Source organism: Shewanella sp. FeAMO, assembly GCF_053653955.1.
This window is the reverse complement of sequence record NZ_CM132201.1, coordinates 230,687-287,222: the sequence shown is the minus strand read 5'-3', so window position 1 is coordinate 287,222 and position 56,536 is coordinate 230,687. Positions and strand designations below refer to the sequence as shown.

General features: G+C 50.1%; 60 protein-coding genes, 7 tRNA genes, 4 rRNA genes and 1 pseudogene (3 of these 72 running past the window's edge). 11 read left to right on the top strand and 61 right to left on the bottom strand.

The genetic code is table 11. The features are described from left to right. The 5 genes from ACWAU4_RS01405 to ACWAU4_RS01385 form a co-directional block, all read right to left on the bottom strand. A 16S ribosomal RNA gene (locus ACWAU4_RS01405) occupies positions 1-704 on the bottom strand (it extends 841 nt beyond the left edge of the window). Positions 705-1,136: 432 nt separating this feature from the next. Beyond that, the gene (locus ACWAU4_RS01400; RefSeq protein WP_025889964.1) at positions 1,137-1,721 is read right to left on the bottom strand and encodes a TlpA disulfide reductase family protein; all 585 of its coding nucleotides are present in this window, start codon (positions 1,719-1,721) and stop codon (positions 1,137-1,139) included. After that, the gene (gene nrfF, locus ACWAU4_RS01395; protein WP_025011989.1) at positions 1,721-2,200 is read right to left on the bottom strand and encodes a heme lyase NrfEFG subunit NrfF; all 480 of its coding nucleotides are present in this window, start codon (positions 2,198-2,200) and stop codon (positions 1,721-1,723) included. The genes ACWAU4_RS01400 and nrfF overlap by 1 nt, the downstream gene beginning before the upstream one ends. Next, a complete protein-coding gene (locus tag ACWAU4_RS01390; protein WP_025011988.1) occupies positions 2,197-2,751 on the bottom strand; it encodes a DsbE family thiol:disulfide interchange protein in 555 nt (184 codons plus the stop codon). The genes nrfF and ACWAU4_RS01390 overlap by 4 nt, the downstream gene beginning before the upstream one ends. A 16-nt stretch (positions 2,752-2,767) precedes the next feature. Then, positions 2,768-4,744 (bottom strand): heme lyase CcmF/NrfE family subunit, encoded by a 1,977-nt coding sequence (locus ACWAU4_RS01385; protein WP_045284097.1) that lies wholly within the window; start codon positions 4,742-4,744, stop codon positions 2,768-2,770. Positions 4,745-5,198: 454 nt separating this feature from the next. On the opposite strand from ACWAU4_RS01385, the gene ccmI reads away from it, so the two are divergent. After that, positions 5,199-6,452, top strand: a complete 1,254-nt coding sequence (gene ccmI, locus ACWAU4_RS01380) for a c-type cytochrome biogenesis protein CcmI (RefSeq protein WP_109248979.1) — start codon at positions 5,199-5,201, stop codon at positions 6,450-6,452. Positions 6,453-6,512: 60 nt separating this feature from the next. On the opposite strand, the gene ACWAU4_RS01375 is transcribed toward ccmI, so the two are convergent. Beyond that, on the bottom strand, positions 6,513-6,806 hold the full coding sequence (locus ACWAU4_RS01375) for a c-type cytochrome (RefSeq protein WP_025011985.1): 294 nt from the start codon (positions 6,804-6,806) through the stop codon (positions 6,513-6,515). Positions 6,807-7,129: 323 nt separating this feature from the next. Here ACWAU4_RS01375 and ccmA point away from each other — a divergent pair, with 323 nt between their 5' ends. From ccmA to ACWAU4_RS01345, 6 genes are all read left to right on the top strand, one after another. Beyond that, positions 7,130-7,777 (top strand): cytochrome c biogenesis heme-transporting ATPase CcmA, encoded by a 648-nt coding sequence (ccmA, locus tag ACWAU4_RS01370; protein ID WP_028781247.1) that lies wholly within the window; start codon positions 7,130-7,132, stop codon positions 7,775-7,777. 12 nt (positions 7,778-7,789) lie between these two features. Continuing rightward, the gene (gene ccmB, locus ACWAU4_RS01365; protein WP_025011984.1) at positions 7,790-8,476 is read left to right on the top strand and encodes a heme exporter protein CcmB; all 687 of its coding nucleotides are present in this window, start codon (positions 7,790-7,792) and stop codon (positions 8,474-8,476) included. A gap of 1 nt (position 8,477) precedes the next feature. Continuing rightward, entirely contained in the window at positions 8,478-9,224 is a 747-nt protein-coding gene (locus tag ACWAU4_RS01360; protein WP_025011983.1) for a heme ABC transporter permease, read from the top strand. After that, positions 9,224-9,424 (top strand): heme exporter protein CcmD, encoded by a 201-nt coding sequence (gene ccmD, locus ACWAU4_RS01355; RefSeq protein ID WP_025011982.1) that lies wholly within the window; start codon positions 9,224-9,226, stop codon positions 9,422-9,424. The genes ACWAU4_RS01360 and ccmD overlap by 1 nt, the downstream gene beginning before the upstream one ends. Beyond that, positions 9,421-9,909, top strand: a complete 489-nt coding sequence (ccmE, locus tag ACWAU4_RS01350; RefSeq protein WP_025889966.1) for a cytochrome c maturation protein CcmE — start codon at positions 9,421-9,423, stop codon at positions 9,907-9,909. The genes ccmD and ccmE overlap by 4 nt, the downstream gene beginning before the upstream one ends. A 103-nt stretch (positions 9,910-10,012) precedes the next feature. After that, complete coding sequence (locus ACWAU4_RS01345; protein WP_045284096.1) at positions 10,013-10,987, top strand: ABC transporter substrate-binding protein; 975 nt, start codon at positions 10,013-10,015, stop codon at positions 10,985-10,987. Between the two features lie 64 nt (positions 10,988-11,051). Here ACWAU4_RS01345 and rplQ read toward each other — a convergent pair whose 3' ends face one another. From rplQ to ACWAU4_RS01120, 45 genes are all read right to left on the bottom strand, one after another. After that, on the bottom strand, positions 11,052-11,450 hold the full coding sequence (rplQ, locus tag ACWAU4_RS01340; protein WP_028781249.1) for a 50S ribosomal protein L17: 399 nt from the start codon (positions 11,448-11,450) through the stop codon (positions 11,052-11,054). Positions 11,451-11,491: 41 nt separating this feature from the next. After that, positions 11,492-12,481, bottom strand: coding sequence for a DNA-directed RNA polymerase subunit alpha (locus ACWAU4_RS01335; protein ID WP_025011980.1), 990 nt, complete (start codon positions 12,479-12,481; stop codon positions 11,492-11,494). Positions 12,482-12,505: 24 nt separating this feature from the next. Beyond that, entirely contained in the window at positions 12,506-13,126 is a 621-nt protein-coding gene (gene rpsD, locus ACWAU4_RS01330) for a 30S ribosomal protein S4 (RefSeq protein ID WP_025011979.1), read from the bottom strand. 34 nt (positions 13,127-13,160) lie between these two features. Then, a complete protein-coding gene (gene rpsK, locus ACWAU4_RS01325) occupies positions 13,161-13,553 on the bottom strand; it encodes a 30S ribosomal protein S11 (protein ID WP_025011978.1) in 393 nt (130 codons plus the stop codon). Positions 13,554-13,567: 14 nt separating this feature from the next. Then, on the bottom strand, positions 13,568-13,924 hold the full coding sequence (gene rpsM, locus ACWAU4_RS01320; RefSeq protein ID WP_025011977.1) for a 30S ribosomal protein S13: 357 nt from the start codon (positions 13,922-13,924) through the stop codon (positions 13,568-13,570). Positions 13,925-14,038: 114 nt separating this feature from the next. Next, positions 14,039-14,152, bottom strand: coding sequence for a 50S ribosomal protein L36 (gene rpmJ, locus ACWAU4_RS01315; protein ID WP_006083579.1), 114 nt, complete (start codon positions 14,150-14,152; stop codon positions 14,039-14,041). 22 nt (positions 14,153-14,174) lie between these two features. Beyond that, on the bottom strand, positions 14,175-15,515 hold the full coding sequence (gene secY / locus ACWAU4_RS01310) for a preprotein translocase subunit SecY (RefSeq protein WP_025011976.1): 1,341 nt from the start codon (positions 15,513-15,515) through the stop codon (positions 14,175-14,177). A gap of 7 nt (positions 15,516-15,522) precedes the next feature. Next, positions 15,523-15,996, bottom strand: a complete 474-nt coding sequence (rplO, locus tag ACWAU4_RS01305) for a 50S ribosomal protein L15 (protein WP_045284095.1) — start codon at positions 15,994-15,996, stop codon at positions 15,523-15,525. Between the two features lie 3 nt (positions 15,997-15,999). After that, entirely contained in the window at positions 16,000-16,182 is a 183-nt protein-coding gene (gene rpmD / locus ACWAU4_RS01300; protein ID WP_025011974.1) for a 50S ribosomal protein L30, read from the bottom strand. Positions 16,183-16,188: 6 nt separating this feature from the next. Next, positions 16,189-16,692, bottom strand: coding sequence for a 30S ribosomal protein S5 (gene rpsE, locus ACWAU4_RS01295; RefSeq protein ID WP_025011973.1), 504 nt, complete (start codon positions 16,690-16,692; stop codon positions 16,189-16,191). Positions 16,693-16,703: 11 nt separating this feature from the next. Next, the gene (gene rplR, locus ACWAU4_RS01290) at positions 16,704-17,054 is read right to left on the bottom strand and encodes a 50S ribosomal protein L18 (protein ID WP_025889969.1); all 351 of its coding nucleotides are present in this window, start codon (positions 17,052-17,054) and stop codon (positions 16,704-16,706) included. Positions 17,055-17,064: 10 nt separating this feature from the next. Continuing rightward, a complete protein-coding gene (gene rplF, locus ACWAU4_RS01285; RefSeq protein WP_025011971.1) occupies positions 17,065-17,598 on the bottom strand; it encodes a 50S ribosomal protein L6 in 534 nt (177 codons plus the stop codon). Positions 17,599-17,608: 10 nt separating this feature from the next. Further along, positions 17,609-18,004, bottom strand: coding sequence for a 30S ribosomal protein S8 (gene rpsH, locus ACWAU4_RS01280; protein ID WP_025011970.1), 396 nt, complete (start codon positions 18,002-18,004; stop codon positions 17,609-17,611). Positions 18,005-18,028: 24 nt separating this feature from the next. After that, a complete protein-coding gene (gene rpsN, locus ACWAU4_RS01275) occupies positions 18,029-18,334 on the bottom strand; it encodes a 30S ribosomal protein S14 (RefSeq protein ID WP_025011969.1) in 306 nt (101 codons plus the stop codon). Between the two features lie 11 nt (positions 18,335-18,345). Next, a complete protein-coding gene (rplE, locus tag ACWAU4_RS01270; RefSeq protein ID WP_025011968.1) occupies positions 18,346-18,885 on the bottom strand; it encodes a 50S ribosomal protein L5 in 540 nt (179 codons plus the stop codon). Between the two features lie 12 nt (positions 18,886-18,897). After that, positions 18,898-19,212 carry a 50S ribosomal protein L24 gene (gene rplX / locus ACWAU4_RS01265; RefSeq protein WP_025011967.1) on the bottom strand — a complete coding sequence of 105 codons (315 nt, stop codon included), beginning with the start codon at positions 19,210-19,212 and terminating at the stop codon, positions 18,898-18,900. Between the two features lie 11 nt (positions 19,213-19,223). Next, on the bottom strand, positions 19,224-19,592 hold the full coding sequence (gene rplN, locus ACWAU4_RS01260; RefSeq protein ID WP_011494644.1) for a 50S ribosomal protein L14: 369 nt from the start codon (positions 19,590-19,592) through the stop codon (positions 19,224-19,226). A 180-nt stretch (positions 19,593-19,772) separates the two neighbouring features. Then, positions 19,773-20,021, bottom strand: coding sequence for a 30S ribosomal protein S17 (rpsQ, locus tag ACWAU4_RS01255; RefSeq protein ID WP_025011966.1), 249 nt, complete (start codon positions 20,019-20,021; stop codon positions 19,773-19,775). Further along, positions 20,021-20,212, bottom strand: coding sequence for a 50S ribosomal protein L29 (rpmC, locus tag ACWAU4_RS01250; protein WP_011758342.1), 192 nt, complete (start codon positions 20,210-20,212; stop codon positions 20,021-20,023). Before rpmC ends, rpsQ begins: the two co-directional genes overlap by 1 nt. Further along, positions 20,212-20,622 (bottom strand): 50S ribosomal protein L16, encoded by a 411-nt coding sequence (rplP, locus tag ACWAU4_RS01245; protein ID WP_025011965.1) that lies wholly within the window; start codon positions 20,620-20,622, stop codon positions 20,212-20,214. Before rplP ends, rpmC begins: the two co-directional genes overlap by 1 nt. A gap of 11 nt (positions 20,623-20,633) precedes the next feature. Then, entirely contained in the window at positions 20,634-21,323 is a 690-nt protein-coding gene (gene rpsC / locus ACWAU4_RS01240; protein ID WP_025011964.1) for a 30S ribosomal protein S3, read from the bottom strand. A gap of 9 nt (positions 21,324-21,332) precedes the next feature. Then, positions 21,333-21,665: a 50S ribosomal protein L22 gene (rplV, locus tag ACWAU4_RS01235; protein ID WP_025011963.1), complete on the bottom strand. Its 333-nt coding sequence runs from the start codon at positions 21,663-21,665 to the stop codon at positions 21,333-21,335. 15 nt (positions 21,666-21,680) lie between these two features. Continuing rightward, on the bottom strand, positions 21,681-21,959 hold the full coding sequence (gene rpsS / locus ACWAU4_RS01230; protein ID WP_025011962.1) for a 30S ribosomal protein S19: 279 nt from the start codon (positions 21,957-21,959) through the stop codon (positions 21,681-21,683). 14 nt (positions 21,960-21,973) lie between these two features. Beyond that, on the bottom strand, positions 21,974-22,798 hold the full coding sequence (gene rplB, locus ACWAU4_RS01225; RefSeq protein ID WP_025011961.1) for a 50S ribosomal protein L2: 825 nt from the start codon (positions 22,796-22,798) through the stop codon (positions 21,974-21,976). An 11-nt stretch (positions 22,799-22,809) separates the two neighbouring features. Continuing rightward, positions 22,810-23,112, bottom strand: a complete 303-nt coding sequence (gene rplW / locus ACWAU4_RS01220; RefSeq protein WP_025011960.1) for a 50S ribosomal protein L23 — start codon at positions 23,110-23,112, stop codon at positions 22,810-22,812. Further along, positions 23,109-23,714, bottom strand: coding sequence for a 50S ribosomal protein L4 (gene rplD / locus ACWAU4_RS01215; RefSeq protein ID WP_025011959.1), 606 nt, complete (start codon positions 23,712-23,714; stop codon positions 23,109-23,111). The genes rplW and rplD overlap by 4 nt, the downstream gene beginning before the upstream one ends. A gap of 17 nt (positions 23,715-23,731) precedes the next feature. Next, positions 23,732-24,370 (bottom strand): 50S ribosomal protein L3, encoded by a 639-nt coding sequence (rplC, locus tag ACWAU4_RS01210; RefSeq protein ID WP_025889970.1) that lies wholly within the window; start codon positions 24,368-24,370, stop codon positions 23,732-23,734. Positions 24,371-24,397: 27 nt separating this feature from the next. Next, positions 24,398-24,709 (bottom strand): 30S ribosomal protein S10, encoded by a 312-nt coding sequence (gene rpsJ, locus ACWAU4_RS01205; protein WP_011635639.1) that lies wholly within the window; start codon positions 24,707-24,709, stop codon positions 24,398-24,400. A 360-nt stretch (positions 24,710-25,069) separates the two neighbouring features. Continuing rightward, positions 25,070-26,254 carry an elongation factor Tu gene (gene tuf / locus ACWAU4_RS01200; RefSeq protein ID WP_071239068.1) on the bottom strand — a complete coding sequence of 395 codons (1,185 nt, stop codon included), beginning with the start codon at positions 26,252-26,254 and terminating at the stop codon, positions 25,070-25,072. An 80-nt stretch (positions 26,255-26,334) separates the two neighbouring features. Beyond that, the gene (gene fusA, locus ACWAU4_RS01195) at positions 26,335-28,431 is read right to left on the bottom strand and encodes an elongation factor G (protein ID WP_025890055.1); all 2,097 of its coding nucleotides are present in this window, start codon (positions 28,429-28,431) and stop codon (positions 26,335-26,337) included. A gap of 72 nt (positions 28,432-28,503) precedes the next feature. Next, positions 28,504-28,974 (bottom strand): 30S ribosomal protein S7, encoded by a 471-nt coding sequence (rpsG, locus tag ACWAU4_RS01190; RefSeq protein ID WP_025012041.1) that lies wholly within the window; start codon positions 28,972-28,974, stop codon positions 28,504-28,506. Between the two features lie 76 nt (positions 28,975-29,050). Beyond that, complete coding sequence (gene rpsL / locus ACWAU4_RS01185) at positions 29,051-29,425, bottom strand: 30S ribosomal protein S12 (RefSeq protein WP_025012042.1); 375 nt, start codon at positions 29,423-29,425, stop codon at positions 29,051-29,053. Between the two features lie 178 nt (positions 29,426-29,603). Then, positions 29,604-33,815 (bottom strand): DNA-directed RNA polymerase subunit beta', encoded by a 4,212-nt coding sequence (rpoC, locus tag ACWAU4_RS01180; protein WP_044733357.1) that lies wholly within the window; start codon positions 33,813-33,815, stop codon positions 29,604-29,606. An 84-nt stretch (positions 33,816-33,899) separates the two neighbouring features. Further along, complete coding sequence (gene rpoB, locus ACWAU4_RS01175) at positions 33,900-37,931, bottom strand: DNA-directed RNA polymerase subunit beta (RefSeq protein ID WP_025012043.1); 4,032 nt, start codon at positions 37,929-37,931, stop codon at positions 33,900-33,902. Between the two features lie 233 nt (positions 37,932-38,164). Continuing rightward, positions 38,165-38,533: a 50S ribosomal protein L7/L12 gene (rplL, locus tag ACWAU4_RS01170; protein ID WP_025890054.1), complete on the bottom strand. Its 369-nt coding sequence runs from the start codon at positions 38,531-38,533 to the stop codon at positions 38,165-38,167. A 54-nt stretch (positions 38,534-38,587) separates the two neighbouring features. Further along, complete coding sequence (gene rplJ / locus ACWAU4_RS01165; RefSeq protein ID WP_025012044.1) at positions 38,588-39,088, bottom strand: 50S ribosomal protein L10; 501 nt, start codon at positions 39,086-39,088, stop codon at positions 38,588-38,590. 263 nt (positions 39,089-39,351) lie between these two features. Then, complete coding sequence (gene rplA / locus ACWAU4_RS01160; protein ID WP_025012045.1) at positions 39,352-40,053, bottom strand: 50S ribosomal protein L1; 702 nt, start codon at positions 40,051-40,053, stop codon at positions 39,352-39,354. Between the two features lie 4 nt (positions 40,054-40,057). Further along, positions 40,058-40,486: a 50S ribosomal protein L11 gene (gene rplK / locus ACWAU4_RS01155; RefSeq protein ID WP_025012046.1), complete on the bottom strand. Its 429-nt coding sequence runs from the start codon at positions 40,484-40,486 to the stop codon at positions 40,058-40,060. 123 nt (positions 40,487-40,609) lie between these two features. Next, positions 40,610-41,161 carry a transcription termination/antitermination protein NusG gene (nusG, locus tag ACWAU4_RS01150; protein ID WP_025012047.1) on the bottom strand — a complete coding sequence of 184 codons (552 nt, stop codon included), beginning with the start codon at positions 41,159-41,161 and terminating at the stop codon, positions 40,610-40,612. 8 nt (positions 41,162-41,169) lie between these two features. Next, positions 41,170-41,550 (bottom strand): preprotein translocase subunit SecE, encoded by a 381-nt coding sequence (secE, locus tag ACWAU4_RS01145; protein WP_025012048.1) that lies wholly within the window; start codon positions 41,548-41,550, stop codon positions 41,170-41,172. Between the two features lie 263 nt (positions 41,551-41,813). Next, the gene (gene tuf, locus ACWAU4_RS01140) at positions 41,814-42,998 is read right to left on the bottom strand and encodes an elongation factor Tu (RefSeq protein WP_071239068.1); all 1,185 of its coding nucleotides are present in this window, start codon (positions 42,996-42,998) and stop codon (positions 41,814-41,816) included. Between the two features lie 116 nt (positions 42,999-43,114). After that, positions 43,115-43,190: transfer RNA gene (locus ACWAU4_RS01135), tRNA-Thr, on the bottom strand. Between the two features lie 9 nt (positions 43,191-43,199). Beyond that, positions 43,200-43,273: transfer RNA gene (locus ACWAU4_RS01130), tRNA-Gly, on the bottom strand. Positions 43,274-43,308: 35 nt separating this feature from the next. After that, a tRNA-Tyr gene (locus ACWAU4_RS01125) sits at positions 43,309-43,393 on the bottom strand. Positions 43,394-43,401: 8 nt separating this feature from the next. After that, positions 43,402-43,477: transfer RNA gene (locus tag ACWAU4_RS01120), tRNA-Thr, on the bottom strand. A 233-nt stretch (positions 43,478-43,710) separates the two neighbouring features. On the opposite strand from ACWAU4_RS01120, the gene coaA reads away from it, so the two are divergent. Next, positions 43,711-44,658 carry a type I pantothenate kinase gene (gene coaA, locus ACWAU4_RS01115; protein WP_025012139.1) on the top strand — a complete coding sequence of 316 codons (948 nt, stop codon included), beginning with the start codon at positions 43,711-43,713 and terminating at the stop codon, positions 44,656-44,658. Here coaA and birA read toward each other — a convergent pair whose 3' ends face one another. From birA to ACWAU4_RS01075, 8 genes are all read right to left on the bottom strand, one after another. Further along, on the bottom strand, positions 44,659-45,618 hold the full coding sequence (gene birA / locus ACWAU4_RS01110) for a bifunctional biotin--[acetyl-CoA-carboxylase] ligase/biotin operon repressor BirA (protein ID WP_454290416.1): 960 nt from the start codon (positions 45,616-45,618) through the stop codon (positions 44,659-44,661). It lies immediately after the preceding gene. A 2-nt stretch (positions 45,619-45,620) separates the two neighbouring features. Continuing rightward, on the bottom strand, positions 45,621-46,646 hold the full coding sequence (gene murB / locus ACWAU4_RS01105) for a UDP-N-acetylmuramate dehydrogenase (RefSeq protein ID WP_044733355.1): 1,026 nt from the start codon (positions 46,644-46,646) through the stop codon (positions 45,621-45,623). 536 nt (positions 46,647-47,182) lie between these two features. Beyond that, positions 47,183-47,298: ribosomal RNA gene (gene rrf / locus ACWAU4_RS01100) — 5S ribosomal RNA — on the bottom strand. 166 nt (positions 47,299-47,464) lie between these two features. Beyond that, positions 47,465-47,540, bottom strand: a tRNA-Val gene (locus tag ACWAU4_RS01095). Between the two features lie 90 nt (positions 47,541-47,630). After that, positions 47,631-50,523 (bottom strand): 23S ribosomal RNA (locus ACWAU4_RS01090). A gap of 440 nt (positions 50,524-50,963) precedes the next feature. Further along, a tRNA-Ala gene (locus ACWAU4_RS01085) sits at positions 50,964-51,039 on the bottom strand. Between the two features lie 233 nt (positions 51,040-51,272). Continuing rightward, positions 51,273-51,349: transfer RNA gene (locus ACWAU4_RS01080), tRNA-Ile, on the bottom strand. Positions 51,350-51,414: 65 nt separating this feature from the next. After that, positions 51,415-52,959 (bottom strand): 16S ribosomal RNA (locus ACWAU4_RS01075). The 16S, 23S and 5S rRNA genes sit together here with 3 tRNA genes alongside, the layout of an rRNA operon. A gap of 530 nt (positions 52,960-53,489) precedes the next feature. Here ACWAU4_RS01075 and ACWAU4_RS01070 point away from each other — a divergent pair. Further along, positions 53,490-53,939: an RNA recognition motif domain-containing protein gene (locus ACWAU4_RS01070; RefSeq protein WP_025010662.1), complete on the top strand. Its 450-nt coding sequence runs from the start codon at positions 53,490-53,492 to the stop codon at positions 53,937-53,939. 5 nt (positions 53,940-53,944) lie between these two features. Here the strand turns inward: ACWAU4_RS01070 and murI are convergent, their stop codons facing one another. Beyond that, the gene (murI, locus tag ACWAU4_RS01065; RefSeq protein ID WP_096142453.1) at positions 53,945-54,748 is read right to left on the bottom strand and encodes a glutamate racemase; all 804 of its coding nucleotides are present in this window, start codon (positions 54,746-54,748) and stop codon (positions 53,945-53,947) included. Positions 54,749-54,913: 165 nt separating this feature from the next. Here murI and trmA point away from each other — a divergent pair, with 165 nt between their 5' ends. Further along, positions 54,914-56,017, top strand: coding sequence for a tRNA (uridine(54)-C5)-methyltransferase TrmA (gene trmA / locus ACWAU4_RS01060; RefSeq protein WP_045283934.1), 1,104 nt, complete (start codon positions 54,914-54,916; stop codon positions 56,015-56,017). A gap of 229 nt (positions 56,018-56,246) precedes the next feature. Continuing rightward, positions 56,247-56,536 (top strand): annotated as a pseudogene (locus ACWAU4_RS01055) (transposase) (its annotated part continues 49 nt past the right edge of the window); the annotation flags it as partial. Beyond that, positions 56,525-56,536, bottom strand: the final stretch of a protein-coding gene (gene fabR, locus ACWAU4_RS01050) for an HTH-type transcriptional repressor FabR (RefSeq protein ID WP_025010659.1). Its footprint extends 603 nt past the window's final position; the window shows 12 of its 615 coding nt (coding positions 604-615); its start codon lies beyond the right edge, outside the window — the gene reads right to left on this strand; its stop codon occupies positions 56,525-56,527. The pseudogene ACWAU4_RS01055 and the gene fabR overlap by 61 nt on opposite strands.

Sequence of the window (56,536 nt, the reverse complement as noted above, 5' to 3'; positions counted from 1 at the left end):
TACGCATTTCACCGCTACACCTGGAATTCTACCCCCCTCTACAAGACTCTAGTTTGCCAGTTCGAAATGCGGTTCCCAGGTTGAGCCCGGGGCTTTCACATCTCGCTTAACAAACCGCCTGCGCACGCTTTACGCCCAGTAATTCCGATTAACGCTCGCACCCTCCGTATTACCGCGGCTGCTGGCACGGAGTTAGCCGGTGCTTCTTCTGCGAGTAACGTCACAGATGTAAGGTATTAACTTACACCCTTTCCTCCTCGCTGAAAGTGCTTTACAACCCGAAGGCCTTCTTCACACACGCGGCATGGCTGCATCAGGGTTTCCCCCATTGTGCAATATTCCCCACTGCTGCCTCCCGTAGGAGTCTGGGCCGTGTCTCAGTCCCAGTGTGGCTGATCATCCTCTCAGACCAGCTAGGGATCGTCGCCTAGGTGAGCCTTTACCTCACCTACTAGCTAATCCCACCTGGGCTTATCCATCAGCGCAAGGCCCGAAGGTCCCCTGCTTTCCCCCGTAGGGCGTATGCGGTATTAGCAGTCGTTTCCAACTGTTATCCCCCACAAATGGGCAAATTCCCAGGCATTACTCACCCGTCCGCCGCTCGTCATCTTCAAAAGCAAGCTTTTGAAATGTTACCGCTCGACTTGCATGTGTTAGGCCTGCCGCCAGCGTTCAATCTGAGCCATGATCAAACTCTTCAATTAAAGTTTTGGTTGAACCCGAAGGTTCGACTCAATGAATTCTGTTCGTATGAACACTCTTCATCGAGTTAAATCGTTTTGTCGATTTCTCAATGCCTGTGAGTGTCCACACAGATTTGCTTGTTTATCTTGTTAAAGAGCAATCCCTTAGGCGCTGCGGCCATCGGGTCAGGGCTGCGTATTCTACGCTTTCCTGCTGCGGCGTCAAGAGGTATTTACCATCTTTTTTCGCCTGTCGTTGAAAGGACTCGAGAGCCGTTTTCTTCAACCCTGTCACGTCTTTCGCGTTGCCGCTGTGCCGTGTCAGTGGGAGCGCATTATAGGGAGCCAAAACTTTTGTGCAAGGGCTTTTTATAAGAAAAAAGATCGCTTGCCGATCTTTTAGGCAAAAACGATCTTTTTCTGCAATTATGGCTATTTTACGCCCTAATTTACTCAGTTTGCGGCCGACTTGGGTGCATTTTCCTGTTCAATAAAGCCTTTGAGTAAGGCTATCGCCTTTGGGTCACCCCAGTCGACGAAACTGCGGACAAAGGCAATCAGCTCCCCTTTACCATTAAGAATAAAGGTCGCCGGGATAGTATCGAGTGGGAATATCTGCCCCAACTGCATTTGTGGGTCGTAGTAACTGCGGAAATTTGCCATCCCCAGGGATTGTAGAAAACTGGCCACTTGCTCCTGGCCACCCTGATCGATGGAAATCGGCAGCAGGGCAAACTCCTTATCACTGAACTGCCCTTCAAGCCGCTCCAGAGCAGGCAACTCCCTGACACAAGGAGGACACCAAGTAGCCCAAATGTTGACCAACACCACTTTTCCCTTGTGTTGACTGAAATCCAATTGGCTACCGGTCTTATCCTGGAAGGGAACCACTTCCAGAGGGAAGCTGTGAGGGAGTACATTGATCTTGTCGACACTGGATTGGATCTGATTGTGATCCTTCGGCTGCATACCGGGATAAGCCTGCGCCCCCAGAGACAGGGACGCCAGCAAGAGTAATGAGTATCTGAGTTTGCTCATTACTTGTCTCGCTTCAATAGCTCATCCAACTGGCGTTGTTCTTCGGCAGACAGTTCGAGCGCTTTACCACCGGTAGTACGCTGTTTGCGGATGAAAATAAAGCCAATCAAACCACCGAACAACAGCAACGCCACAGGGCCCAGCCAAAGGACGTAGGTCTTGGTCTCAAGCCTTGGCTTATAGAGAACGAATTCGCCGTAGCGACTGGTCATGAACTGGACGATTTCATCATCAGCCTTGCCCTCTTCCACCATCTTGTACACTTCAAGACGCAGATCGCGGGCAACCGGTGAGTTGGAATCGATCAGGTTTTGATTCTGACACTGGGGGCAGCGCAGCTCATGAGCCAGCGACAATGCCCGCTTCTGCTTATCAGGAGAACTGAACTCGAAGGTATCCACCGGCGTTGCCGCCACCTGAGCGGCATAACCGAGCAGGAGCGCCGCAATAGCAAAGGTTTTCAGCAACAACTTTCTCATGACGCTTTATCCTTAGCGGCCTCGGCCTGCAACTGTTGGATCATGGGATACAAGGTTTCTTTCCAAACCCGCATATCTACCGGCCCGGCATAGCGATAACGAATGACACCGTTGTGATCCACGATGAAACTCTCCGGCGCACCATATACCCCGAGATCCAGACCGAGACGACCGTCCTTGTCATAGATATTCAACGTGTAGGGGTCGCCTTGGCGAGAGAGTTCTCTTACCGCCAGCGCCCGCTCGTCACGGTAGTTGATGCCATAGATGGGCACCAAGTTTTGTCGAGCCAACTGCATCAGGTAGGGATGTTCATACTTACAGGATGGGCACCAAGTCGCCCATACGTTCAGCATGGATACCTTACCTTTAAGATCTTCGTTGGTGATCATCTCTCCCGGCGTTTCCAGTTTCTCCAGCTGGAAGGCAGGCACAGGCTTACCTTCCAACGCAGAATCCAACTGCTGTGGATTCAAGAACAGTCCCTTGTAAAGGAAGATCCCCATCAAAAGAAACAATATCAGTGGAATAAAAAGTATTAGCTTCTTCATCTTCTTCTTACCTGTTTCAGGCTGTTGCCAGTTTGGCTTTCTTGGCTGCAGCCGCTTCTTCAGCGCGGGCTTTGGCACGATAGCGCTTATCTGAAGCCGCAAAGAAACCACCAACCATCATAAAGATACCGCCAAACCACAACCAACGAACAAAAGGTTTGTAGTTCAGTCGCACTGCAAACTCAGTACGGCTTACAGGGTCGCCCATAGTGACATAGAGATCCCGGAACAGACCCCAGTCGATACCGGCCTCTGTCATATCCATGGTGCGAACATTGTATTGACGACGATCCGGCTGCAACAGAGCAATCTTTTCGCCATCTTTCAGTATTTCAACCTGCCCTTGCTGTGCCGTGTAGTTAGGGCCAACAACGTTACGGGTTTCCAGATACTTAAAGGTGTAACCGGCCAACTCATGGCTGACGCCTGGGCCCATGCGCACACTCTTCTCAATAGAGTAGTTGGACACCATGGTGGCCCCCACTACAGAGACAGCAATACCCAGGTGGGCGATGATCATCCCCAGTTCACTGCGGCCCATACGCGCCAAACTGACACTGCCGTCTTTCGCTTTAATCACGTTGTAACCGGCACGCAGAGTCGCCAGTACAATCCAGACAGCCGCACCTATACCCAGTGCAACCCAGATGTTGAACTCACCACCGGCAATAAATGGCGCTATCACGCCCAGCACAGCTGAAATGATCGCAGGTACCAACAATTGCCGTTTGAGCTCACCCTGCTTGGATTTTTTCCAGCGAATGATAGGGCCAATCCCCATAAAGCCGAACAGTACCAGCACGATGGGAACAAATACTGCATTGAAGTATGGTGGGCCAACGGAAATCTTACCCATGCCCAAAGCATCGATCAGCAGCGGGTAAAGGGTACCAAGCAATACGGTACCTGCCGCTACGGTCAGCAATACGTTACAGACCAGCAGCATGGTTTCTTTGGATTTCAGCTCGAAACGGGCAGGGCTGCTCATTTCACTGGCACGGAAAGCAAACAGTGTCAGCGAACCGCCTATGGCCAAGCCAAGCAGCAGTAGAATGAACATACCCCGGCTTGGGTCTGCCGCAAAGGAGTGCACTGAGGTCAGCACACCAGAACGAACGATAAAGGTACCCAATAAGCTCAGGGAGAAGGCAAAGATAGACAGGAGAACTGTCCAGTTACGGAAGGCACCGCGTTTCTCTGTCACTATCAAGGAGTGAACCAGCGCTGTACCGACCAGCCATGGCATAAAGGATGCGTTTTCAACCGGATCCCAGAACCACCAACCGCCCCAGCCGAGCTCGTAATATGCCCACCAGGAGCCCAGTGCGATACCACCTGTGAGGAAAATCCAGGCGGCCAGAGTCCAAGGGCGGCTCCAACGAGCCCAGGCAGAATCGAGTCGACCGCTCATCAGTGCGGCGATGGCGAAAGCAAAGCTGACAGAGAAACCCACATAACCCAGATACAGCATAGGCGGGTGGAAGATCAGACCCACATCCTGCAGCATGGGATTAAGGTCACGCCCTTCCGCCGGGATCGGGAATAAACGTTCGAATGGACTGGAAGTGAGTAGCATGAACAGGGTAAAGCCTATGGTGATCATCGCCAACACGGCCAATACCCGAGCGGTGAACACCTCTTCCAACCCCTTACTGAAGAAGGCTACAGCTGCAGCCCATACAGAAAGTGAGAAGACCCAGAACAACAGCGAACCTTCATGCCCACCCCAAACTGCTGCAATCTTAAAGAAGATAGGCAATTGAGAATTGGAATGATGGGCCACATAGGCGACTGAGAAATCATCGGTTGCGAAGCTGTAACCCAGCGCGATTACCGATAAAAAGATGAATAAAAACATACCGTAACTCAGAGGCCAGGCATAGCGCACTAAGTATTGGTCTTTGCGGGCAACACCGATCAGGGGGACGGTCATCAGCAGTACAGCGAACGCCATCCCTATGATCAATGAGAAATGTCCAAGTTCTGGGATCATGGGTTTTCCTCAGTTTCCAGGTCAATGTCTGCCAAGCTTCTTATTCTGGGCAGACGCACAACTACGGGGCACACACCATTACCTTGTTAACTTAATCACGGCTTAAAAGCCGTAACGGTTAACAGGTATATATTACGAATTTTTGCTCATTTTAGTATTTGCTTTTGTTCCTGTCTGCCACTTTCCACCAATTATGGGTTGCGGCTCTCATTCTCCGAGAGGCCAATATCAGTAGGGAAAAGGCGGCAAGACTCAAGGCTGTGACAGGCGTTAACTAGAGAAGTTTCATTGAATTTTTTGCTGAAATTTGGAACTGTGAACCAGTGCCCAACTATGACCATTAACCCAGAAGGGGGGCTTATATTACTGTTCAATGAATCATCTTTCCGTATAATCTTGCAGTCAGGCCGTGCGGTAACCCCGCTTTGTCACAAACCAACGTGAAATAAACATAATGACCACTTTTTGGATTTTTATTGCGATTGTTGTGTTAGTCAGCCTGGGGCTGATCTGGCTTCCTCACTTCCGGCAACAGAAGCTGCTCAAGGCTGAAGAGTCCGGTGTCCGCAAACAGACCAACCTGGAACTGTTTAATGAACGTCTAGCCATTCTGGAGAAGGAACGCCAGGAAGAACTGCTGGATCAAGACGAATTTGAATCCCTGAAAAAAGAACTGGAAGTCAGCTTACTGCAGGACATCAAACAAGGAGCCGACGAATCACTCGACTCTCAGGCCAAGCCTAAAGGGCTACTCTGGCCAAGTCTGATGTCAGTTGTATTACTGGCTGTTGCCGGCTACTCCTATCAGCAGTTGGGTGCCTATCAAAATATCGATTCGCCTCAACCAGAAAATCCCCATGCAGGTATGAGCACTGAGCAGATCATGATGCAGCGAGTGCAAATGATGGAATCAGCTGTGCAACAGGAGCCTGAAAACAGCCAGGCTTGGTTCAGCCTGGGTCACGCCTATATCTCTGCCGGACAATATGATCAAGCAGTCGCGGCCTTCGATAAAGTGATCGAACTTGTGGGTGTACATGCCGAGCTGCTGGGTCCTAAAGCCACCGCCCTCTACTATAAGGCTGGCCAGCAGATGATCCCTGTGGTTCAGTCGTTGATCGATCAGGCACTGAAGCTGGATCCACAAGACCCTTCCACTTTACTGCTGGTTGGTATGGATGCTTTCTTTACCGCAGACTACAACAAGGCCATCGGCGCTTGGCAGACTATTCTCGACAGCGATAGAGCCGACGTGGATCGTGCCGCACTGATCAATGCCATTGACAGCGCCAAGATGCGTATGCAGGCAGAAGGTGGTGCCACCATGCCGAATGACGAAGCTCATAAGGGCCTGAAGGCAGCCACAGCCAAGACAGTGACACTGAATGTTTCTATCGCTCCTGAACTGGCAGCCAAGGTCAGCAATACCGATATGCTGTTCATCTTTGCCAGAGCTACGGAAGGCCCCAAAGTTCCACTGGCGGCCACCAAGGTGAGTGCCAAGTCATTACCTGTGACTGTGACTCTGGATGACTCCACCAACATGGGCGGCAACGTCAAACTCAGTGATGCAACCGACGTTGAAGTGATTGCGGTATTGTCCAAGCATGGCAGCGTTAAGCCTCAGCCTGGCGATCTGCAAGGTAAGCTGGCCAGCATTAAAGTTGGTGCCAGCGGCGAACTGGTGCTGGATACCGAAGTCCAGTAATCCTTGGTAAACAGACATAAAAAAACCGGCTGATGCCGGTTTTTTTATGATGATACCTGATTACTTGGACATGAACTCGATAGCGTTCTTGTAATCTTCATCAGTACAATCTGTGCACATGCCACCAGGAGGCATAGCGTTCAAACCAGACTTAACGCTGTTAAGCAGGGTGTCGATACCTTTGGCCAGGCGAGGCTCCCAAGCAGCAGCATCGTGTGCTTTAGGTGCACCGGCAACACCCATGCTATGGCAGACTTGGCAGGCTTTATTGAAAACGGCCTCACCTTCTTGGGCTGACACGTTCGCAGACATAGTCAATGCAGCTACTGCGGTCATTGCTAACAGTTTTTTCATGTTCAATGTTCCTAATGCAAATACTTACAAAGCTCAACGCTGCCCTTGGTTAAAGTAGGCAGACTCATTTTAGCTCGCTAAGAGTACAACAAACTTCAACAAATCTCATCTTTTTGTGATTAAAATCGCAGCTTGTCCTGTAAATAAGGACAAAGGTCGCGAATTCATTAATATATTAGTAACAGATTAAAAAGTTCCCAAAAATTCACTTTTATTGGAAGCATATCAAATTGCTGAAACTTAGTGCGATGCAGTGGTAAACCCCAGCCAGAGCATGTGTTAGTATCTCTTGTGTTTCCTTACCGCTTGTTATAGAGGGCTCAGTGGCAGAACCAAAACCTACATCACTGCTGTCGGCAAGCAGCCTCACTTGTATTCGTGAAGAGCGGATACTGTTCGATGAACTCAGCTTCGATATCAACCCTGGCGATATAGTCCAAATTGAAGGTCCCAACGGCGCCGGTAAAACCAGCCTGCTGCGGATCCTCGCAGGTCTGTCGCGCCCATACGGGGGGGAAGTCCTGTTTCAGGGAGAAGCTATCACTCGTTGCCGCGATGAGTTCAATGAAAACCTGCTTTATCTGGGCCATCTCGCCGGCGTGAAAAGCGAACTCACCGCCGAGGAAAACCTTAACTTCAATTTAAGAATCAGTGGGTATGATGACTTTGATGCACGGGAAATCCTTGCCAAAGTCAACCTGACCGGGTTTGAAGAAGCGCTTGCAGGCCACCTTTCTGCTGGCCAACACAGACGAACCGCACTCGCCAGGCTCTGGCATACCGCCTGTAAAATCTGGATTCTGGATGAGCCCTTTACCGCGATCGACAAGAAAGGGGTCGCTGAATTGGAGCAACTCTATATTCGCCATGCCGATGCCGGTGGTTGCGTCATTCTGACGACCCACCAGGATATGGGCATCATTACAGATGAAAGGTTGCGGAAAATCCGCTTGGATTATCGCTTCGTATAAGGCTTAGCAGAGATGAACAGAGGCATTAGTTTTACCAAGGCATTTTTCACCCTGCTGAAACGGGATCTACAGATTGCCGTGCGTCATCGTGGTGATATTTTTAACCCACTGCTGTTTTTTATCATAGTGGTTACCCTGTTTCCGCTGGGTATAGGTCCTGAGCCACAGGTGTTGACCCGGATTGCTCCCGGGATTATCTGGGTTGCGGCCTTGCTGGCAGCCATGTTGTCACTGGAGCGGCTGTTCAAGGCAGACTTCAGTGACGGAAGTCTGGAGCAGATGTTGCTTAGCCCGCAGCCACTGGCGCTGTTGGTACTGGCCAAAGTGTTTGCTCACTGGTTACTGACTGGCGTACCTTTAATTATAATTGCACCGCTGTTGGCTGTGCTGCTGCATCTGGACGACAACAGTTACGGCGCCTTGATAGCCACCTTGATGCTGGGGACACCTGTATTGAGTCTGCTTGGCGCCATAGGTGTTGCTCTTACAGTGGGCTTACGCAAAGGCGGCGTGCTGCTTAGCTTGCTGATTTTGCCACTGTATATACCAGTGTTGATCTTTGCGACCGGCGCGATCGACTTTGCAGCATCCAAACAACCCTATGATGGTCAGCTGGCGATTCTAGGCGCCATGCTGGTCGGTTCTTTAGTCTTGGCACCTTTTGCTATTGGTGCCTCATTGCGAGTGAGTACTAACTGAAATGTGGAAATGGTTACATCCCTACGCCGACCCTCAAAGGGCGTATCAACTGTCAGGAAAACTACTGCCTTGGTTTGCACTGCTTGCCCTGGCACTTATCGCAACCGGAACCGTGTGGGGTTTGGCATTTGCTCCCACAGATTACCAACAAGGTGACAGCTACCGTATTATCTTTATCCACGTACCAGCGGCATCCATGTCGATGGCTGCTTACATGGGTATGGCAACCGCAGCCTTCATAGGCCTGGTGTGGCAGATCAAGCTGGCCGATTGGGCCGCCGCTTCTATCGCACCAATTGGTGCCGTGGTCACCTTTATCGCTCTGTTCACTGGTGCCACCTGGGGTAAACCCATGTGGGGCACTTGGTGGGTTTGGGATGCACGCCTGACCTCTGAACTTGTGCTGTTGTTCCTGTATCTAGGGGTTATCTCTCTTTATGCCTCATTCGAAGACAAGGTTCTGGCCGCCAGAGCCGCCGGCATTCTGGCCATAGTTGGAGTGATCAATATCCCTATCATTAAGTATTCGGTTGAATGGTGGAACTCACTGCACCAGCCATCCACTATCCGAATCACCGAAAAGTCGACCATGTCCACCGACATGCTCTACCCTTTATTGATCAACATATTTGGGTTTGGTTTGATGATAGGTGCCATCACTCTAGTGCGTTTCCGTGCCGAAATTCTGGCCCGTAACGGAATGCGCCCTTGGGTTAGGGAACTGGCCAAGGCCGAAGGAGTCAAATAATGCAGTTTCAATCTTTAGCAGAGTTTTTCAACATGGGCGGCTATGCCTTCTATGTGTGGTTGGCCTACGGTGTCACTTTCGTGTCCCTTAGCCTGCTTATCCTGGTCAGTTCGATGAAGAAGCGTCGGGTACTGCAGGAAATAGCATCCAAAGTGCAACGTGAGGAACGCCTCGCTCAAAACCGGAGTAACAGATCGTGAACCCAAGACGCAAAAAGAGACTGGTATTGGCTGTAGCCTTGATTGCAGGTGTTGCTGCCGTGGCTTCCTTGCTGTTATATGCCCTCAACTCCAACCTTAACCTCTTCTATACTCCCACCGAGATAGTCAATGGTAAAAAGGATACTGGCATCAAGCCGGAAGTGGGCCAGCGGATCCGCGTGGGCGGCATGGTTACTGTAGGCTCTATGGTGCGTGACCCTGAAAGCCTGCATGTTGAGTTTGCCGTACATGATGCCGCCGGCGGCGAAATCATTGTGACTTATGATGACCTCTTGCCTGACCTCTTCCGTGAAGGCCAGGGTATCGTCGCTCAGGGCGTATTGATTGAAGGTGGTAAGTTAGAAGCCTCTGAAGTGCTGGCCAAGCATGATGAAAACTATATGCCACCTGAAGTTGCCGAAGCCATGGGCCAGACCCATGAAAAGCTTGAGTACAACACGCAACAGGTCGGCGGCGCCAAGTAAATGCCCATAGATAAAAAAGCCTCTTCGGAGGCTTTTTTATTACTTGCAGAGTCTGAAATTTCTGCCACGCTAAAATTCTATAGACTGGATACAAGGACTTAGCATGCGCGCATTGGTTTTTCTGGGGTTACTGCTTTCACTGCCAACCGGTGCCGCCAATCTCTTGCTGATTGAGTCCTACCATGCTGAATATCCCTGGGATCAAAGTTATAAAGCCGGCATAAGAGCTATCCTCGGTGATAAGCACCAATTTCACACCTTCGCTCTCGATACCAAGCGACTACCCAAAGCGCAATTTAAAATCCAGGCCGATAGTGCTTGGCAAAGATACCTGGAACTTAAACCCGATTTGGTATTTCTCGCCGATGACAATGCCTTGATGCTGCTACATGAGCGCTTCAGCCAAACCCAGACTCCTGTGGTTTATCTAGGGATCAACGGCAATCCTCGTGACTACGGAATAAAGCATACAGGTAACATTACCGGTGTGCTGGAGCGCCCCCTGTTCAAACGTTCCCTCTTGATGGCACAGGCCATGCTGCCAACTCAACCACCACACAAGTTTTTGTTACTGTTTGACTCAGGCTATACCTCGGATACAGCGGTAGCCTCCATCAAAAAGCTCAACCAAAATTTGATGATAGGCAACAACCAAATCGATATAGAACAACATCAGAAGTTCAGCAGTTGGCAGTCGTCTGTTTCGAGTGCCAGAGAACGTGGCTATGACGCCGTGTTTGTGGCCCTGTATCAAACGCTGCAAGACGATAAGCAACAAACGGTAGATGAGCTGCAGGTAGCGCGTTGGACCCACGACAACGCCACTGTGCCTCATTTTGGTTTTTGGCATTTCAGTGTCGGCCCTGAGGGCAATATTGGGGGCTATATTCTGGATGGCAACAAACATGGACGCATAGCGGGTACCATAGCGAAACAGATCCTGGCGGGCAAAATGCCGGCAGAGATATTCCCCAAGATGGATACCAGTGGTGCTTATCTATTCAGTGAGAGTGGTTTAAAGCGATGGCAACTGAGTTTGCCGGAAAGGGTCAGGGAGCAGGCCGAACTCGTGGATTGACCTTCGGCGACGAACAAATAAAAAGCCCCGCGGTTAGCGGGGCTTTTTCAGAACTTACCTGAGATTACTCAGCAGCAGCTTCAACTTCTACAGCTTCAGCAGCTTCTGGGCGACCAACCAGCTCGATGTAAGCCATAGGGGCTTTATCACCGGCACGCAGACCGCACTTCAGGATACGGGTGTAACCACCAGGACGTTCCTGATAGCGTGGACCCAGTTCGTTAAACAGTTTACCTACGACTTCTTGGTCGCGAGTACGAGCAAACGCCAGACGACGGTTTGCTACGCTGTCACTTTTAGCAAGTGTTATCAGAGGCTCAACTACGCGACGCAGTTCTTTGGCCTTCACTACGGTTGTCTTGATGATTTCATGACGAACCAGTGAACTTGCCATGTTACGGAACATGGCTTGGCGGTGACTGCTGTTGCGGTTAAGTTGACGACCACTCTTACGATGGCGCATGACCTAATCCTTATAACCTAAATCTGTACAAAACCTGGGACTTACAGGTCGTCTGCCAAACTAGCCGGTGGCCAGTTTTCCAGACGCATACCTAGCGACAGTCCGCGAGATGCCAACACATCCTTGATCTCGGTAAGAGATTTCTTACCCAGGTTAGGTGTTTTGAGCAGCTCAACTTCAGTGCGTTGTACCAGATCTCCGATGTAATGAATCGCTTCGGCTTTCAAACAGTTAGCCGAACGTACAGTTAGCTCTAAATCGTCGACAGGACGCAACAGAATCGGATCGAACTCCGGTTTCTCTTCCTTCTGCTCTGGCTCGGTCACATCACGCAATTCAACGAAGGCATCCAGCTGTTCAGCCAGGATAGTCGCAGAACGACGGATAGCTTCTTCAGGATCGATAGTACCGTTAGTGGTCATATCGATGATCAGCTTGTCCAAGTCAGTACGCTGTTCCACACGAGCTGCTTCTACATTGTAGGCAATGCGAGCAACAGGTGAGAATGAAGCATCAACCAGCAAACGACCGATTGGGCGATCATCGTCTTCGGTTTGTGCACGGGCAGAAGCCGGTACATAACCACGACCACGCTCAACACGGATACGCATGCTGATGTCATTGTTACCAGTCAGATGACAGATAACATGATCCGGGTTCACGATTGTGACATCGCCGTCGTGGGTGATGTCGGCTGCGGTAACAGGGCCTGCGCCGGACTTGCTCAGAGTGAGCATAGCCTCGTCTTTACCCTCGATAATGACTGCCAGCCCTTTCAGGTTCAGCAATATTTCAAGGATATCTTCTTGTACGCCTTCCTTACTGCTGTATTCATGCAGTACGCCGTCGATCTCGACTTCGGTAACCGCGCAGCCGGGCATAGACGACAATAGGATGCGACGCAACGCGTTACCCAAAGTATGACCGAAACCACGCTCGAGTGGCTCCAGAGTCACCTTGGCACGAGTTGGGTTAACCTGCTCGATATCAACGAGACGCGGTTTAAGAAATTCTGTAACAGAACCCTGCATTGTGTCCTCTCTTGTTTGTTAGCCTTACTTAGAGTAAAGCTCGACGATCAGCTGTTCGTTAATTTCCGCAGACAAATCGCTACGTTCTGGCAGACGCTTGAAAGCACCTTCCATTTTTGCGCTGTCGACTTCAACCCATGTAGGCTTCTCGCGTTGAGCAGCCACTTCCAGAGCAGCCTTGATACGGGCTTGCTTCTGTGACTTCTCGCGAATGCTTACAACATCATTCGCAGACACTTTGAATGACGGAATGTTAACAACACGACCGTTGACCATAATTGACTTATGGCTAACCAGCTGACGTGCTTCTGCACGAGTCGCACCAAAGCCCATACGATAAACTACGTTATCCAGACGGGTTTCCAAAAGTTGCAGCAGGTTTTCACCTGTGTTGCCTTTCAGACGTGCAGCCTCTTTGTAGTAGTTACGGAATTGCTTTTCCAGCACACCGTAAATACGACGAACTTTTTGTTTCTCGCGTAACTGCAAGCCATAATCAGACAGACGTGGCTTACGAGCGCCATGCTGTCCAGGTGCTGCTTCCAGCTTACACTTCGAATCGATTGCTCTCACACCGCTTTTCAGGAAAAGGTCAGTACCTTCCCGGCGGCTGAGCTTGAGCTTGGGACCCAAGTATCTTGCCATGATCTTTCTCCAACTATCCTAACGAAACTGCCAATTACACGCGGCGTTTTTTAGGAGGACGACAACCGTTATGAGGGATCGGCGTCACATCAGTGATGTTGGTAATTTTGTAACCAACAGCGTTCAGCGCACGAATGGCTGACTCACGACCTGGACCTGGACCCTTCACGAAAACTTCAAGGTTTTTAACACCATAATCCTGAGCGGCAGTACCTGCGCGCTCAGCTGCCACCTGCGCAGCAAATGGGGTAGATTTACGTGAACCACGGAAACCTGAACCACCTGCAGTCGCCCATGACAGAGCGTTACCTTGACGATCTGTGATAGTAACAATTGTATTGTTGAAAGACGCATGGATATGAGCCATGCCATCAGCAACCTGTTTACGTACGCGCTTACGCGGAGAACGTGACGGAACTTTAGCCATTGTCTACCTTCCCGTTACTTCTTGATTGGTTTACGTGGACCTTTGCGAGTACGCGCATTGGTCTTAGTACGTTGCCCACGGAGAGGCAGGCTACGGCGATGGCGGAGGCCACGATAACAACCAAGGTCCATAAGACGCTTGATGTTCATTGAAACCTCACGGCGTAAGTCACCTTCTACTGAGTATTTGGCAACTTCTTCGCGTAGAGTATCGATTTGAGCTTCGCTCAATTCCTTGATCTTAGCGTCTTCGGCAATGGCTGTAGCCGCGCAGATAGCTTTAGCGCGAGTACGACCGATACCGTAGATAGCAGTCAGTGCAATGACTGTGTGCTTTTGATCAGGAATGTTAATGCCAGCGATACGGGCCACTATGCACTCCTTAAGTTAAAGGCCATCTGTGAAAAGCCCGAAAGGATACTCGACAGATGACTAGTTTGCAAACAATATTTTTGGCCAGCCCAGTTAAGAGCTGGCCAAGATTTTTCAGCCTTGACGCTGTTTGTGTTTTGGTTCAACACAGATAACGCGTACAACGCCACTACGCTTGACGATCTTGCAGTTACGGCAGATCTTCTTCACGGAAGCTCGAACTTTCATTTCATCACTCCGTAAAGCTATCTTATCGACCAAAGCGATCGAGATTCGCTTTGTTCACCAGATTAGCTTTCTTCATCACAGACTCATATTGATGAGACATCATATGGGTCTGAACCTGAGCCATGAAGTCCATGATCACAACTACCATAATCAGTAGTGAAGTACCGCCAAAATAGAACTGTACTTTCCATGCGATTAACATGAACTCCGGAATTAAACAGATAAAAGTAATATACAACGCGCCTGCCAGAGTCAAACGGGTCATCACTTTATCAATGTAACGCGAAGTCTGTTCGCCGGGACGGATCCCGGGAATAAACGCACCGCTCTTCTTCAGGTTATCTGCTGTCTCGCGTGGGTTAAATACCAACGCGGTATAGAAGAAACAGAAGAAAATAATTGCTGCTGCATACAACAGAGAGTACAGCGGCTGTCCAGGAGAAACTGCGAGAGAAACCTCAGACAGCCATTCCATAGACGGATTCTTACCAAACCACTGAGCCAGTGTGCCTGGGAACAGAATAATGCTGGACGCAAAAATTGGCGGAATTACGCCGGCCATATTAACCTTCAGCGGCAGGTGGGTTGACTGCGCGGCAAACACCTTACGGCCTTGCTGACGCTTGGCATAGTTAACGACGATACGACGCTGACCACGCTCCACAAATACCACGAAATAGGTTACGGCAAACACAATCACCGCAATCAACAACAATACCAGTACGTTCAAGTCGCCTTGACGCGCTTGCTCGGCCGTTTGACCGATAGCAGAAGGCAGACCGGCTACGATACCTGCGAAAATCAGGATCGAAATACCGTTACCTATACCACGCTCGGTAATTTGCTCGCCAAGCCACATCAGGAACATGGTTCCGGTGACTAAACTGACGACTGCAACAAAATAGAACTCAAAACCAGGATCGACCACCAGGCCGTTCACCAGATTTGGCAATCCTGTTGCAATACCGATCGACTGGAATGTACCCAACACCAGCGTACCCCATCTTGTATACTGGCTAATTTTCTTGCGTCCTGACTCACCTTCCTTCTTCAGTTCAGCGAGTGCGGGATGCACAACAGTCAGTAACTGCATGATGATCGAGGCCGAAATATACGGCATGATCCCCAATGCAAAAATAGAGGCGCGCTCAAGGGCACCACCCGAGAACATGTTAAACATGCCCAGGATGGTGCTCTTTTGCTGAGCAAACAGCTCTGCCAATACAGCAGCGTCAATACCAGGAATTGGCACAAATGAACCGGCACGAAACACGATAATTGCGCCAATCACGAACAGGAGGCGAGCTTTCAATTCAGAAAGTCCACCTTTCGCGCTTTTTAAATCAAGTCCTGGTTTTGCCATCGACCTATTATTCCTCGATATTCTCGATCTTACCGCCGGCAGCTTCAATAACTACGCGAGCGCCCTTGGTCACCTTCAGATCTACTGAGCGTGCACCCTTGACTTTCAGACCTTTTATGGTCACTGGGCGCTCAATGGTACCTGAAAGAACGATTTTCGCAAACTGGATGTTGCGAGTTATTACGTTCGCATCTTTCAGTGCGTTCAGGTCGATAACGTCACCAGTAACTTTTGCCAGTTCACTCAAGCGAACTTCAGCAGTTACCATAGCGATACGCGAGGTAAAGCCGAACTTAGGCAGACGGATCTTAAGTGGCATTTGACCACCCTCGAAGCCAGGACGTACACCGCCACCGCTACGAGATTTTTGACCCTTGTGACCGCGACCAGCGGTCTTACCCAAGCCAGAACCAATACCACGGCCTACACGCTTAGGTGCAGACTTAGCGCCTGCTGCTGGAGATAAAGTATTGAGACGCATTGATTAGTCCTCCACCTTTACCATGTAGTAGACCTTATTGATCATACCGCGAACAGCAGGAGTATCTTCCAGCTCAACGGTGTGACCAATACGACGCAGACCAAGACCAGTCAGAGTGGCCTTGTGCTTAGGCAGACGGCCGATAGCACTTTTGGTCTGGGTTACTTTGATAGTTTTAGTAGCCATGGTGCATTACCCCCGAATTTCATCAACATTCAGGCCACGCTTGGCTGCAATCTGCGCTGGTGACTTCATGTGTACCAGAGCGTCAACAGTTGCACGAACGATGTTGATCGGGTTAGTAGAACCGTATGCTTTCGACAGAACGTTGTGAACGCCTGCTACTTCCAATACGGCACGCATTGCGCCACCGGCGATAATACCGGTACCCTCTGAAGCAGGTTGCATGTAAACGCGTGAACCAGAGTGGCGACCCTTCACTGGATGGTGCAGAGTGCCTTCGTTCAGGTTTACAGTAACCATGTTGCGACGGGCTTTTTCCATTGCTTTTTGAATAGCAGCTGGAACTTCACGCGCTTTACCATAGCCGTAGCCGATCTTACCGTTACCATCACCCACTACAGTCAGAGCGGTGAAGCTAAAGATACGACCACCTTTAACTACTTTAGAAACACGATTAACTGCAATCAGCTTTTCTTGCAGATCGTCTTTTTGCTGAGCTTCTAATTTAGCCATTGTTTTACCCCTTAGAACTGGAGGCCAGCTTCACGAGCGGCTTCTGCAAGAGCAGCAACACGACCGTGATACTTGAACCCAGAACGATCGAAAGCAACAACAGTTACGCCTTTTTCGATCGCGCGCTCAGCAATAGCTTTACCTACTGCTTTGGCCGCATCTACGTTACCGGTGTACTTCAGTTGTTCCTTTACTGCTTTCTCGGCAGTAGAGGCAACAGCCAACACCTGAGCTTCAGGGTTGATTACCTGAGCGTAAATGTGACGCGGTGTACGATGTACAACCAGACGGTTGACGCCCAGCTCTTGGATCTTCTTGCGAGCGCGAGTCGCGCGGCGCAAGCGAGATGTTTTCTTATCCATATCGCGTTACCTACTTCTTCTTAGCCTCTTTACGGCGTACTTGTTCGTCATCATAGCGAACACCCTTGCCCTTATAAGGCTCTGGTGGACGATAGCCACGAATTTCAGCCGCAACCTGACCAACCAGCTCTTTATCGATACTTTTCAGTACGATGTCTGTTTGGCTTGGGCATTCAGCTGTAACGCCTGCTGGCAATTGATGAACCAGAGGGTGAGAGAAACCTAAGGTCAGGTCAAGAGCGCTGCCGCTAACTTTGGCACGGTAACCCACACCAACCAGCTTCAGCTTCTTTTCGAAACCCTGAGAAACACCAACAACCATGTTGTTGATCAGTGCACGAGCAGTACCAGCCTGTGCCCAAGCGTTAGCAACGCCTTCGACAGGAGAGAACTTGATTTCTGCACCTTCAACAACAACGTTAACTGCGCTGTTGATTACTCGAGTCAGACTACCTTTACCGCCTTTAACGGTAATAGTTTGGTCGTTTAAAGTCACCTCTACGCCGGCTGGAATAGATACTGGTGCTTTTGCTACACGAGACATTCCTAGCTCCTTACGCTACGTAGCAGATAACCTCACCACCCATGCCTGCAAGGCGGGCGGCACGATCAGTCATCAGGCCTTTAGAAGTGGACACAATTGCGACACCCAGTCCGCCCATAACCTTTGGCAGCTCGTCTTTACCTTTGTAAATACGAAGACCAGGACGGCTTACGCGCTGGATAGTCTCAACAACAGGTTGGCCCTGGAAATACTTCAGAGTGATTTCCAGTTCAGGCTTAGCGCCTTCTTCTGCTACGGCGTAGTCAGTGATGTAACCTTCATCTTTCAGCAGCTTTGCGATAGCAACTTTCAGTTTGGCAGAAGGCATCTTCACAGATACTTTGTTAGCAGCTTGGCCGTTACGAATACGGGTCAACATATCCGCAATAGGATCTTGCATGCTCATATTAGCTTACTCCGTGACAAGTGCTTACCAGCTGGCCTTACGCAGACCAGGAACTTCACCACGCATGGTTGCTTCACGCAGCTTGATACGGCTCAGGCCGAATTTGCGCAGGAAACCATGAGGGCGGCCAGTTTGATTACAGCGATTGCGTTGACGCGATGCGCTTGAATCACGTGGTAGAGCTTGCAGCTTAAGAACCGCATCCCAACGAGCTTCGTCAGAAGACTCAGGGCTGCTGATGATAGCCTTAAGAGCTGCACGCTTTTCAGCATACTTGGCCACGAGCTTTGCACGTTTTGCTTCACGTGCCTTCATTGACAGTTTTGCCATTTCGCTACCCCTTATTTCTTGAATGGGAAGTTGAAAGCATCAAGCAAAGCGCGACCTTCTTCGTCAGTATTCGCAGAGGTAGTGATAACAATATCCATACCACGAATCTTATCGACTTTATCGTAGTCGATTTCTGGGAAGATGATCTGCTCGCGCACGCCCATCGCGTAGTTACCACGGCCGTCGAACGACTTAGCGCTCAGACCACGGAAGTCACGGATACGAGGGATTGCGATGTCAACTAAACGCTCAAAGAATTCCCACATACGCTCACCGCGCAGGGTCACTTTACAGCCAATAGGGTAGCCTTCACGGATTTTAAAACCAGCAACTGACTTACGAGCTACAGTCACAACTGGTTTTTGGCCGGCAATAGCAGTCATATCACGGACAGCATTTTCCATGATTTTCTTGTCAGCTACGGCTTCGCCAACACCCATGTTCAGGGTGATTTTCTCAATCCGAGGGACTTGCATGACACTGGTATAACCGAACTTTTTAGTCAGTTCAGCAACAACAGTCTCTTTGTATCTATCATGCAGTTTCGCCATCGTTTACTCCAGTTACTTAACGAGTTCACTGTTCGATTTGAAGAAACGGACTTTCTTACCGTCTTCGAATCGGAAACCAACACGATCCGCCTTGCCAGTGACAGGGTTAAAGATCGCAACATTAGATGCTTGAATCGGTGCTTCTTTCTCAACGATACCACCAGTCACACCCAGTTGTGGGTTAGGCTTCTGGTGCTTCTTAACGAGATTGATGCCTTCAACAATTAACTTACCAGTAGTAAGTACACGAGTAACCTTACCGCGCTTACCCTTATCCTTACCGGCCAGTACAATTACTTCGTCTTCACGACGGATTTTTGCTGCCATTTTGAAGCTCCTTACAGTACTTCTGGTGCCAGCGACACAATCTTCATGAATTGCTCAGTACGCAGTTCACGTGTCACAGGTCCAAAGATACGAGTACCAATCGGGGCAAGGTTTGCGTTAAGCAATACCGCTGCATTCCGATCGAAGCGAATGACAGAACCGTCTGGACGACGTACGCCTTTCTTAGTACGGACTACCACCGCGTTATACACATCACCTTTCTTCGCTTTAGCGCGAGGAATGGCTTCTTTAACAGAAACCTTGATGATGTCGCCGATACCGGCATAACGACGATGAGAGCCACCCAAGACCTTAATACACTGAACTCTGCGCGCGCCGCTGTTACATGCGACATCGAGAGTCGATTGCATTTGGATCATTTTAAGTGCTCCGCTATCGTTACTACACAATCCCCACCATGGGGCTAAATAAACACCACTTTTGCCGTTCAAATCGGTCAAAAATGGCGCGCAAGTATAACACCATAAATAGAGGATGGATAGTATTAAAAAACAAACGGCCCCGAAAAGGAGCCGTTTACCAGTTAACCTAATTAAAAATTAGGCCTTGCTTACTACTTCAACCAGGGTCCATGACTTGGTCTTGGACAGAGGGCGACATTCGCGAATAGACACGAAATCACCTTCTTTACACTGGTTTTGTTCGTCATGTGCATGGATCTTAGTAGTACGTTTGATGTACTTACCGTAGATTGGGTGCTTAACTTGACGCTCAACAGCTACAGTGATGGACTTGTCCATCTTGTCGCTGATGACTTTACCCTGCAAAGTACGGATTTTCTCAGACATTATGCACCTGCCTTAGAAGTAATAATGGTCTTAACGCGCGCAATGTTACGGCGCACTTGTTTCAGCTGGTGAGTTTGTGCCAGCTGACCAGTGGCGTGTTGCATACGCAGGTTAAACTGCTCACGCAGCAGACCAAGCAGTTCAGCGTTCAATTCCTCAACGCTCTTTTCTCTCAGTTCGCTCGCTTTCATTACATCACCGTCTTAGTTACGAAGGTAGTCTTGATAGGCAGTTTAGCAGCGGCCAGTGCGAAAGCTTCGCGGGCCAGCTCTTCTGAAACACCATTCATTTCATAGAGTACCTTACCTGGTTGAATCTGACATACCCAGTATTCAACGTTACCTTTACCTTTACCCATACGCACTTCAAGAGGCTTAGAGGTAATTGGCTTGTCAGGGAAAACCCGGATCCAGATTTTTCCTTGACGCTTAACGTGACGTGTCATTGCACGACGGGCAGATTCGATCTGACGTGCAGTCAAACGGCCGCGGCCAACTGCTTTCAGACCAAATGTACCGAAGCTAACTTCAGTACCGTTCGCCAGACCGCGGTTGCGGCCTTTGAACATTTTGCGAAACTTCATACGTTTAGGTTGCAGCATTGCCGGCTCTCCTATTTACCACGAGGCTTGCGCTTAGGTTGCTGCTTCGGCTCTTCGATCTGAGGCATGATACCGTCCAGAACTTCACCTTTGAAGACCCAAACTTTAATGCCGATCACACCGTATTGAGTGTGACTTTCAGAGGTTGAATAGTCGATGTCAGCACGCAGTGTATGCAGAGGCACACGGCCTTCGCGATACCACTCGGTGCGCGCAATCTCAGCGCCGCCTAAACGGCCACTAACTTCAACTTTGATACCTTTAGCGCCCAGACGCATAGCGTTCTGTACCGCACGCTTCATAGCGCGACGGAACATAACACGACGTTCCAGCTGTTGAGCGATTGAATCGGCTACCAGCTTGGCGTCCAACTCAGGCTTGCGGATCTCAGCGATGTTAATTTGCGCAGGAGTGCCAGTAATTTTGGCAACTTCAGCACGCAGAACCTCAACGTCTTCACCTTTCTTACCGATCACAACACCTGGACGGGCAGTGTGAATGGTAACGCGGATGCTTTTCGCTGGGCGTTCGATAACGATCTTAGATACTGATGCGGCTTTCAGCTTCTCTTCGAGAAACTTACGCACTTCCCAGTCGCCGTGCAGATTAGCAGCGTAGTCTGCTTTATCAGCGTACCAGGTAGAGATCCAAGGCTTAGTGATACCCAAACGGATACCATTAGGATGTACTTTCTGTCCCATTGCTCTCTCCTAGCGATCTGATACAACCACAGTAATGTGGCTGGTACGCTTCATGATACGGTCGGCGCGGCCTTTAGCACGTGGCATGATGCGCTTCATGGTTGGGCCTTCATCAACGAAGACTTTTCCAACTTTCAGTTCATCAATGTCGGCACCTTGATTGTGCTCAGCATTGGCAATGGCTGAATCCAGTACTTTTTTGACCAGTACGGCGGCTTTCTTGGGGCTAAAGGTCAGGATCTCGAGGGCCTTGGAAACAGGCAGACCGCGGATCTGATCAGCTACCAGACGAGCCTTTTGAGGCGACGTACGGGCAAAACGATGTTTAGCTAAAACTTCCATCTTACTCCTCCCGTATTAGCGCTTCTTCGCTTTCTTATCAGCAGCATGGCCGCGATAAGTGCGAGTTGGTGAGAATTCACCAAGCTTGTGGCCGATCATTTCGTCAGTTACGAACACAGGAACGTGCTGACGACCATTATGGACAGCGATGGTCAAACCAATCATGTTTGGAATGATCATAGAGCGACGTGACCAAGTCTTAATAGGCTTCTTGTCACCTGCTTCCACCGCTTTCTCTACCTTCTTCAGCAAGTGCAGGTCAATGAATGGACCTTTCTTGAGAGAACGTGGCATGGCGAATCCTCTTACTATTTATTACGACGACGTACGATGTACTTGTCAGTGCGCTTGTTACTACGGGTCTTGTAACCCTTAGTTGGCACACCCCATGGAGTCACTGGGTGACGACCACCAGAAGTACGGCCTTCACCACCACCATGTGGGTGGTCTACTGGGTTCATTGCAACACCACGAACTGTTGGGCGTACGCCTCTCCAGCGCTTGGCACCAGCTTTACCCAGCTGACGCAGCATATGCTCGGCGTTACCAACTTCACCCAGAGTCGCGCGGCAATCAACTGGCACTTTGCGCATTTCGCCAGAGCGAAGACGCAGAGTGGCATAAGCGCCATCACGAGCTACAACTTGTACATAAGCACCGGCAGAACGTGCAATTTGAGCACCTTTGCCAGGTTTCATTTCAACAGCGTGAACTACGCTACCAACTGGGATGTTACGCAGTGGCAGGGCGTTACCTGTCTTGATTTCAGCTTCTACGCCAGAAACGATTTTGTCACCAGCCTGCATGCCTTTGGCTGCCAGGATATAGCGACGCTCACCGTCTGCGTACAGTACCAGCGCGATGTGCGCAGTACGGTTTGGATCGTATTCCAGACGCTCAATCTTCGCTGGGATACCATCTTTATCACGTTTGAAGTCAATAAGACGGTAGTGTTGCTTATGACCACCACCAACGTGACGAACAGTGATACGACCAGTGTTGTTACGGCCGCCACTCTTAGATTTTTTCGCCAACAGGCCAGCAAAAGGTTTACCCTTGTGCAGGTCAGTGTTCACCACTTTAACGACGTGGCGACGACCTGGAGAGGTTGGCTTACACTTAATAACTGCCATGAGTAATCTCCTTACGCTTCAGCGCCGACGAAATCGATGTCAGCACCCTCAGCCAGAGTAACATAGGCTTTTTTCCAATCGCTGCGACGACCAGCACGGGCACCGTGACGCTTGGTTTTGCCTTTGTTCACCAGAGTGCGAACTGAATCAACTTCAACTTCAAACAGTTTTTCAACTGCAGCTTTGATCTCTGCTTTAGTGGCGTCGATAGCTACACGGAAAACTACAGTGTTGTTCTTCTCAGCAACCACAGTGCTCTTTTCAGAGATGTGAGGCGCCAGAATAACTTTCAGTAAACGTTCTTCGCGGATCATGCCAGCATCTCCTCGATTTGCTTAACAGCATCAGCAGTTACCAGCACTTTGTCGAACGCGATCAGGCTTACTGGGTCGATACCAGCAACATCACGAACATCAACCTTGTACAGGTTGCGAGCTGCCAAGAACAGGTTCTCGTCAACTTCGGAAGTCACAATCAATACGTCTTCCAGACCCATGTCTTTCAGCTTGGCCTTCAGCTCTTTAGTTTTAGGAGCTTCAACAGCAAACTTTTCAACAACGATCAGACGTTCTTGACGTACCAGCTCGGACAGAATGCTCTTCAGAGCGCCGCGGTACATTTTCTTGTTGACTTTCTGGCTGTGATCCTGGGTTTTAGCAGCGAAAGTTACGCCACCGCCACGCCAGATTGGGCCCTTGACACCACCCGCACGAGCGCGGCCAGTACCTTTTTGGCGCCATGGCTTTTTGCCAGAGCCAGTCACTTCAGCGCGAGTTTTCTGAGCACGAGTGCCCTGACGCGCGTTTGCAGCGTAAGCTACAACTACCTGATGAACCAGTGCTTCATTAAAGTCACGGCCGAAGGTAGTTTCGGAAACTTCAAGAGCGCTTTGCGCGTCTTTCAATACCAATTCCATTACTATCTCCTCAGACCTTAGGCTTTAACGGCAGGCTTGATGATCAGGTCGCCATTGGTAGCGCCTGGAACAGCACCTTTAACCAGCAGCAGGTTACGCTCAGCATCTACACGTACTACGTCCAGATTTTGAGTGGTAACACGCTCAGCACCCATGTGGCCTGACATTTTTTTGCCTTTGAATACGCGACCTGGCGTCTGGTTCTGACCGATAGAACCGTTAGCACGGTGCGCCAATGAGTTACCGTGAGTCATATCCTGGGTACGGAAGTTCCAGCGCTTAACGCCACCTTGGAAACCTTTACCTTTTGATTGACCGGTAACATCTACTTTCGCTACGTCAGCGAAGATATCTACGTTCAGCTCAGCACCAACTTCAATGCCTTCGCCTTCACCGTCTGCCAGACGCATTTCCCACAAACCACGGCCGGCGTCAACGCCCGCTTTGGCAAAGTGACCTGCTTCTGGTTTAGTGATGCGGTTGGCTTTTTTGGCACCAGTAGTAACTTGAAGTGCACGGTAGCCGTCGTTTTCCAGAGTTTTCACCTGAGTAACGCGGTTTGCATTTACTTCAATTACAGTAACAGGGATAGACACGCCATCTTCGGTGAAGATGCGGGTCATACCCACTTTACGACCAATAAGACCGATAGCCATCTCTCAAACCTCTTCTAAGGATCTCAATTAACCCAAGCTAATCTGTACGTCGACACCAGCCGCAAGATCCAGACGCATCAGCGCGTCGACTGTCTTCTCAGTTGGCTCTACGATGTCAACCAAACGCTTGTGAGTACGGATTTCGTATTGGTCACGAGCATCTTTATTAACGTGCGGAGAGATCAAAACGGTATAACGCTCTTTGCGCGTAGGCAGTGGGATAGGACCACGTACCTGGGCGCCAGTACGCTTAGCAGTTTCAACGATTTCCGCAGTAGACTGATCAATCAAACGATGATCAAATCCTTTCAAGCGGATACGGATTCTTTGGTTCTGCATTGACCAGAGCTCCTAAAATGGACACATAAAAAATCACCCTCTAGCCATTCCCTTTCTTGGAAAGACAGAGCGAGATGATTTAACCGTTCGACTCCCAATCGGAGTCGCTGTATTTGTGTTTAGCCCCTAGGGCTAAATCAACTTTGTCGCTTACTCAAGTTAAGCGAGGAGGCTATTATACTCATCCAGTTACGGATTACAAGCCTACTGTCGGAATTATCAACAGCATTAACGCTGTCAAAAAGTGGCGCAGATTATACTGACTTTAGCACTCATTGCCAACCGTTTTTGAACGACTGACAAACGGCCAATAAAAAGGCGACCCTGGGGTCGCCTTTTTACGATAGCTTAGATCAGCAATTAAGCGATGATCTTGGCTACAACACCAGCACCAACTGTACGGCCACCTTCACGGATGGCGAAGCGCAGACCTTCATCCATCGCGATTGGGCAGATCAGAGTTACTGTCATCTTGATGTTGTCACCTGGCATTACCATCTCTACGCCTTCTGGCAGTTCGATAGTACCGGTCACGTCAGTTGTACGGAAGTAGAACTGTGGACGGTAGCCTTTGAAGAATGGAGTGTGACGACCACCTTCTTCTTTAGACAGGACGTAAACTTCTGATTCGAACTTGGTGTGTGGAGTGATTGAACCAGGCTTAGCCAGTACTTGACCACGCTCTACTTCATCACGCTTGGTACCACGCAGCAGGATACCGCAGTTCTCACCGGCACGACCTTCGTCCAGCAGCTTACGGAACATTTCTACACCAGTACAGGTGGTCTTGGTAGTGTCGTGGATACCCACGATTTCTACTTCGTCACCGACTTTGATGATACCGCGCTCTACACGACCTGTTACTACAGTACCGCGACCAGAGATTGAGAATACGTCTTCGATAGGCAGCAGGAATGGCTTATCGATATCACGCTCTGGCTCAGGGATGTAGGTATCCAGTGCTTCTGCCAGTTCGATGATCTTGGCTTCCCACTGAGCGTCGCCTTCCAGAGCTTTCAGAGCTGAACCCTGAATTACTGGCAGGTCATCACCTGGGAAATCGTACTCAGACAGCAGTTCACGAACTTCCATCTCTACCAGTTCCAGCAGCTCTTCATCGTCTACCATGTCACACTTGTTCATGAATACGATGATGAAAGGTACACCTACCTGACGAGACAGCAGGATGTGCTCACGAGTCTGTGGCATTGGACCGTCAGTAGAAGCTACTACCAGGATTGCGCCGTCCATCTGGGCAGCACCGGTGATCATGTTTTTAACATAGTCAGCGTGACCTGGGCAGTCTACGTGAGCGTAGTGACGAGTTGGAGTGTCATACTCGATGTGAGAGGTATTGATGGTAATACCGCGCTCACGCTCTTCTGGAGCGTTATCGATCGCTGCGAAGTCACGCGCCTCACCACCGTAAGTCTTAGACAGTACAGTTGAGATAGCAGCAGTCAGAGTGGTTTTACCATGGTCAACGTGACCAATGGTGCCCACGTTAACGTGGGGCTTGGAACGTTCAAATTTAGCTTTAGACACGATATATTCCTTTCTTTTCAGAAGAGTCCGGCGCTGCCGGACACCATCAATCAAAATAACAGTTAATGCCGTTACCTAAATCAGGTACGAGCTTCGATAACTGCTTTAGCAACGTTTTGCGGCGCTTCAGAGTACTTCAAAAACTCCATGGAGTATGAAGCCCGACCCTGAGTCGCTGAACGCAAATCTGTTGCATAACCAAACATTTCAGCCAAAGGTACCACAGCTCGAATGATCTTGATACCGGCGACGCCGTCATCCATACCTTCGATTAGACCACGACGACGGTTCAGATCACCTACTACGTCACCCATGTAGTCTTCTGGGGTTGTCACTTCAACCTTCATGCAAGGCTCGAGCAACACAGGGTTAGCTTGCAGCGCCCCCTTCTTGAAGCCCATAGAACCTGCAACTTTGAACGCCATTTCGTTCGAGTCCACATCATGATATGAACCGTCGAACAGAGTGACCTTCACGTCCAATACAGGGAAGCCGGCGAGAACACCGTTCTTCATCTGTTCTTGGATCCCTTTGTCAACCGCAGGAATGTATTCTCTAGGAACTACACCACCAACGATTTCGTTGACAAACTCATAACCGGCACCCTCTTCACGAGGCTCCAGTTTCAGCCAGACATGACCGAATTGACCACGACCACCAGACTGACGCACAAACTTACCTTCCACTTCCACGGCACTGCGGATAGTTTCACGATAAGCCACCTGAGGTTTACCAACGTTACATTCAACGCTGAACTCACGGCGCATACGGTCGATGATAATGTCCAAGTGTAGCTCACCCATACCTGAAATCAGAGTCTGACCCGACTCCTCATCAGTCTCAACCCGGAAAGAAGGATCTTCCATTGCCAGCTTCTGCAGCGCAATGCCCATCTTTTCCTGGTCAGCTTTGGAACGAGGTTCCACAGCAATGGTAATAACCGGCTCGGGGAATTCCATCCGCTCCAGAATTACCTTATGGTCTGGGTCACACAGGGTGTCACCGGTTGTCACATCTTTCAGGCCGATAGCAGCAGCTATATCACCTGCGCGCACTTCTTTCAGTTCTTTACGGTCGTTGGCGTGCATCTGCACGATACGACCGATACGCTCACGCTTCTCTTTTACAGAGTTGTAAACGGCTGAACCCGACTCCAGGACACCTGAGTAAACCCGGATAAAGGTCAAAGTACCCACAAATGGGTCTGTTGCGATTTTGAATGCCAACGCAGAGAAAGGTGCATTGTCATCAGAAACACGCTCAACTTCCTGTTCTCTGTCATCGATGCCCTTAATCGCAGGAACATCAACAGGAGCAGGAAGGTATTCAACAACGGCATCGAGAACTGCCTGTACGCCTTTATTTTTAAAGGCACTACCACAGGTAGCCAGCACAATTTCGTTGTTGATAGTACGTTGACGAAGCGCTTTTTTGATCTCTTCTTCTGTGAGCTCACCTTCTTCAAGGTATTTGTCCATCAGCTCATCAGAAGCCTCTGCGGCACTCTCTACCAGGTATTCGCGCATTTCGGTTGCCTTGGCAAGCAAATGCTCTGGGATCTCTTCGTGAGTGAAAGTCAGGCCCTGGTCTTCTTCATTCCAGTTGATGGCTTTCATCTTGATGAGATCGATAACCCCGCTAAAGTTTTCTTCTGTACCAATATTCAATTGAATAGGCACACAAGTTGCACCGAGACGGTTACGGATCTGTCCTACTACGCGATCAAAGTCGGCACCGGCACGGTCCATCTTATTGACGAACACCAGACGAGGGACATGATACTTGTCGGCTTGACGCCATACGGTCTCAGATTGAGGTTCCACACCAGAAGAACCACAAAAGACCACTACGGCACCGTCAAGTACGCGCAGAGAACGCTCTACCTCAATAGTAAAATCGACGTGACCTGGGGTATCGATGATATTGATACGATGCTCAGTAAACTGGGCATCCATACCGCGCCAGAACGTGGTAACAGCCGCAGAGGTAATAGTAATACCCCGCTCCTGCTCCTGAACCATCCAGTCAGTGGTAGACGCACCGTCATGGGTTTCCCCCATCTTGTGGTTTACCCCTGTATAGAACAGGACTCGCTCTGTGGTAGTGGTTTTACCTGCGTCAACGTGAGCACAAATACCTATGTTGCGATAACGCTCAATTGGAGTTGTACGAGCCACGATTATACCCTCTTGACTAAGATAAAAATCTTAGCAATGTCAGAGAAAGCGCGGGCAAGCCCGCGCCCGATATTACCAACGGTAATGAGCAAACGCTTTGTTGGCTTCTGCCATACGATGCACGTCTTCGCGCTTCTTAACGGCAGTACCTTTGTTTTCGGAAGCGTCCAGCAGTTCACCTGCCAGGCGCAGAGCCATAGATTTTTCACCACGCTTACGAGCAGCTTCAACCAACCAGCGCATCGCCAGTGCGTTACGACGAACTGGGCGAACTTCACATGGAACCTGGTAAGTAGAACCACCAACACGGCGAGACTTAACCTCTACCGCTGGGCGAACGTTTTCCAGGGCTGCTTCAAGGATAACCAGATGCTCTTCGCCTTTCTTATCGGCGACAACATCCAGTGCTTTGTAGATAATTTTTTCAGCAGTCGACTTTTTGCCGTCCTGCATAATGACGTTGATGAACTTAGCCAGCAACTCACTTTGAAACTTTGGATCAGGTAGGATCTTACGTTGTCCTACTACGCGACGTCTTGGCATAACTATTCTCCGTATGCTTCAGGTATTTCCAAAACTGGAATTTATATTTAGCTTGGCCTTACTTAACGGAAAACCATTAAGACTTAGGACGCTTAGCACCGTACTTAGAACGAGCTTGGCGACGTGAAGTCACACCAGCACAGTCCAGGGCGCCACGAACAGTGTGATAACGCACACCAGGTAAGTCTTTAACACGACCACCACGGATCAGGATTACACTGTGTTCCTGCAGGTTGTGGCCTTCACCGCCGATGTACGAAGTTACTTCGAAACCGTTGGTCAGACGCACACGAGCTACTTTACGTAGTGCAGAGTTAGGTTTTTTTGGAGTAGTGGTGTACACACGAGTACAAACACCACGCTTTTGTGGGCACGCGTTCAACGCAGGCACGTTAGTCTTTTCGACTTTAGGTGCGCGAGGCTTACGTACCAACTGGTTTACAGTTGCCATGTATAGCTCCGAATCAGTTGATTTCAACTCAACAATAAGGTGTGAAAAATCTAATCCCACAATAGTGGGACGCGGAATTTTAGAAAGGTAAGGCTTGGCTGTCAAGAAATAGCCAACTTTTGCAGCGTATTCCAATGAAAAAGGCGCCTTTCGGCGCCTTTTATAACATCTATGCTACTTATTCCTGACTACCAGCCAGGTTCAACAGATCGGCCAGGTTCTGTTCGGCTTCGCTGGCGCTGATGCTAGGTGCTTCAGTCGCTACTTCACCGCGGGCCTGGTTACGGTTGTTGTGGTAAGCATAACCGGTACCAGCCGGGATCAGACGACCTACGATCACGTTCTCTTTCAGACCGCGCAGGTTATCACTCTTACCGCCTACTGCCGCTTCGGTCAGTACGCGAGTGGTTTCCTGGAACGAGGCCGCAGAGATGAAGGACTCGGTCGCCAGAGAGGCTTTGGTGATACCCAGCAGTTCGCGTTCGAACTTGGCCGGAATCTTGCCCTGCTCCTCCAGTTCGCGGTTAGCGATCTTGACGCGGGACACCTCAACCTGCTCCCCTTCGAGGAACTCAGAATCACCGGCTTCAGTGATCAGACACTTACGCAGCATCTGGCGAATGATCACCTCGATGTGCTTGTCGTTAATCTTCACACCCTGCAGACGATATACGTCCTGTACTTCATTCACAATGTAGTTGGCTACGTTGTGGATACCGCGCAGACGCAGAATATCGTGAGCAGACTCTGGACCATCGGCGATCACTTCACCACGTTCGACTTTTTCACCTTCGAACACGTTCAGGTTACGCCACTTGGGGATCATCTCTTCGTATGGGTTACCGCCTTCAGCAGGGGTAATGACCAGACGACGCTTACCTTTGGTCTCTTTACCGAAGGAGATGGTACCGCTGATCTCAGCCAGAATCGCAGGCTCTTTTGGCTTACGGGCTTCGAACAGGTCAGCAACCCTTGGCAGACCACCGGTAATATCACGAGTCTTGGACGATTCCTGAGGAATACGAGCCAGTGCATCACCGACGCTGATCTGAGCATTATCTTCCAGGTTTACGATCGCATTGCTGGGCAGGAAGTACTGCGCAGGTACGTCGGTACCAGGAATGGTCAGATCATTACCGTTTTCGTCAACCAAACGGATCATTGGACGCATTTCTTTGCCGGCGCTTGGGCGCTGGGCCACATCCAATACCACGATAGAAGACAGACCGGTCAGCTCGTCGGTTTGACGCGAGATGGTGACACCGTCAATCATCTGCTCAAACTTCACATAACCCGCCACCTCAGTGATGATTGGGTGAGTATGTGGATCCCAGTTAGCGATAGTCTGGCCAGCTGTAACTTCGGCGCCTTCCAGCGTTTCCAGCACAGTACCGTAAGGCACTTTGTAGCGCTCTTTCTCACGGCCCAGTTCATCGATAATCGCCAGCTCGGACGAGCGCGATACGATAACCAGCTTGCCATCGCTGTTCTTAACGAACTTGGCGTTATGCAGCTTCAGGTTACCGGCGTTCTTCACCTGAACGTTGTTTTCTGCAGAAGCCCTGGATGCCGCACCACCGATGTGGAAGGTACGCATCGTCAGCTGTGTACCAGGCTCACCGATTGACTGAGCAGCGACAACCCCGATTGCTTCACCTTGGTTAATCAGGTGGCCTCGGGCCAGGTCACGACCGTAACACTTGGCACAAACACCGAAGTCGGTATCACAGGAGATCACAGAGCGAACTTTAACTTCGTCAACACTGTACTCTTCCAGCTTGTCACACCATGCTTCATCCAGCAGAGTGTTACGTGGCGCCAGGACTTCGTCGGAACCAGGATAGTAAACATCCTCGGCAACAACACGACCCAGTACCCGCTCACGCAGCGGCTCAACCACGTCACCACCTTCAATCAGCGGCTTCATGATCAGACCTTCGTGAGTACCACAGTCATCTTCGATAACAACCAGATCCTGAGCAACATCCACCAGACGACGAGTCAGATAACCTGAGTTCGCAGTCTTAAGTGCGGTATCCGCCAGACCCTTACGAGCACCGTGAGTAGAAATAAAGTACTGCAGTACGTTCAGGCCTTCACGGAAGTTCGCCACGATGGGCGTTTCGATGATAGAGCCGTCTGGCTTGGCCATCAGGCCACGCATACCCGCCAACTGACGGATCTGAGCGGCACTACCACGAGCGCCTGAGTCGGCCATCATGTAGATGCTGTTGAAGGAAGCCTGTTTCTCTTCTTCACCGTCGCGGTTGATAACCACTTCGGAAGACAGGTTTTCCATCATCGCCTTGGAGACTTTCTCGTTGGCGCTGGCCCAGATATCGATAACCTTGTTGTAACGCTCACCGGCAGTAACCAGACCAGACTGGAACTGTTCCTGGATTTCCAGAACTTCGGCTTCTGCGTCGGCAACCAGCTTGTACTTGGCTTCCGGGATTTCCATATCGTTGATACCTACAGAGGCACCAGAGATAGTGGCGTATTGGAAACCTGTGTACATCAGTTGGTCAGCAAAGATAACAGTATCTTTCAGACCCAGCTGACGGTAGCAGGTGTTCAGCAAACGGGAGATCTGCTTCTTGCCCATGTTCTGGTTAACCAGATCAAAAGACATACCGGCTGGCAGGATCAGTGACAACAGAGCACGACCTACTGTGGTGTCGACAATGCGGCGCTGCTGGGTGCGCTCACCGTTCTCATCGATATGAGTTTCGGTGATACGAACTTTAACCCGGGCGTGCAGCTCGGCGGCACCAGTGCGATAGGCTTTCTCGGCTTCGGCAACAGACTCAAAGGCCATACCTTCACCGCGGCCATTTACGCGTTCACGGCTCATGTAGTACAGACCCAGTACCACGTCCTGAGAAGGAGTGATAACCGGCTCACCGTTGGCAGGCGACAGAATGTTGTTGGTTGACATCATCAACGCACGGGCTTCCAGCTGGGCTTCCAGCGTCAGAGGCACGTGTACCGCCATTTGGTCACCGTCGAAGTCGGCGTTATAGGCCGCACACACCAGTGGGTGCAGTTGAATCGCTTTACCTTCGATCAGTACAGGTTCGAACGCCTGGATACCCAAACGGTGCAGTGTTGGTGCACGGTTCAGCATCACAGGGTGTTCGCGGATCACTTCATCCAGTACGTCCCAAACCTCGGCAACTTCACGCTCAACCATCTTCTTGGCGGCTTTGATGGTAGTGGCCAGGCCACGACCTTCCAGCTTGCCGTAGATGAATGGTTTGAACAGTTCCAGCGCCATTTTCTTCGGCAGACCACACTGGTGCAGACGCAGAGTTGGGCCCACGGTAATTACCGAACGGCCTGAGTAGTCAACACGCTTACCCAACAGGTTTTGACGGAAACGACCTTGCTTACCCTTGATCATGTCGGCCAAGGACTTCAGAGGACGCTTGTTGGAACCGGTAATGGCACGACCGCGACGACCATTATCCAGCAGGGCATCAACAGATTCCTGCAGCATACGCTTTTCGTTGCGAACGATGATATCCGGAGCAGCCAGATCCAGCAGACGCTTCAAACGGTTGTTACGGTTGATCACGCGGCGATACAGATCGTTCAGATCTGAAGTCGCGAAACGGCCGCCGTCCAGTGGAACCAGAGGACGCAAATCAGGTGGCAGAACCGGCAGCACCTTGAGGATCATCCACTCTGGCTTGTTGCCTGAATGGTAGAAGGCCTCAACCAGCTTCAATCGCTTGGTGACTTTCTTGCGACGGGTCTCAGAGTTGATAGATGGCAGCTCTTCGCGCATCTGCTCAACTTCTTTCTCCAGATCGATAGCGCGCAGCAGTTCCAGAACCGCTTCGGCACCCATCTTGGCTTCGAACTCGTCACCATACTCTTCCAGCGCATCCAGGTAGGTTTCTTCGGTCAGCATTTGACCGCGCTCCAGGCTGGTCATGCCTGGCTCGATAACCACATAAGATTCGAAGTAGAGTACCCGCTCAATATCACGCAGAGTCATGTCCAGCATCAGACCGATACGGGATGGCAGTGACTTGAGGAACCAGATGTGGGCAACTGGGCTGGCCAGTTCGATGTGGCCCATACGCTCACGACGTACTTTGGTCTGGGTCACTTCAACGCCACACTTCTCACAGATCACACCGCGGTGCTTGAGACGCTTGTACTTACCGCACAGACACTCGTAATCTTTGACCGGGCCAAAGATACGGGCACAGAACAGGCCTTCACGCTCAGGCTTGAATGTACGGTAGTTGATGGTTTCAGGCTTCTTAACTTCACCAAATGACCAAGAACGGATCAGATCAGGCGACGCCAGGCCGATCTTGATGCCTTCAAATTCTTCAGTCTTGCTTTGCTGTTTCAGAAACTTTAATAAGTCTTTCACGTTTCTCTCCTGAAGGAGTTAAACCCGGTGCCCCGCTCTCGCGGAGCACCAATTCGTTGCCAAACGCAGGCTTTAAACCGCGTCTTACTCTTGATCCAACTCGATGTTGATACCGAGAGAACGGATCTCCTTCAGCAATACGTTGAAGGACTCTGGCATTCCTGGCTGCATCTGATGGTTACCGTCAACGATGTTCTTGTACATCTGAGTACGACCGTTAACGTCATCCGATTTCACTGTGAGCATTTCCTGCAGAGTATACGCAGCACCGTATGCCTCCAGGGCCCACACTTCCATCTCACCGAAACGCTGACCACCGAACTGAGCTTTACCGCCCAGAGGTTGCTGAGTAACCAAGCTGTACGAACCGGTAGAACGGGCGTGCATCTTGTCATCAACCAAGTGGTTCAGTTTGAGCATGTACATGTAACCTACGGTCACAGGACGCTCGAACTGGTTACCGGTACGACCATCAAACAGATTCAGCTGACCAGAAGTCGGCAGACCTGCGAGCTCAAGCATCTGCTTGATCTCTTTTTCTTTGGCACCGTCGAAGGCTGGGGTTGCCGTTGGCAGACCATCCTTCAGGTGTTTGGCCAGACGCAGAACTTCATCATCGGTAAATGAATCGATATCCACGCGCTGCTTCACTTCATCGCCCAGTTCATAGACCTGTTTGATGTAGCCACGCAGTTCGGCCAGCTCACGCTGTTCTTCCAGCATGGCATTGATGCGATTACCAATACCTTTAGCCGCAGCACCCAAGTGAACTTCCAGTACCTGACCTATGTTCATCCGCGAAGGTACACCCAGAGGGTTCAGTACGATGTCGACAGGGTTACCCTGCTCGTCGTATGGCATATCTTCGATAGGACAGATCTTGGAGATCACACCCTTGTTACCGTGACGACCGGCCATCTTGTCGCCAGGCTGGATGGTACGCTTAACCGCCAGGTAAACCTTAACGATCTTCAGTACGCCTGGAGCCAGATCATCACCTTGGGTGATCTTGCGACGCTTGACTTCGAACTTCTTGTCAAAGTCGGCTTTCAGCTCTTCGTGCTGTTCAGCCAGCTGTTCCAGTTCGGTTTGCTTGGCTTCATCGTCGATAACCTGAACCAATACATCTTTGCGCGGCAATTCAGCCAGTTTGGCTTCACTGAAACCGGCGCTCAGCAGCAGGTTACGGGCACGGCTCAGTACACCCTCTTCGAGGATCTTGAACTCTTCAGTCAAGTCCTTACGGGCTTGAGCAATGTGCATCTCTTCGATTTCGATGGCGCGCTTGTCTTTTTCAACACCGTCACGGGTGAAGACTTGCACGTCGATAACTGTACCTTTCACTGAGTTAGGTACACGCAGAGAGCTGTCTTTAACGTCAGACGCTTTCTCACCGAAAATAGCCCGCAGCAGTTTCTCTTCCGGAGTCAGCTGAGTTTCACCCTTAGGCGTTACCTTACCAACCAGAATGTCACCGCCTTTTACTTCGGCGCCGATGTAAACGATACCGGATTCATCCAGCTTGCTCAGTGCAGACTCACCTACGTTAGGGATGTCAGCAGTGATCTCTTCGCTACCCAGCTTGGTGTCACGGGCAATACAGGACAGTTCCTGAATGTGGATAGTCGTGAAACGGTCTTCCTGCGCTACGCGCTCGGAAATAAGGATGGAATCCTCAAAGTTGTAACCGTTCCATGGCATGAAGGCCACGCGCATGTTCTGACCCAGAGCCAAGTCGCCCAAGTCGGTTGACGGACCATCGGCCAGCACGTCACCACGCACCACAGGCTCACCTACGCTACAGCATGGACGCTGGTTGATGCAGGTGTTCTGGTTGGAACGGGTGTACTTGGTCAGGTTGTAGATATCGATACCGGCTTCGCCTGGGCGCAGCTCATCTTCGTTAACCTTAACCACGATGCGGCTGGCATCAACATAGTCGATCACACCGCCACGCTTGGCAGCCACAACCACGCCTGAGTCAACGGCCAGTGTACGTTCAATACCTGTACCCACCAGAGGCTTCTCTGACTTGAGTGTTGGTACTGCCTGACGTTGCATGTTTGCACCCATCAATGCACGGTTAGCGTCGTCGTGCTCAAGGAATGGGATCAAAGATGCCGCCACAGAGATGATCTGCTGTGGAGATACGTCCATATACTGGATATCGGAAGCGCGCATAAAGGTAGATTCACCCTTGTGGCGACAGGCAACCTGCTCTTCCACAATGCGACCTTCGTTGTCGAGCTCGATGTTGGCCTGTGCAATCACATAGCGGCCTTCTTCGATGGCTGACAGATATTCCACTTCATCGGTAACCACACTGTCGATCACCTTACGATAAGGTGTTTCCAGGAAGCCGTATGAGTTGGTACGGGCAAAGGTAGACAGTGAGTTGATCAGACCAATGTTTGGACCTTCAGGGGTCTCAATTGGACACAGACGACCATAGTGAGTTGGGTGCACGTCTCGAACTTCGAAGCCGGCACGCTCACGGGTCAGACCGCCAGGACCAAGAGCCGAAATACGGCGCTTGTGAGTCACTTCTGACAGTGGGTTGTTCTGATCCATAAACTGCGACAGCTGAGAAGAACCGAAGAACTCTTTCACTGCAGCAGAGATTGGCTTGGCGTTGATCAGATCCTGAGGCATCAGCTCGTTCAGATCGCCTAGAGACAGACGTTCACGTACAGCGCGCTCAACACGTACCAGACCGACACGGAACTGGTTCTCGGCCATTTCGCCAACGCTACGGATACGACGGTTACCCAGGTGGTCGATATCATCGACTTCATCAAAACCGTTACGGATTTCGATGATCTTCTTCATTACGGCAACTATGTCTTCTTTGGTCAGTACACCGGTACCCTCGTTCTCGTCGATTTCGAGACGACGGTTGAACTTCATCCGGCCCACTTTAGATAGGTCATAGCGCTCTTCGCTGAAGAACAGGTTCTGGAACAGAGCTTCGGCGGCATCCTTGGTTGGTGGCTCGCCAGGACGCATCATGCGATAGATTTCAACCAACGCTTCCAAACGGTTGGTGGTTGAGTCAATACGCAGAGTGTCAGAGATGTAAGCACCGTGATCCAGCTCGTTGATGTACAGGGTGCTGACCTCTTTGATACCGGCCAGTGACAGATTGGCCAGGTCTTCCAGGCTGATCTCGTTGTTGGCGGTAACCAGTACTTCACCTGTGTCAGGATCGATATAGTCCTGAGCCGCCACTTTACCAACTATGTACTCAACCGGGACTTCCAGTTCAGTGGTGTTGGTTTTTTCCAGTTGGCGGATATGACGGGCAGTGATACGACGGCCCTTCTCTACCAGCACAGTGCCTTCTGAATCCTTGATGTCATAGCTGGCAGTTTCGCCACGCAGACGCTCAGGAACCAGTGTCATGACTAGAGAATCTTTCTTGATCTTGAAGTCGACACGCTCAAAGAAGATGTCGAGGATATCCTGAGTAGAATATTCCAGGGCACGCAGAATGATGCTGGCAGGCAGCTTACGGCGACGGTCGATACGTACAAACAACGCATCTTTAGGGTCGAACTCGAAGTCGAGCCATGAACCGCGGTAAGGAATAATACGCGCGTTATACAGCACTTTACCTGAAGAGTGTGTCTTACCACGGTCGTGGTCGAAGAACACACCTGGGCTACGGTGCAACTGAGATACGATAACACGCTCAGTACCATTGATAACAAAGGTACCGTTTTCAGTCATCAGAGGGATATCCCCCATGTAGACTTCTTGTTCTTTAATATCTTTTACAGTGCCGGCGGCAGCTTCACGATCATACAGCACCATGCGCAGCTTAACGCGCAGTGGAGCGGAGTATGTCACACCGCGGATTTGACACTCTTTCACATCAAAAACAGGCTCGCCCAGCTTATAGCTGACGTACTGCAGTTCTGAATTACCAGAAAAGCTCTTGATGGGAAAAACGCTACGGAAAGCGGCCTCAAGGCCACGCTCACCGGTAGGATCTTGATCGGTGAACTTCTTAAAAGAGTCTAACTGAATAGACAACAGGTAAGGGATGTCCAACACCTGTGGACGCTTACCGAAGTCTTTGCGAATACGCTTCTTTTCAGAATAGGAGTAAACCATGGGTTTCCTCTGCTTGCGAGATGTGACCAAGACTGAATCAACACAGTTAATCCAGCACGTTTGCCCATCACCGTTGATGGCAAGAACCTAACCAATAATCACTGCTAGGGACTGCAAAATCTGGCGACAAACGGTGAAAAAAATCGCCAACGCTTACAGCGCAAAAAAGGCCGACGGTCAAAAAACCGCCAGCCTCCACCCAATTGGCTTGGGTGATTGTAAGTCAGTATGACTTACTTGATCTCTACTTGAGCACCAGCTTCTTCGAGTTCTTTCTTCAGAGCTTCAGCTTCTTCTTTAGAGACAGCTTCTTTAACAGCTACTGGAGCAGATTCAGCCATAGCTTTGGCTTCTTTCAGACCCAGACCTGTGGCACCACGTACAGCCTTGATCACAGCAACTTTGTTGTCACCGTGAGAAGTCATAACTACGTCGAACTCGGTTTTCTCTTCAGCAGCAGCAGCTTCACCAGCGCCGCCAGCAACTACTGCGGCAGCAGCAGATACGCCGAACTTCTCTTCCATAGCTTCGATCAGTTCAACAACTTCCATTACAGACATAGCTGCAAAGGCTTCAAGGATTTGGTCTTTAGTGATAGACATAACAAATGTTTCCTATTGTTCTGAATTCAATTCTGTTAAGCAGCCAGCTTGAGATTAAGCGGCTTCTTGTTTTTGATCGCGCAGAGCGGCCAGAGTACGAACGAACTTGCCAGCAGATGCTTCTTTCATAGTCATCATCAGCTGTGCCAGTGCTTCTTCGTAAGTTGGCAGTTTTGCCAAACGATCAATGTCAGCTGCAGGGATGAATTCCCCTTCATAAGCTGCACCTTTAACTTCGAAAGCGGCTTGCTCTTTAGCAAAGTCTTTTAACAGACGAGCTGCAGCACCTGGGTGCTCGTTAGAGAAAGCGATCAAAGTTGGGCCAGAGAACACCTCTGTCAGACACTCAAAAGCAGTGCCTTCAACTGCGCGGCGAGCCAGAGTGTTACGTACAACACGTACATACACACCGTTTGCGCGAGCAGTCTTACGCAGAACTGTCATAGCACCTACAGTTACACCGCGTGAATCGGCGACAACTGCAGAAAGCGCACCTTTGGCAGCTTCGTTGACTTCAGCAACAATCGCTTTTTTGTCTTCGAGTCTTAATGCCATTGGCTTTACTCCTGGATTCTACCTGGGGAATCCCCCCAGTGTTTACCATACTGAATACAAACGTACTCAGTTACTTACGGTGCAGATAATCCAGCAGAAATAAATCTATCTGGGGCCTGACACCGTCTACGCAGGAAATTAAGTATCCCAGACGGTCAACACCTGCGGTCTTGGACGGAAACCCATCTGAGTGTAAACACTCGTCATAGGTTCCAACCCACAAAAGTGCGCGCATTATAGGCTAACGCGCGCATTTTGTAAAATTAGTTAGCAGTGTCCAGAGTGTTCTGGTCAACAGCTACACCTGCACCCATAGTGGTGGAGATGCTTACCTTCTTCACGTACTGGCCTTTGGCTGCAGCAGGCTTGGCCTTCTTCAGTGCAGTCAGCAGTGCTTCCAGGTTTTCTTTCAGTTGAGCGGTTTCGAAGTCCACTTTACCGATAGTAGTGTGGATGATACCGTTCTTGTCGTTACGGTAACGAACCTGACCAGCCTTGGCGTTCTTAACAGCTTCGGCAACGTTAGGAGTTACAGTACCGGTTTTAGGGTTAGGCATCAGGCCGCGTGGGCCCAGGATTTGACCCAGCATACCAACAACGCGCATTGCATCAGGAGATGCGATAACTACGTCGAAGTTCATTTCGCCGGCTTTCACCTGCTCAGCCAGATCTTCCATACCTACCAGTTCAGCACCAGCTTCTTTCGCAGCTTCGGCATTGGCACCTTGAGTGAATACAGCAACACGTACTTCACGACCAGTACCGTGTGGCAGCACAGTGGCACCACGAACGTTTTGGTCAGATTTACGAGGATCAACACCCAGGTTAACGGCAACGTCTACGCTCTCAACGAACTTGGCAGTAGCCAGTTCTTTCAGCAGAGCTACAGCTTCGTTGATGTCGTATGCTTTGGTTACGTCCACTTTTTCGCGGATGGTGCGCATGCGCTTAGTCAGCTTTGCCATTATATTAGTCCTCTACTACCAAACCCATGGAACGCGCAGTACCTTCGATTGAGCGAGTCATCGCTTCAATGTCAGCACCAGTCATATCGGTTGCCTTGGTTTCAGCAATTTCCTGAACCTGGCTACGCTTGATAGTACCCACTTTCTGAGTGTTAGGACGAGCAGAACCTGACTTCAGACCAGCGGCTTTCTTCAGCAAGAAGGCTGCAGGTGGAGTCTTGGTTTCGAAAGTGAATGAGCGATCGTTGTAAACAGTGATCACTACTGGAATTGGCATACCTTTTTCGAACTTTTCAGTACGAGCGTTGAATGCTTTACAGAATTCCATGATGTTCACACCTTTTTGACCCAGAGCTGGACCAACTGGTGGAGACGGGTTTGCAGCACCGGCTGCTACTTGCAGCTTGATGTAAGCTTCAATTTTCTTTGCCATCTGACATTTCCTCAGTTTGGGTTCAAACGCTCAGGCGACATGCCTTGAGCTCCCCGAAAACAACGGGTGCGGATTATATAGAAATCCGCACCCGTTGCCAAACGGATTTTGTATTTTATTTAATCAGGATTTCTCGACCTGATTAAAGTCCAACTCAACCGGAGTCGAACGACCGAAGATCATCACAGACACCTTGACGCGGTTCTTGTCATAATCCACTTCTTCAACAGTACCATTGAAGTCGGCAAACGGACCATCGGTAACTCGAACCACTTCGCCGGGCTCGAACATAACGCGATGAGTAGGAGAATCTGTAGTCTCCTGCAGACGACGCAGGATAGCCTCGGCTTCTTTATCGGAAATAGGAGCAGGACGATCTGAAGTGCCACCGATAAAGCCCATCACACGTGGGATGCTTTTCACCAAGTGCCAGCTTTGATCGTTCATTTCCATCTGTACCAGCACATAGCCGGGGAAGAACTTGCGCTCGCTCTTGCGGCGTTGGCCGGCACGCATTTCCACAACTTCTTCGGTCGGAACCAGGACTTCGCCGAAGAACTCTTCCATACCGTGCATTTTGATGTGTTCAAGCAGAGACTTACATACACGGCCTTCATAACCGGAAAAAGCCTGAACCACATACCATCTTTTCTTAGCTTCTTTAGCTTCAGTCATTCTAGTGCCTATACGCCAGTAATAAAGTTGACAATGCGCAGCAATACCGCATCCAGTCCCCAGAGAATCAAGGCCAGGATACCTGTCGCAGCCAGTACGATAAAGGTGGTATTCAACGCCTCTTGACGAGTCGGCCATACGACTTTGCGTACTTCAATTTGAGACTCACGGGCAAAGGCCAATGCTTGCTTACCCTTAACAGTTTGCAGAGCAATAAAACCAGCAATAGCAAATACAACAACCACACCCGCAGCGCGGATTGGCAGAGTGATGATTTCACTGTTGTTGTACATCTGGTTGCCAACGATAGCCACTACCACCAGTAGTATAGCTATTACCCACTTTACGATATCCAGAGAGTTGCCCTGGTTTTCAGTATTTGTTGTCATCGGTTAATTCCGTTACTCATTACGACCTGAGCCAAGGGACAGCTGAGTAAGTTTAAGGCTTAAATCAGCGCCAGCCCGCTTTCGAACTCGCCCCTGACGAGAATTCTCCGGCTCAGGGCACAAAAATCGGCCATAGATTGTATTCTTAATCAGCTTTGTTATCAAGGATACACAGGGCGAAACCAAGAGAAAGCCTGACACTTTACGCCAGCAAGCAAAAAAGGAAGCCGAAGCTTCCTTTTTCAAAGTAACCTGTCTCGCAATTAAGCGATGATCTTGGCTACAACACCAGCACCAACTGTACGGCCACCTTCACGGATGGCGAAGCGCAGACCTTCATCCATCGCGATTGGGCAGATCAGAGTTACTGTCATCTTGATGTTGTCACCTGGCATTACCATCTCTACGCCTTCTGGCAGTTCGATAGTACCGGTCACGTCAGTTGTACGGAAGTAGAACTGTGGACGGTAGCCTTTGAAGAATGGAGTGTGACGACCACCTTCTTCTTTAGACAGGACGTAAACTTCTGATTCGAACTTGGTGTGTGGAGTGATTGAACCAGGCTTAGCCAGTACTTGACCACGCTCTACTTCATCACGCTTGGTACCACGCAGCAGGATACCGCAGTTCTCACCGGCACGACCTTCGTCCAGCAGCTTACGGAACATTTCTACACCAGTACAGGTGGTCTTGGTAGTGTCGTGGATACCCACGATTTCTACTTCGTCACCGACTTTGATGATACCGCGCTCTACACGACCTGTTACTACAGTACCGCGACCAGAGATTGAGAATACGTCTTCGATAGGCAGCAGGAATGGCTTATCGATATCACGCTCTGGCTCAGGGATGTAGGTATCCAGTGCTTCTGCCAGTTCGATGATCTTGGCTTCCCACTGAGCGTCGCCTTCCAGAGCTTTCAGAGCTGAACCCTGAATTACTGGCAGGTCATCACCTGGGAAATCGTACTCAGACAGCAGTTCACGAACTTCCATCTCTACCAGTTCCAGCAGCTCTTCATCGTCTACCATGTCACACTTGTTCATGAATACGATGATGAAAGGTACACCTACCTGACGAGACAGCAGGATGTGCTCACGAGTCTGTGGCATTGGACCGTCAGTAGAAGCTACTACCAGGATTGCGCCGTCCATCTGGGCAGCACCGGTGATCATGTTTTTAACATAGTCAGCGTGACCTGGGCAGTCTACGTGAGCGTAGTGACGAGTTGGAGTGTCATACTCGATGTGAGAGGTATTGATGGTAATACCGCGCTCACGCTCTTCTGGAGCGTTATCGATCGCTGCGAAGTCACGCGCCTCACCACCGTAAGTCTTAGACAGTACAGTTGAGATAGCAGCAGTCAGAGTGGTTTTACCATGGTCCACGTGGCCAATGGTACCCACGTTAACGTGGGGTTTACTACGTTCAAATTTAGCTTTAGACATGGTATTGCCTCAATCTAAGATTTTCTGGTGGTGAAACCATATATAGTGAAAAAGTCCGATGCAAATGAATGACATCGAACAGATTATAAAAGGCAGAGGTAAAATTTAAGATAGGCTGGTGCTGATAGGCAGATTCGAACTGCCGACCTCATCCTTACCAAGGATGCGCTCTACCACCTGAGCCATATCAGCATGCAAATTTGGAGCGGGCAGCGGGAATCGAACCCGCGTTATCAGCTTGGAAGGCTGGAGTAATACCATTATACGATGCCCGCGCAACCTACTTAAGGCTACCTACTTACCTTGAAAATGGTGGAGGGAGAAGGATTCGAACCTTCGAAGGCGGAGCCGTCAGATTTACAGTCTGATCCCTTTGGCCACTCGGGAACCCCTCCGATAAAATTGGTGCCGGCACCAAGAGTCGAACTCGGGACCTACTGATTACAAGTCAGTTGCTCTACCAACTGAGCTATGCCGGCACTTCATTTCGGTAGCGGATATTAGGTAAATGTTGGGGCGAGTGCAATAGGAAATTGGCTTTTTTTCGAAAAAAAGCCCTGAATGGTGCTTTTTTACTCTGACACTACGTAGGTATTCAACTCCTTCTTAACCCTCTGTACACGGGATAAACAATTCGGCTTGGCATAGGGATTTTTTATTGTTCATGAATAATTCATGGTGTACTGTGCCTTGCCTGAGCAGAGGAAATCAGATGACAACAGCCAACTCAATTCAACAGGCATTATATATGCCGTTTCACCGCCAGCAATGGGCTGAACTTCGCGAGTCGGTGCCTTTGACCTTGAGCGAAACCGAATTGAAAAAGCTGCGGGGGATTAATGAAAAGGTTTCCCTCACTGAAGTTACCGACATCTATTTGCCCCTCAGTCGTCTGCTTAACTTGATCGTTGGCGCCAAGCAGCAAAGAGGTTTGGTGTTAAATGAGTTTTTGGGGCAAACCCCGGCCAAGAGTCCTTACATTATCAGTATTGCCGGCAGTGTCGCCGTTGGGAAAAGTACCACAGCCCGTATCCTGCAGGCACTTTTGAGCCATTGGCCCGAACACCCTAAGGTCGATCTGATTACTACGGATGGTTTTCTCTACCCGCTGGCCGAGCTGAAACAAAAAGGGTTGTTGCAGCGTAAAGGCTTTCCGGAAAGCTATGACATGAAACTATTGGTGGAGTTTATCGCTGCCATCAAGTCAGGCGCCGAATTGGTCGAGGCTCCGCTATATTCCCACATCAGTTACGACCGTCTCCCCGAAGTGCAGCAGGTCAGACAGCCGGACATTTTGATCCTGGAAGGCTTGAATGTACTGCAGACAGAGCTGGATTCTCCCGTGAGTATCAAGCGGCCATTTGTTTCTGATTTCGTGGACTTCTCTATCTATGTAGATGCGGACGAATCACTGCTGAAACATTGGTATATAGATAGGTTCCTGCAGTTCCGGCATACGGCTTTTGCCAATGAGCGATCCTACTTCCACCACTATGCCAAGCTGAGCGATGCCGAAGCCGAACATATAGCCGCCAATATCTGGGACACCATCAATGGCCCGAACCTGAATCTGAATATTGAGCCCACCCGCGAACGGGCACATCTTATTCTGAAAAAGGGTCAGGACCACCTGATGGATAAAGTGCTGCTGCGAAAATAATCAAGCGCCGCGTAAGCTGATTTCCCCGCCGACAAAATGCTGTGTGCCTGTATCTGTCTGCAGAATAACGCCACCTTGCTCATCCACTCCCAGGTAGTGGCCGCTAATTTGCTGTTCACCCAGCAGCAATTTGACCTGTTGACCGGCAAAGATATCGGCACTCTGCCACCTGGTGCTGAATGCAGCCAATCCCTGAGTCTCAAACAGCTTAATATCTTTCAATAACTGTTGGTGGAGATTGATAGCCAACTCAGTCTTGTCCGGCATAGATTCAAGTCCACTGAGATCGCTCCAGGGTTGATCCAGTTGTTCACCCAGTTCAGCAGGCATAGCCATATTCAGGCCTATCCCGATCACCAGATCGCATTCGCTGTCGGCAGTACCACTCATTTCAATCAGCACACCGGCAAGTTTACGGCCATCGAGATAGATATCGTTGGGCCACTTCACTCCCAAACCGGCAATACCGAAAGACTCCAACACGCTAACCAGTGAACAGGCAACCACCAGACTCAAGCCCATCGCCTGAGAAAGGCCTTGAGAGAACTGCCAGTACATAGAGAAATAGAGGTGACTGCCGTAGGGCGACAACCACTGGCGTCCTCTACGCCCTCGTCCGGCATATTGGTACTCGGCAATACAGAGATCGCCATTACTCAATTCATCGACATGGTTGAGCAGGAATGTATTGGTACCACCGAGTTCATCAAAGTAGAAACAACGGTTATCTATAGCGGAAAGCAAACGCGGCTTATCGATAAGATGCAGGCTTCTCGCCAACTTATAGCCTTTACCTTTCACGCTGAAGATATCGATCCCAAAGGCAGTCAAGGCACTGATATGTTTGCTGACAGCCGTACGGCTGACACCGAGCTGTTCGGCCAGCTTTTCGCCGGAGACAAACTCACCCTGCTGCAACAGCTGTAATATTTCCCGCTTGCGCTTCCACTGTTCGGTCATCGTCAGAGACTCCTCTCTCCTGTTGCCGCAAAAATTCGCGGTTCGGGCTGCAATTCGACACCGAAGCGCGCTTGCACTTGCCGGATAATTTCCCGCGCCAAATTAGCCACATCCTTACCCCTGGCACCACCTTTATTCACCAATACCAGGGCTTGCTTATCATGGACAGCTGCCGCTCCCATCTGGAAACCTTTCAAACCTGCCTTATCGATAAGCCAGCCTGCGGCCAACTTAACAGTACCATCCTGCTGAGCATAACCCACCAAATCAGGAAAGCGTTCGGCCAACTTAAGATAGTCGGCAGGAGCAACTACAGGATTCTTGAAAAAGCTGCCAGCATTGCCAAGCACTACAGGATCCGGCAGTTTTTCCTGACGAACCTGACATACCCGCTCAAAAATCATGGTCGCGGTCACCTCAGTCTCTTCAGCGAGCGACTGCAACGGCCCATAACTCAGTTTGGGCTGCCAGGCTTTAGGCAATTTCAAGCCGACAGAGGTGATCACAGCCTTCCCCTTGAGCTGATTTTTGAAAATTGACTCACGATAGCCAAAATCACAATCAGCGGCCTCGAGACGAGTTAGCGCGCCGGTCTGCAGGTCTAGATACTCGACCCAGTCACACAACTGGCACAGCTCAATTCCATAGGCGCCTATGTTTTGAATAGGCGCAGCACCAACTGTCCCCGGGATCAGAGCCATATTCTCAAGCCCCGGTATCCCCTGCTTAAGCGTTTCACAAACCAAATCGTGCCAGTTTTCACCGGCGGCAACCTTTAGATAAAAATGCTCTTGATCCTCACAGACATCGATTCCCTTGGTAGCGATTTGAATCACAGTCCCTTGATAATCCTCAAGCAGCAATAGATTACTGCCACCACCGAGGATCAACATAGGAATCTCATCGTCCTTATGCTGCATGCAAGCCTGGACAAGCTCCGCGGTAGAACTCACTCTGATGAGTTCCCGACAGCAACAGTCGATTCCAAAAGTGTTCAAAGATTTAAGGGAGTGGACTAGAGTTGGCATCTAAAGCTTTCACCGCAAATAAAAGCAGCATTGTAACGGGATTAGCCTGCTATTTCAGCCGTAAAACACCCACAAGCGAATATCCAGCAGCAAGCTACTCGGCTGCTACCGACTCAAAGCTGGATTAAGGCAAATCTCACAGGCCCTAACGCAAAAAAGCCATCTTATTCAGGTGACTTCTCTACTTAAGTCTCGAGTACCTTCATTGAGGATACTGGTCGGATTAAATCTCTGTGCTCCAGAGACTGGATAAATCTGCCCAGACAAGCGGGTCAATCTATTCTCAATATCTCCACAGCACCATCTCACATGGGGGCGAAAGACATCTGTTCATCAAGCACAGCTTGATAGATGGCTGTAGCGCGAAGCAGCTTGGCTGCGAGCTGAGGGGCACACACTGCGCCAGCAGCTTTGGGCTGCATGTTAAGTCGTGCTCGCTGGAAACGAGACAAACAAAAAAGCCCTAGCATTTAGCTAGGGCTTTTTTGTTACTGTTTTGTCTCCACTTTTTTTAAAAAGTGAAAATAAAATTGGGCGTCTGGCGATGACCTACTCTCACATGGGGAGACCCCACACTACCATCGGCGCGATTGCGTTTCACTTCTGAGTTCGGGATGGGATCAGGTGGGACCACAATGCTATTGTCACCAGACATATTCTTACTGGTTAATTGTCCGTCTGACGGTATTGTTTCCTCGCTACGCTGCTCATGTACTTCAGTACACTGCGCGGCTCGCTCGTCACGGCTTTGTCAGCCAAACTATTACCTGCGTCATTAACCTTTGTTCTTCAATTCAGAAAGCTGTTGCTTTGAAATATGGTGGTCGCTACTGGGATCGAACCAGTGACCCCCTCCTTGTAAGGGAGGTGCTCTCCCGGCTGAGCTAAGCGACCGGTATTCTTGGCTGTGCTCTTTTCAGAGCCTGAGTTCAAACTTCAATCAAGTATCGACTTCTTCAAGTCCGTAAAACCCATCTGGGTTGTATGGTTAAGCCTCTCGAGTCATTAGTACAGGTTAGCTCAACGCCTCGCAACGCTTACACACCCTGCCTATCAACGTCCTGGTCTCGAACGGCTCTTCAGAGGGCTCCAGGCCCTAGGGATGACTCATCTTGGGGCTCGCTTCCCGCTTAGATGCTTTCAGCGGTTATCGATTCCGAACGTAGCTACCGGGCAATGCCATTGGCATGACAACCCGAACACCAGCGGTTCGTCCACTCCGGTCCTCTCGTACTAGGAGCAGCTCCCCTCAATCATCCAACGCCCACGGCAGATAGGGACCGAACTGTCTCACGACGTTCTGAACCCAGCTCGCGTACCACTTTAAATGGCGAACAGCCATACCCTTGGGACCGACTTCAGCCCCAGGATGTGATGAGCCGACATCGAGGTGCCAAACACCGCCGTCGATATGAACTCTTGGGCGGTATCAGCCTGTTATCCCCGGAGTACCTTTTATCCGTTGAGCGATGGCCCTTCCATTCAGAACCACCGGATCACTATGACCTGCTTTCGCACCTGCTCGACGTGTCTGTCTCGCAGTTAAGCTGGCTTATGCCATTACACTAACCGTACGATGTCCGACCGTACTTAGCCAACCTTCGTGCTCCTCCGTTACTCTTTGGGAGGAGACCGCCCCAGTCAAACTACCCACCAGGCACTGTCCCTAACCCCGATTAGGGGCCCAGGTTAGAACATCAACACTACAAGGGTGGTATTTCAAGGTTGACTCCAACAAGACTGGCGTCTCATCTTCATAGTCTCCCACCTATCCTACACATGTAGGGTCAATGTTCAGTGCCAAGCTATAGTAAAGGTTCACGGGGTCTTTCCGTCTAGCCGCGGGTATACGGCATCTTCACCGCAATTTCAACTTCACTGAGTCTCGGCTGGAGACAGCGTGGCCATCATTACGCCATTCGTGCAGGTCGGAACTTACCCGACAAGGAATTTCGCTACCTTAGGACCGTTATAGTTACGGCCGCCGTTTACCGGGGCTTCGATCATGAGCTTCTCCGAAGATAACCCAATCAATTAACCTTCCGGCACCGGGCAGGCGTCACACCGTATACGTCATCTTGCGATTTTGCACAGTGCTGTGTTTTTGATAAACAGTTGCAGCCACCTGGTATCTGCGACTCCCGTCAGCTCAGAGAGCAAGTCTCATCACCAACAGGAGCGTACCTTCTCCCGAAGTTACGGTACCATTTTGCCTAGTTCCTTCAGCCGAGTTCTCTCAAGCGCCTTGGTATTCTCTACCCGACCACCTGTGTCGGTTTGGGGTACGATTCCTGCTAACCTGAAGCTTAGAAGATTTTCCTGGAAGCATGGCATCAACCACTTCATCCCCGTAGGGACTCGTCGTCAGCTCTCAGTGTATGTGTGCCCGGATTTGCCTAAGCACACCACCTACTACCTTAAACGCGGACAACCAACGCCGCGCCGGCCTAGCCTTCTCCGTCTCTCCATCGCAGTTAGCAGAAGTACGGGAATATTAACCCGTTTCCCATCGACTACGCCTTTCAGCCTCGCCTTAGGGGTCGACTCACCCTGCCCCGATTAACGTTGGACAGGAACCCTTGGTCTTTCGGCGAGGGGGTTTTTCACCCCCTTTATCGTTACTCATGTCAGCATTCGCACTTCTGATACCTCCAGCGTGGGTTACCCCTTCGCCTTCAACGGCTTACAGAACGCTCCTCTACCGCACTGATGCAAGCATCAGTACCCGTAGCTTCGGTGAATTGCTTAGCCCCGTTACATCTTCCGCGCAGGCCGACTCGACTAGTGAGCTATTACGCTTTCTTTAAATGATGGCTGCTTCTAAGCCAACATCCTAGCTGTCTAAGCCTTCCCACATCGTTTCCCACTTAGCAATTACTTTGGGACCTTAGCTGACGGTCTGGGTTGTTTCCCTTTTGACGACGGACGTTAGCACCCGCCGTCTGTCTCCCGGATAGCACTCTTTGGTATTCGGAGTTTGCAAAGGGTTGGTAAGTCGGGATGACCCCCTAGCCTTAACAGTGCTCTACCCCCAAAGGTGTTCGTCCGAGGCGCTACCTAAATAGCTTTCGAGGAGAACCAGATATCTCCCGGTTTGATTGGCCTTTCACCCCCAGCCACAAGTCATCCGCTAATTTTTCAACATTAGTCGGTTCGGTCCTCCAGTTGATGTTACTCAACCTTCAACCTGCCCATGGCTAGATCACCGGGTTTCGGGTCTACACCTAGCAACTATACGCGCAGTTAACACTCGGTTTCCCTACGGCTCCGCTATTCGCTTAACCTCGCTACTAAATGTAAGTCGCTGACCCATTATACAAAAGGTACGCAGTCACGGTCTCAAGAACCGCTTCCACTGCTTGTACGTATACGGTTTCAGGTTCTATTTCACTCCCCTCACAGGGGTTCTTTTCGCCTTTCCCTCACGGTACTGGTTCACTATCGGTCAGTCAGGAGTATTTAGCCTTGGAGGATGGTCCCCCCATATTCAGACAACATATCACGTGTGCCGCCTTACTCGATTTCATCTCTGGTTAGTTTACATGTACGGGGCTATCACCCTGTGCCGCTGTGCTTTCCAACACATTCCACTAACACCCCAAAGACTTAAGGGCTAATCCCCGTTCGCTCGCCGCTACTTGGGGAATCTCGGTTGATTTCTTTTCCTAAGGGTACTTAGATGTTTCAGTTCCCCTCGTTCGCCTCACTAAGCTATGTATTCACTTAGTGATGACAGCTTATGCTGCCGGGTTTCCCCATTCGGACATCGCTGGCTCAAATGCTTGTTACTAGCTCACCAACGCTTTTCGCAAGTTACTACGTCCTTCATCGCCTCTGACTGCCAAGGCATCCACCGTATACGCTTGGTCGCTTAACCATACAACCCGGATGAGTTTTCATTTCGCTTGTCAGTACTCATGTTGTCGTTATTGTGCTTTTCATTCGTCAGTCATGTAGCGCTGCTACACTCCTTCCTCACTCAAATCACCGCTTAGACACCATGTCGCCTGACTGCGCTACCTTATCGGTAACATAGCGGAAAACACGGGTTGTATTGCAACCAGCTTAGGTTTACTTGTCTCACCTCCGGGTTAAGGAAGTGGACTCGCCTTGAAGAATTTCCAAAACACTTGATTGAAGTGTTTGAGAACTCAATTTGTATGCATCAATTCCAACTCCTAAGAGTGGTCTTGATGTCTACTATCAGCTTTCCAAATTGTTAAAGAGCGGGCTTAAAAAAGCCAAAGATAAATACTGACTTATCTTTGGCGTCTCTCGTCCTTTGTAGAGTGACGGTTCCAGCACTTCCAAGGGAAGTGGTGGAGCTATGCGGGATCGAACCGCAGACCTCCTGCGTGCAAGGCAGGCGCTCTCCCAGCTGAGCTATAGCCCCGTTTCTTTGCGGTTCTTTTTACCGATTTCGTTGTTAGCCTTCGCCTCTTCGCTCAGTCATTTAGTTAACTAAACTCCTTCACTCATCGCTCGGCTGCCTCGAACTCAATAAAAATCTCTCGCAAACAGTCTTGAACATTGACCTGTTCACTTCTTCGACACCAGTCAAGGCAAACAGGGAGGAAGTTTACTGGAGTAAACGACGACCTGTTTAACGCAGAATAGCGGAAGAATTGGTGGGTCTGAGTAGACTCGAACTACCGACCTCTCGCTTATCAGGCGAACGCTCTAACCACCTGAGCTACAGACCCCCATGCTCTACTTCTTTTATCAAGCAATCTGTGTGAACACTCAAAAGCACCAATTATCGCTTAGGTAAGGAGGTGATCCAGCCCCAGGTTCCCCTAGGGCTACCTTGTTACGACTTCACCCCAGTCATGAACCACACCGTGGTAAACGCCCTCCCGAAGGTTAAGCTATCTACTTCTGGTGCAGCCCACTCCCATGGTGTGACGGGCGGTGTGTACAAGGCCCGGGAACGTATTCACCGTGGCATTCTGATCCACGATTACTAGCGATTCCGACTTCATGGAGTCGAGTTGCAGACTCCAATCCGGACTACGACCAGCTTTATGGGATTAGCTCCACCTCGCGGCTTCGCAACCCTCTGTACTGACCATTGTAGCACGTGTGTAGCCCTACTCGTAAGGGCCATGATGACTTGACGTCGTCCCCACCTTCCTCCGGTTTATCACCGGCAGTCTCCCTAAAGTTCCCGGCATGACCCGCTGGCAAGTAAGGATAGGGGTTGCGCTCGTTGCGGGACTTAACCCAACATTTCACAACACGAGCTGACGACAGCCATGCAGCACCTGTCTCACAGTTCCCGAAGGCACTGAGGTATCTCTACCAGATTCTGTGGATGTCAAGAGTAGGTAAGGTTCTTCGCGTTGCATCGAATTAAACCACATGCTCCACCGCTTGTGCGGGCCCCCGTCAATTCATTTGAGTTTTAACCTTGCGGCCGTACTCCCCAGGCGGTCTACTTAATGCGTTAGCTTGAGAGCCCAGTGTTCAAGACACCAAACTCCGAGTAGACATCGTTTACGGCGTGGACTACCAGGGTATCTAATCCTGTTTGCTCCCCACGCTTTCGTGCCTGAGCGTCAGTCTTTGTCCAGGGGGCCGCCTTCGCCACCGGTATTCCTCCAGATCTCTACGCATTTCACCGCTACACCTGGAATTCTACCCCCCTCTACAAGACTCTAGTTTGCCAGTTCGAAATGCGGTTCCCAGGTTGAGCCCGGGGCTTTCACATCTCGCTTAACAAACCGCCTGCGCACGCTTTACGCCCAGTAATTCCGATTAACGCTCGCACCCTCCGTATTACCGCGGCTGCTGGCACGGAGTTAGCCGGTGCTTCTTCTGCGAGTAACGTCACAGATGTAAGGTATTAACTTACACCCTTTCCTCCTCGCTGAAAGTGCTTTACAACCCGAAGGCCTTCTTCACACACGCGGCATGGCTGCATCAGGGTTTCCCCCATTGTGCAATATTCCCCACTGCTGCCTCCCGTAGGAGTCTGGGCCGTGTCTCAGTCCCAGTGTGGCTGATCATCCTCTCAGACCAGCTAGGGATCGTCGCCTAGGTGAGCCTTTACCTCACCTACTAGCTAATCCCACCTGGGCTTATCCATCAGCGCAAGGCCCGAAGGTCCCCTGCTTTCCCCCGTAGGGCGTATGCGGTATTAGCAGTCGTTTCCAACTGTTATCCCCCACAAATGGGCAAATTCCCAGGCATTACTCACCCGTCCGCCGCTCGTCATCTTCAAAAGCAAGCTTTTGAAATGTTACCGCTCGACTTGCATGTGTTAGGCCTGCCGCCAGCGTTCAATCTGAGCCATGATCAAACTCTTCAATTAAAGTTTTGGTTGAACCCGAAGGTTCTGCTCAATGAATTCTGTTCGTATGAACACTCTTCATCGAGTTAAATCGTTTTGTCGATTTCTCAATGCCTGTGAGTGTCCACACAGATTGCTTGATAGATTGTTAAAGAGCAGGACCGCGATGGAGCCATCGGGTCAGGGCTGCGTATTCTACGCTTTCCCTTAAGTTCGTCAAGAAGTTTTTTATCACCATTTTGACGCCAACCTTGGATTATCTGGGAGTTAACTTCCATCGTCCCGGTCAGTGGATGCGCATTATAGGGAGGCCAGCCGATAGCGCAAGTGCTTTTTGACAGCTTCGGCGCCAAGCGTCCACCTTTTAACCGTAGCGGCTATTTACTGGTCTTTTCCCTTTAAAAACTTGCTTTAAAGGCCCTGCTTATGTTGAAAAATGAGAGCAAAGGTCATTTTTTCGGCATCAGTCTGGTTTAAAGGTAAATAATTCATTACCATAGTTGCCGCTGTTAACAGTAATTTATCAATTCTTCTTCACAGAGAACATTTTTATGCAAAAGTCATTTTTGATTGTGCTGGGCATCGCCATTCTGGGCGCGCTTGCGATATACCAGCTCATGCCTCAACTGCCTGCATTTTTGGCCTTCCCTGTTGGTGCACTCCTTGCCGCTGCAGTTTATGCCTTCACATCCAGCCCAAGTCAGGTTCAAGCTAAAACACAAGAAGCTTACAATGGCCCAACCATGACTCTCTATGTAGGTAATCTGCCTTATAGAGCTCACGATACTGAAGTTAAGTCATTGTTTGAGGAATATGGCCCGGTGAATTCGGTTCGCTTGGTCAGAGATCGCAAGACCGGCAGACGTAAAGGATTTGGTTTTGTGGAAATGTCAGAGTCCGGCGCTCAAAAAGCGATGACCAAATTGAATGACTTCATCTTTCAGGAGCGCACCCTGAAAGTTCGTGAAGCCAAATCACAAGATTCAGATAAGCAGGAATAGTCGTTCTATGTCATCACGCTGGTCGAGGCCTTGGCCGTTTGAGTAAAACCATACTCGGCCAGCGTTGATTTCAATCCTTCGGTAATTTTCTCACTGGTGTAAAAGGCCCACTCACTATCTGCTTGTTGTGAGGCAGTCGGCTCCTGCTGATATTGCAGCAGACTCTTTACCCGTTTCGCTATCGCCTCGCCGGAGTCCAATAGTTCAACATCATCACCCAGTATTTGTTGTAGCTCAGGCTTCAGCATAGGGAAGTGCGTACAACCAAGCACAAGCACATCCAGTTCACTGTAGATAACAGGTTGCAGTAACTTCTTTATTGCTGCGACATCTATAGCCAGCCCAGCCGCCTTGGCCTCCGCAAGCAGCACCAGTTCAGAACAGCCAAAGAGCTCTACCTGGCAATCACAGGCAAAGTGGTTGATCAACTCTTTGGTGTAAGCCCTTTTGACCGTGCCAGGTGTGGCCAACAAACCTATATGCTTGCGTTTGGAGATGGCTGCCGCCGGTTTAATAGCCGGGACAACACCTACAACCGGGATTGTTAGCTGAGCTCTCAACTCGGGAAGTACCAAGGTACTGGCTGTATTACAGGCAATGACCACTATCGCGGCATCTATCTGCTTGGCCATGGTCACAACCAAATCCACGCATCCGCTTATCAACTCGGCTTCCGCCAACTCACCATAAGGCAAGCGCGCGTTATCAAACAGATAGCAATACTGTCTCTGTGGTAATAGCTTGCGGATCTCCCCAAGCACAGACAAGCCACCTATGCCTGAGTCAAAAACCAGTATGGGTCGCGACAAATTGAGCCTCTAAGCGATATACAAAGGGTGTCGTGGCTTGAAGCCACAACGGCGGATGAAACGCTATTTTTTCATAGCTTGGACAAAAGCACAAAGGTGCGAAACTGGACATCAGCGCCACGTAGTATAATATTTGCGCCCCGTTTGAAGCCAAGAGTGAATATTATGAATTTAGAAGCAATGGACCCAAGTCAATATGATGCGCAGCTGGAACAAAAGCGCCTCAAACTGGAACAGGCCTTTGCCCGCTTCACTCCACCGGCACTCGAAGTGTTTCCCTCAGCGCAGCAACACTACCGCATGAGAGCAGAATTCCGGGTTTGGCATGACGGGGATGATCTCTACTACTATATGTTTGACCAACAGCAAAAAGCCAAGGTTCGTTGCGATCAGTTTCTGCCCGCCAGCGCGCTAATCAATCAAATGATGCCGGCACTGATGGCCGAGCTGCGCCCCAACAGCATACTGAGACACAAGCTGTTTCAAGTAGACTTCCTCTCTACTCTGTCTGGCGAGATTTTGGTATCACTGCTGTATCACAAGCAGTTGGATGATAACTGGCTCAATGAAGCCAAGGCGTTGAAACAGAGACTCGAGAAAGAGTTCAAGGTCGACATCATAGGTCGAGCCCGCAAGCAAAAGTTTGTGTTGGACAGAGATTTCGTCATCGAACGTCTGCAAGTCAACCAGCAGGAATACATCTATAAACAAGTGGAAAACAGCTTCACCCAGCCCAATGCCCAAGTGGCAACCAAGATGTTGGAGTGGGCGATAGACTGTACCCGTCACAGTAGTGGCGATCTGCTTGAGCTTTATTGTGGCAACGGTAACTTCTCTATCGCCCTAGCACAAAACTTCAACAAGGTGCTGGCAACCGAGTTAGCTAAACCCTCGGTCGATTCCGCTCAATACAATATTGAGCAAAATGGCACTGAGAACCTGCAGATCATTCGTATGTCGGCGGAGGAGTTTACCCAGGCCATGACGGGGGAGCGTAGCTTCAGGCGTCTGGAAGGAATTGACCTCAAGAGTTACGACTGCAACACCATCTTTGTTGATCCACCGCGAGCCGGCCTAGATCCCGATACTGTCAATCTGGTGCAGGGCTATGAGTCCATCCTCTATATTTCCTGCAACCCGCAAACCCTGGCCGACAATCTCGAACAGTTGAGTCACACTCACGAGATCAAACGCTTTGCCCTGTTTGATCAGTTCCCTTATACCGACCACATGGAAGCGGGCGTATTGCTTTCCAGGAAAAGCCTATAGATTAGGATGAGACTGGTGTAGCAAGCCCAATAAGACACTAACCGATAGGATAAAAGACTCCAGAACCTGCAAAGCTACTAGCAAAACGGCTTTGCTGGCGCTGCATAAGCGTCACCTTCCAGTTCTCCTCTCCTTTTTAACTGCAGTTAAATAGGGGAGGACTACCAAAGCAACTCAAAGAGATGTGGGACAGCACAGATGAAGCTGACGCCTAGCTCAATGGAACCTCTGGAGGCAACAAGTCAGAAAGAGCGGTATCAGGCCGTTACTCCAATTTGGCCAGTGTCTTAAAAACCATCTTCATGGCATAGTTGCTTCTGCGGCTCATCCGTTACACACCTGCCAACTGGAAGGTATGAACAACAAATCAAACTACGGAAGCGAATGGGCTATGGCTACCGGGATACCGAATACTCCTTTCTGGAAGTCAGAGTGGCATTCCCCAGAGTTCCACGATGAACCAAACAAAAGGGCCCCGAAAGGCCCTTTTGTTTTGGCAAATGTTTATCAGCGGCTATC

Bases quoted from the DNA above. Each gene is read 5' to 3' on its own strand.
- ACWAU4_RS01400 (WP_025889964.1), bottom strand. From the start codon at position 1,721: ATGAGCAAACTCAGATACTCATTACTCTTGCTGGCGTCCCTGTCTCTG.
- nrfF (WP_025011989.1), bottom strand. From the start codon at position 2,200: ATGAGAAAGTTGTTGCTGAAAACCTTTGCTATTGCGGCGCTCCTGCTC.
- ACWAU4_RS01390 (WP_025011988.1), bottom strand. From the start codon at position 2,751: ATGAAGAAGCTAATACTTTTTATTCCACTGATATTGTTTCTTTTGATG.
- ACWAU4_RS01385 (WP_045284097.1), bottom strand. From the start codon at position 4,744: ATGATCCCAGAACTTGGACATTTCTCATTGATCATAGGGATGGCGTTC.
- ccmI (WP_109248979.1), top strand. From the start codon at position 5,199: ATGACCACTTTTTGGATTTTTATTGCGATTGTTGTGTTAGTCAGCCTG.
- ACWAU4_RS01375 (WP_025011985.1), bottom strand. From the start codon at position 6,806: ATGAAAAAACTGTTAGCAATGACCGCAGTAGCTGCATTGACTATGTCT.
- ccmB (WP_025011984.1), top strand. From the start codon at position 7,790: ATGAACAGAGGCATTAGTTTTACCAAGGCATTTTTCACCCTGCTGAAA.
- ACWAU4_RS01360 (WP_025011983.1), top strand. From the start codon at position 8,478: ATGTGGAAATGGTTACATCCCTACGCCGACCCTCAAAGGGCGTATCAA.
- ccmD (WP_025011982.1), top strand. From the start codon at position 9,224: ATGCAGTTTCAATCTTTAGCAGAGTTTTTCAACATGGGCGGCTATGCC.
- ACWAU4_RS01345 (WP_045284096.1), top strand. From the start codon at position 10,013: ATGCGCGCATTGGTTTTTCTGGGGTTACTGCTTTCACTGCCAACCGGT.
- rplQ (WP_028781249.1), bottom strand. From the start codon at position 11,450: ATGCGCCATCGTAAGAGTGGTCGTCAACTTAACCGCAACAGCAGTCAC.
- ACWAU4_RS01335 (WP_025011980.1), bottom strand. From the start codon at position 12,481: ATGCAGGGTTCTGTTACAGAATTTCTTAAACCGCGTCTCGTTGATATC.
- rpsD (WP_025011979.1), bottom strand. From the start codon at position 13,126: ATGGCAAGATACTTGGGTCCCAAGCTCAAGCTCAGCCGCCGGGAAGGT.
- rpsK (WP_025011978.1), bottom strand. From the start codon at position 13,553: ATGGCTAAAGTTCCGTCACGTTCTCCGCGTAAGCGCGTACGTAAACAG.
- rpmJ (WP_006083579.1), bottom strand. From the start codon at position 14,152: ATGAAAGTTCGAGCTTCCGTGAAGAAGATCTGCCGTAACTGCAAGATC.
- secY (WP_025011976.1), bottom strand. From the start codon at position 15,515: ATGGCAAAACCAGGACTTGATTTAAAAAGCGCGAAAGGTGGACTTTCT.
- rplO (WP_045284095.1), bottom strand. From the start codon at position 15,996: ATGCGTCTCAATACTTTATCTCCAGCAGCAGGCGCTAAGTCTGCACCT.
- rpmD (WP_025011974.1), bottom strand. From the start codon at position 16,182: ATGGCTACTAAAACTATCAAAGTAACCCAGACCAAAAGTGCTATCGGC.
- rpsE (WP_025011973.1), bottom strand. From the start codon at position 16,692: ATGGCTAAATTAGAAGCTCAGCAAAAAGACGATCTGCAAGAAAAGCTG.
- rplR (WP_025889969.1), bottom strand. From the start codon at position 17,054: ATGGATAAGAAAACATCTCGCTTGCGCCGCGCGACTCGCGCTCGCAAG.
- rplF (WP_025011971.1), bottom strand. From the start codon at position 17,598: ATGTCTCGTGTAGCAAAAGCACCAGTATCTATTCCAGCCGGCGTAGAG.
- rpsH (WP_025011970.1), bottom strand. From the start codon at position 18,004: ATGAGCATGCAAGATCCTATTGCGGATATGTTGACCCGTATTCGTAAC.
- rpsN (WP_025011969.1), bottom strand. From the start codon at position 18,334: ATGGCAAAACTGTCAATGAAGGCACGTGAAGCAAAACGTGCAAAGCTC.
- rplE (WP_025011968.1), bottom strand. From the start codon at position 18,885: ATGGCGAAACTGCATGATAGATACAAAGAGACTGTTGTTGCTGAACTG.
- rplX (WP_025011967.1), bottom strand. From the start codon at position 19,212: ATGGCAGCAAAAATCCGTCGTGAAGACGAAGTAATTGTACTGGCCGGT.
- rplN (WP_011494644.1), bottom strand. From the start codon at position 19,592: ATGATCCAAATGCAATCGACTCTCGATGTCGCATGTAACAGCGGCGCG.
- rpsQ (WP_025011966.1), bottom strand. From the start codon at position 20,021: ATGTCTGAGAAAATCCGTACTTTGCAGGGTAAAGTCATCAGCGACAAG.
- rpmC (WP_011758342.1), bottom strand. From the start codon at position 20,212: ATGAAAGCGAGCGAACTGAGAGAAAAGAGCGTTGAGGAATTGAACGCT.
- rplP (WP_025011965.1), bottom strand. From the start codon at position 20,622: ATGCTGCAACCTAAACGTATGAAGTTTCGCAAAATGTTCAAAGGCCGC.
- rpsC (WP_025011964.1), bottom strand. From the start codon at position 21,323: ATGGGACAGAAAGTACATCCTAATGGTATCCGTTTGGGTATCACTAAG.
- rplV (WP_025011963.1), bottom strand. From the start codon at position 21,665: ATGGAAGTTTTAGCTAAACATCGTTTTGCCCGTACGTCGCCTCAAAAG.
- rpsS (WP_025011962.1), bottom strand. From the start codon at position 21,959: ATGCCACGTTCTCTCAAGAAAGGTCCATTCATTGACCTGCACTTGCTG.
- rplB (WP_025011961.1), bottom strand. From the start codon at position 22,798: ATGGCAGTTATTAAGTGTAAGCCAACCTCTCCAGGTCGTCGCCACGTC.
- rplW (WP_025011960.1), bottom strand. From the start codon at position 23,112: ATGATCCGCGAAGAACGTTTACTGAAAGTTATTCTGGCGCCTCACATC.
- rplD (WP_025011959.1), bottom strand. From the start codon at position 23,714: ATGGAATTGGTATTGAAAGACGCGCAAAGCGCTCTTGAAGTTTCCGAA.
- rplC (WP_025889970.1), bottom strand. From the start codon at position 24,370: ATGGCTATCGGTCTTATTGGTCGTAAAGTGGGTATGACCCGCATCTTC.
- rpsJ (WP_011635639.1), bottom strand. From the start codon at position 24,709: ATGCAGAACCAAAGAATCCGTATCCGCTTGAAAGGATTTGATCATCGT.
- rpsG (WP_025012041.1), bottom strand. From the start codon at position 28,974: ATGCCAAGACGTCGCGTAGTAGGACAACGTAAGATCCTACCTGATCCA.
- rpsL (WP_025012042.1), bottom strand. From the start codon at position 29,425: ATGGCAACTGTAAACCAGTTGGTACGTAAGCCTCGCGCACCTAAAGTC.
- rpoB (WP_025012043.1), bottom strand. From the start codon at position 37,931: ATGGTTTACTCCTATTCTGAAAAGAAGCGTATTCGCAAAGACTTCGGT.
- rplL (WP_025890054.1), bottom strand. From the start codon at position 38,533: ATGTCTATCACTAAAGACCAAATCCTTGAAGCCTTTGCAGCTATGTCT.
- rplJ (WP_025012044.1), bottom strand. From the start codon at position 39,088: ATGGCATTAAGACTCGAAGACAAAAAAGCGATTGTTGCTGAAGTCAAC.
- rplA (WP_025012045.1), bottom strand. From the start codon at position 40,053: ATGGCAAAGCTGACTAAGCGCATGCGCACCATCCGCGAAAAAGTGGAC.
- rplK (WP_025012046.1), bottom strand. From the start codon at position 40,486: ATGGCAAAGAAAATTGAAGCTTACATCAAGCTGCAAGTAGCAGCCGGT.
- nusG (WP_025012047.1), bottom strand. From the start codon at position 41,161: ATGACTGAAGCTAAAGAAGCTAAGAAAAGATGGTATGTGGTTCAGGCT.
- secE (WP_025012048.1), bottom strand. From the start codon at position 41,550: ATGACAACAAATACTGAAAACCAGGGCAACTCTCTGGATATCGTAAAG.
- tuf (WP_071239068.1), bottom strand. From the start codon at position 42,998: ATGTCTAAAGCTAAATTTGAACGTAGTAAACCCCACGTTAACGTGGGT.
- coaA (WP_025012139.1), top strand. From the start codon at position 43,711: ATGACAACAGCCAACTCAATTCAACAGGCATTATATATGCCGTTTCAC.
- birA (WP_454290416.1), bottom strand. From the start codon at position 45,618: ATGACCGAACAGTGGAAGCGCAAGCGGGAAATATTACAGCTGTTGCAG.
- murB (WP_044733355.1), bottom strand. From the start codon at position 46,646: ATGCCAACTCTAGTCCACTCCCTTAAATCTTTGAACACTTTTGGAATC.
- ACWAU4_RS01070 (WP_025010662.1), top strand. From the start codon at position 53,490: ATGCAAAAGTCATTTTTGATTGTGCTGGGCATCGCCATTCTGGGCGCG.
- trmA (WP_045283934.1), top strand. From the start codon at position 54,914: ATGAATTTAGAAGCAATGGACCCAAGTCAATATGATGCGCAGCTGGAA.